This is a genomic window from Microbacterium sp. NPDC089190 (genome assembly GCF_040701795.1).
In the GTDB taxonomy this organism is placed as follows: domain Bacteria; phylum Actinomycetota; class Actinomycetes; order Actinomycetales; family Microbacteriaceae; genus Microbacterium; species Microbacterium galbum.
Genome location: NZ_JBFBHF010000005.1, coordinates 112583 through 167328 on the forward strand (window position 1 = coordinate 112583; position 54746 = coordinate 167328).

Annotated in this window: 57 protein-coding genes (1 of these 57 cut by a window edge); 28 read left to right on the forward strand and 29 right to left on the reverse strand. The window is 71.1% G+C overall.

All coding sequences use genetic code 11. The features are described from left to right. Positions 1–474: the final stretch of an MFS transporter gene (locus tag AB0230_RS16305; RefSeq protein WP_363577473.1), read on the forward strand. Its footprint begins 726 nt before the window's first position; only the last 474 of its 1200 coding nucleotides appear in the window; its start codon lies beyond the left edge, outside the window; the stop codon is at positions 472–474. 203 nt (positions 475–677) lie between these two features. Here the strand turns inward: AB0230_RS16305 and AB0230_RS16310 are convergent, their stop codons facing one another. Continuing rightward, the gene (locus AB0230_RS16310; RefSeq protein ID WP_363577475.1) at positions 678–1565 is read right to left on the reverse strand and encodes an AraC family transcriptional regulator; all 888 of its coding nucleotides are present in this window, start codon (positions 1563–1565) and stop codon (positions 678–680) included. A gap of 95 nt (positions 1566–1660) precedes the next feature. Here AB0230_RS16310 and AB0230_RS16315 point away from each other — a divergent pair, with 95 nt between their 5' ends. Then, positions 1661–2170 carry a hypothetical protein gene (locus AB0230_RS16315; protein WP_363577477.1) on the forward strand — a complete coding sequence of 170 codons (510 nt, stop codon included), beginning with the start codon at positions 1661–1663 and terminating at the stop codon, positions 2168–2170. Positions 2171–2174: 4 nt separating this feature from the next. On the opposite strand, the gene AB0230_RS16320 is transcribed toward AB0230_RS16315, so the two are convergent. Beyond that, entirely contained in the window at positions 2175–2540 is a 366-nt protein-coding gene (locus tag AB0230_RS16320; RefSeq protein ID WP_363577479.1) for a hypothetical protein, read from the reverse strand. A 181-nt stretch (positions 2541–2721) separates the two neighbouring features. Between AB0230_RS16320 and AB0230_RS16325 the strand changes: the two genes are divergently transcribed. Then, on the forward strand, positions 2722–3486 hold the full coding sequence (locus tag AB0230_RS16325; RefSeq protein WP_363388009.1) for a DUF429 domain-containing protein: 765 nt from the start codon (positions 2722–2724) through the stop codon (positions 3484–3486). Positions 3487–3524: 38 nt separating this feature from the next. On the opposite strand, the gene AB0230_RS16330 is transcribed toward AB0230_RS16325, so the two are convergent. Genes AB0230_RS16330 through AB0230_RS16340 form a run of 3 tightly spaced genes read right to left on the reverse strand, consistent with a single transcriptional unit; the run spans position 3525 to position 5774 of the window. After that, on the reverse strand, positions 3525–3926 hold the full coding sequence (locus AB0230_RS16330; RefSeq protein WP_366376877.1) for an arsenate reductase ArsC: 402 nt from the start codon (positions 3924–3926) through the stop codon (positions 3525–3527). Between the two features lie 56 nt (positions 3927–3982). After that, a complete protein-coding gene (locus tag AB0230_RS16335) occupies positions 3983–4495 on the reverse strand; it encodes an N-acetyltransferase family protein (RefSeq protein WP_366376879.1) in 513 nt (170 codons plus the stop codon). A 1-nt stretch (position 4496) separates the two neighbouring features. After that, entirely contained in the window at positions 4497–5774 is a 1278-nt protein-coding gene (locus tag AB0230_RS16340) for an NAD(P)-binding domain-containing protein (RefSeq protein ID WP_366376880.1), read from the reverse strand. 84 nt (positions 5775–5858) lie between these two features. On the opposite strand from AB0230_RS16340, the gene AB0230_RS16345 reads away from it, so the two are divergent. The 3 genes from AB0230_RS16345 (at position 5859) to AB0230_RS16355 (ending at position 7795) form a co-directional block, all read left to right on the forward strand. Further along, positions 5859–6224 (forward strand): metalloregulator ArsR/SmtB family transcription factor, encoded by a 366-nt coding sequence (locus AB0230_RS16345; RefSeq protein WP_366376882.1) that lies wholly within the window; start codon positions 5859–5861, stop codon positions 6222–6224. A gap of 117 nt (positions 6225–6341) precedes the next feature. Continuing rightward, positions 6342–6797 carry a metalloregulator ArsR/SmtB family transcription factor gene (locus AB0230_RS16350; RefSeq protein ID WP_315993984.1) on the forward strand — a complete coding sequence of 152 codons (456 nt, stop codon included), beginning with the start codon at positions 6342–6344 and terminating at the stop codon, positions 6795–6797. A 20-nt stretch (positions 6798–6817) separates the two neighbouring features. Continuing rightward, positions 6818–7795 (forward strand): SRPBCC family protein, encoded by a 978-nt coding sequence (locus AB0230_RS16355; protein WP_366376884.1) that lies wholly within the window; start codon positions 6818–6820, stop codon positions 7793–7795. A gap of 55 nt (positions 7796–7850) precedes the next feature. Here the strand turns inward: AB0230_RS16355 and fdhA are convergent, their stop codons facing one another. The 4 genes from fdhA to AB0230_RS16375 form a co-directional block, all read right to left on the reverse strand. Next, positions 7851–9068: a formaldehyde dehydrogenase, glutathione-independent gene (gene fdhA, locus AB0230_RS16360; protein WP_315993982.1), complete on the reverse strand. Its 1218-nt coding sequence runs from the start codon at positions 9066–9068 to the stop codon at positions 7851–7853. Positions 9069–9258: 190 nt separating this feature from the next. Beyond that, on the reverse strand, positions 9259–9696 hold the full coding sequence (locus AB0230_RS16365; RefSeq protein ID WP_315993981.1) for a hypothetical protein: 438 nt from the start codon (positions 9694–9696) through the stop codon (positions 9259–9261). A 249-nt stretch (positions 9697–9945) separates the two neighbouring features. Further along, entirely contained in the window at positions 9946–10401 is a 456-nt protein-coding gene (gene sufU, locus AB0230_RS16370; protein WP_315993980.1) for a Fe-S cluster assembly sulfur transfer protein SufU, read from the reverse strand. Continuing rightward, entirely contained in the window at positions 10398–11639 is a 1242-nt protein-coding gene (locus tag AB0230_RS16375) for a SufS family cysteine desulfurase (protein ID WP_366376887.1), read from the reverse strand. Before AB0230_RS16375 ends, sufU begins: the two co-directional genes overlap by 4 nt. Positions 11640–11735: 96 nt before the next feature. Here AB0230_RS16375 and AB0230_RS16380 point away from each other — a divergent pair, with 96 nt between their 5' ends. After that, complete coding sequence (locus AB0230_RS16380) at positions 11736–12086, forward strand: hypothetical protein (protein WP_315993978.1); 351 nt, start codon at positions 11736–11738, stop codon at positions 12084–12086. A 1-nt stretch (position 12087) separates the two neighbouring features. On the opposite strand, the gene AB0230_RS16385 is transcribed toward AB0230_RS16380, so the two are convergent. After that, complete coding sequence (locus AB0230_RS16385) at positions 12088–12624, reverse strand: Lrp/AsnC family transcriptional regulator (protein ID WP_315993977.1); 537 nt, start codon at positions 12622–12624, stop codon at positions 12088–12090. A 201-nt stretch (positions 12625–12825) separates the two neighbouring features. On the opposite strand from AB0230_RS16385, the gene AB0230_RS16390 reads away from it, so the two are divergent. From AB0230_RS16390 to AB0230_RS16415, 6 genes are all read left to right on the forward strand, one after another. Beyond that, the gene (locus tag AB0230_RS16390) at positions 12826–14415 is read left to right on the forward strand and encodes an ABC transporter substrate-binding protein (protein ID WP_315993976.1); all 1590 of its coding nucleotides are present in this window, start codon (positions 12826–12828) and stop codon (positions 14413–14415) included. 11 nt (positions 14416–14426) lie between these two features. Beyond that, a complete protein-coding gene (locus tag AB0230_RS16395; protein ID WP_366376890.1) occupies positions 14427–15485 on the forward strand; it encodes an ABC transporter permease in 1059 nt (352 codons plus the stop codon). After that, on the forward strand, positions 15482–16393 hold the full coding sequence (locus AB0230_RS16400; RefSeq protein WP_315993974.1) for an ABC transporter permease: 912 nt from the start codon (positions 15482–15484) through the stop codon (positions 16391–16393). Before AB0230_RS16395 ends, AB0230_RS16400 begins: the two co-directional genes overlap by 4 nt. Beyond that, positions 16390–17199, forward strand: a complete 810-nt coding sequence (locus AB0230_RS16405; protein ID WP_315993973.1) for an ABC transporter ATP-binding protein — start codon at positions 16390–16392, stop codon at positions 17197–17199. The genes AB0230_RS16400 and AB0230_RS16405 overlap by 4 nt, the downstream gene beginning before the upstream one ends. Further along, positions 17192–18031: an ATP-binding cassette domain-containing protein gene (locus AB0230_RS16410; protein WP_363387980.1), complete on the forward strand. Its 840-nt coding sequence runs from the start codon at positions 17192–17194 to the stop codon at positions 18029–18031. The genes AB0230_RS16405 and AB0230_RS16410 overlap by 8 nt, the downstream gene beginning before the upstream one ends. Before the next feature lie 96 nt (positions 18032–18127). After that, a complete protein-coding gene (locus AB0230_RS16415) occupies positions 18128–18604 on the forward strand; it encodes a hypothetical protein (protein ID WP_363387977.1) in 477 nt (158 codons plus the stop codon). Positions 18605–18769: 165 nt separating this feature from the next. Here AB0230_RS16415 and AB0230_RS16420 read toward each other — a convergent pair whose 3' ends face one another. The 7 genes from AB0230_RS16420 to AB0230_RS16450 form a co-directional block, all read right to left on the reverse strand. Next, the gene (locus AB0230_RS16420; protein WP_363387974.1) at positions 18770–19441 is read right to left on the reverse strand and encodes a response regulator; all 672 of its coding nucleotides are present in this window, start codon (positions 19439–19441) and stop codon (positions 18770–18772) included. Continuing rightward, the gene (locus AB0230_RS16425; protein ID WP_366376893.1) at positions 19438–22011 is read right to left on the reverse strand and encodes a DUF4118 domain-containing protein; all 2574 of its coding nucleotides are present in this window, start codon (positions 22009–22011) and stop codon (positions 19438–19440) included. The genes AB0230_RS16420 and AB0230_RS16425 overlap by 4 nt, the downstream gene beginning before the upstream one ends. A 182-nt stretch (positions 22012–22193) precedes the next feature. Next, entirely contained in the window at positions 22194–22784 is a 591-nt protein-coding gene (kdpC, locus tag AB0230_RS16430; protein WP_366376895.1) for a K(+)-transporting ATPase subunit C, read from the reverse strand. A gap of 12 nt (positions 22785–22796) precedes the next feature. Then, positions 22797–25034 (reverse strand): potassium-transporting ATPase subunit KdpB, encoded by a 2238-nt coding sequence (kdpB, locus tag AB0230_RS16435; RefSeq protein WP_366376897.1) that lies wholly within the window; start codon positions 25032–25034, stop codon positions 22797–22799. Further along, positions 25034–26719 (reverse strand): potassium-transporting ATPase subunit KdpA, encoded by a 1686-nt coding sequence (kdpA, locus tag AB0230_RS16440; RefSeq protein ID WP_366376899.1) that lies wholly within the window; start codon positions 26717–26719, stop codon positions 25034–25036. Before kdpA ends, kdpB begins: the two co-directional genes overlap by 1 nt. Positions 26720–26721: 2 nt before the next feature. Further along, positions 26722–26811 (reverse strand): K(+)-transporting ATPase subunit F, encoded by a 90-nt coding sequence (kdpF, locus tag AB0230_RS16445; RefSeq protein WP_363387959.1) that lies wholly within the window; start codon positions 26809–26811, stop codon positions 26722–26724. Next, complete coding sequence (locus AB0230_RS16450; RefSeq protein WP_363387956.1) at positions 26808–26948, reverse strand: hypothetical protein; 141 nt, start codon at positions 26946–26948, stop codon at positions 26808–26810. Before AB0230_RS16450 ends, kdpF begins: the two co-directional genes overlap by 4 nt. Positions 26949–27343: 395 nt before the next feature. On the opposite strand from AB0230_RS16450, the gene arfB reads away from it, so the two are divergent. After that, positions 27344–27772: an alternative ribosome rescue aminoacyl-tRNA hydrolase ArfB gene (gene arfB / locus AB0230_RS16455; protein ID WP_315993963.1), complete on the forward strand. Its 429-nt coding sequence runs from the start codon at positions 27344–27346 to the stop codon at positions 27770–27772. Positions 27773–27880: 108 nt separating this feature from the next. Here arfB and AB0230_RS16460 read toward each other — a convergent pair whose 3' ends face one another. The 4 genes from AB0230_RS16460 to AB0230_RS16475 form a co-directional block, all read right to left on the reverse strand. Further along, positions 27881–28240 carry a PLD nuclease N-terminal domain-containing protein gene (locus tag AB0230_RS16460; protein ID WP_315993962.1) on the reverse strand — a complete coding sequence of 120 codons (360 nt, stop codon included), beginning with the start codon at positions 28238–28240 and terminating at the stop codon, positions 27881–27883. A gap of 100 nt (positions 28241–28340) precedes the next feature. Then, the gene (locus tag AB0230_RS16465) at positions 28341–30434 is read right to left on the reverse strand and encodes an APC family permease (RefSeq protein WP_315993961.1); all 2094 of its coding nucleotides are present in this window, start codon (positions 30432–30434) and stop codon (positions 28341–28343) included. A gap of 146 nt (positions 30435–30580) precedes the next feature. After that, positions 30581–30997, reverse strand: coding sequence for an ester cyclase (locus AB0230_RS16470; RefSeq protein ID WP_315993960.1), 417 nt, complete (start codon positions 30995–30997; stop codon positions 30581–30583). A 203-nt stretch (positions 30998–31200) separates the two neighbouring features. After that, positions 31201–32049, reverse strand: coding sequence for a serine hydrolase (locus AB0230_RS16475; RefSeq protein ID WP_315993959.1), 849 nt, complete (start codon positions 32047–32049; stop codon positions 31201–31203). A 48-nt stretch (positions 32050–32097) separates the two neighbouring features. Here AB0230_RS16475 and AB0230_RS16480 point away from each other — a divergent pair, with 48 nt between their 5' ends. Next, positions 32098–33201 (forward strand): VanZ family protein, encoded by a 1104-nt coding sequence (locus AB0230_RS16480; RefSeq protein WP_366376903.1) that lies wholly within the window; start codon positions 32098–32100, stop codon positions 33199–33201. A gap of 62 nt (positions 33202–33263) precedes the next feature. Here AB0230_RS16480 and AB0230_RS16485 read toward each other — a convergent pair whose 3' ends face one another. Then, positions 33264–33845 carry a GNAT family protein gene (locus AB0230_RS16485; RefSeq protein WP_315993957.1) on the reverse strand — a complete coding sequence of 194 codons (582 nt, stop codon included), beginning with the start codon at positions 33843–33845 and terminating at the stop codon, positions 33264–33266. A gap of 47 nt (positions 33846–33892) precedes the next feature. Then, complete coding sequence (locus tag AB0230_RS16490) at positions 33893–34642, reverse strand: LysM domain-containing protein (RefSeq protein ID WP_315993956.1); 750 nt, start codon at positions 34640–34642, stop codon at positions 33893–33895. Positions 34643–34821: 179 nt separating this feature from the next. On the opposite strand from AB0230_RS16490, the gene AB0230_RS16495 reads away from it, so the two are divergent. From AB0230_RS16495 to AB0230_RS16510, 4 genes are all read left to right on the forward strand, one after another. Continuing rightward, entirely contained in the window at positions 34822–36075 is a 1254-nt protein-coding gene (locus AB0230_RS16495; RefSeq protein WP_363577515.1) for a wax ester/triacylglycerol synthase domain-containing protein, read from the forward strand. 149 nt (positions 36076–36224) lie between these two features. Next, entirely contained in the window at positions 36225–36815 is a 591-nt protein-coding gene (locus AB0230_RS16500) for a hypothetical protein (RefSeq protein WP_315993954.1), read from the forward strand. Between the two features lie 66 nt (positions 36816–36881). Continuing rightward, a complete protein-coding gene (locus tag AB0230_RS16505) occupies positions 36882–37628 on the forward strand; it encodes a YcnI family protein (protein WP_363577517.1) in 747 nt (248 codons plus the stop codon). A gap of 2 nt (positions 37629–37630) precedes the next feature. Next, positions 37631–38215: a copper resistance CopC family protein gene (locus AB0230_RS16510; RefSeq protein WP_363578170.1), complete on the forward strand. Its 585-nt coding sequence runs from the start codon at positions 37631–37633 to the stop codon at positions 38213–38215. A 136-nt stretch (positions 38216–38351) separates the two neighbouring features. On the opposite strand, the gene AB0230_RS16515 is transcribed toward AB0230_RS16510, so the two are convergent. Beyond that, positions 38352–39224, reverse strand: a complete 873-nt coding sequence (locus AB0230_RS16515) for a neutral zinc metallopeptidase (RefSeq protein ID WP_366376906.1) — start codon at positions 39222–39224, stop codon at positions 38352–38354. 268 nt (positions 39225–39492) lie between these two features. On the opposite strand from AB0230_RS16515, the gene AB0230_RS16520 reads away from it, so the two are divergent. From AB0230_RS16520 to AB0230_RS16535, 4 genes are all read left to right on the forward strand, one after another. Next, positions 39493–40800 (forward strand): extracellular solute-binding protein, encoded by a 1308-nt coding sequence (locus AB0230_RS16520; RefSeq protein WP_315993951.1) that lies wholly within the window; start codon positions 39493–39495, stop codon positions 40798–40800. A gap of 91 nt (positions 40801–40891) precedes the next feature. Continuing rightward, complete coding sequence (locus tag AB0230_RS16525) at positions 40892–41764, forward strand: sugar ABC transporter permease (protein WP_363577521.1); 873 nt, start codon at positions 40892–40894, stop codon at positions 41762–41764. Then, positions 41761–42660 (forward strand): carbohydrate ABC transporter permease, encoded by a 900-nt coding sequence (locus tag AB0230_RS16530; protein ID WP_315993949.1) that lies wholly within the window; start codon positions 41761–41763, stop codon positions 42658–42660. Before AB0230_RS16525 ends, AB0230_RS16530 begins: the two co-directional genes overlap by 4 nt. A gap of 2 nt (positions 42661–42662) precedes the next feature. Continuing rightward, positions 42663–43412 carry an alpha/beta fold hydrolase gene (locus tag AB0230_RS16535; RefSeq protein WP_366376909.1) on the forward strand — a complete coding sequence of 250 codons (750 nt, stop codon included), beginning with the start codon at positions 42663–42665 and terminating at the stop codon, positions 43410–43412. Between the two features lie 386 nt (positions 43413–43798). On the opposite strand, the gene AB0230_RS16540 is transcribed toward AB0230_RS16535, so the two are convergent. Genes AB0230_RS16540 through hisD (AB0230_RS16550) form a run of 3 tightly spaced genes read right to left on the reverse strand, consistent with a single transcriptional unit; the run spans position 43799 to position 46625 of the window. After that, positions 43799–44557 carry an aldolase/citrate lyase family protein gene (locus AB0230_RS16540; RefSeq protein ID WP_366376911.1) on the reverse strand — a complete coding sequence of 253 codons (759 nt, stop codon included), beginning with the start codon at positions 44555–44557 and terminating at the stop codon, positions 43799–43801. Beyond that, the gene (locus AB0230_RS16545) at positions 44554–45312 is read right to left on the reverse strand and encodes an SDR family oxidoreductase (RefSeq protein ID WP_315993946.1); all 759 of its coding nucleotides are present in this window, start codon (positions 45310–45312) and stop codon (positions 44554–44556) included. The genes AB0230_RS16540 and AB0230_RS16545 overlap by 4 nt, the downstream gene beginning before the upstream one ends. Continuing rightward, positions 45309–46625, reverse strand: coding sequence for a histidinol dehydrogenase (gene hisD, locus AB0230_RS16550; RefSeq protein WP_315993945.1), 1317 nt, complete (start codon positions 46623–46625; stop codon positions 45309–45311). The genes AB0230_RS16545 and hisD (AB0230_RS16550) overlap by 4 nt, the downstream gene beginning before the upstream one ends. A 110-nt stretch (positions 46626–46735) precedes the next feature. Between hisD (AB0230_RS16550) and AB0230_RS16555 the strand changes: the two genes are divergently transcribed. The 4 genes from AB0230_RS16555 (at position 46736) to AB0230_RS16570 (ending at position 50839) form a co-directional block, all read left to right on the forward strand. Further along, a complete protein-coding gene (locus AB0230_RS16555; protein ID WP_363387897.1) occupies positions 46736–47734 on the forward strand; it encodes a LacI family DNA-binding transcriptional regulator in 999 nt (332 codons plus the stop codon). Positions 47735–47860: 126 nt separating this feature from the next. Next, complete coding sequence (locus AB0230_RS16560; RefSeq protein WP_315993943.1) at positions 47861–48841, forward strand: ester cyclase; 981 nt, start codon at positions 47861–47863, stop codon at positions 48839–48841. 19 nt (positions 48842–48860) lie between these two features. Continuing rightward, complete coding sequence (locus AB0230_RS16565; protein ID WP_315993942.1) at positions 48861–50027, forward strand: cupin domain-containing protein; 1167 nt, start codon at positions 48861–48863, stop codon at positions 50025–50027. After that, complete coding sequence (locus AB0230_RS16570; protein WP_366377043.1) at positions 50027–50839, forward strand: nitrilase-related carbon-nitrogen hydrolase; 813 nt, start codon at positions 50027–50029, stop codon at positions 50837–50839. The genes AB0230_RS16565 and AB0230_RS16570 overlap by 1 nt, the downstream gene beginning before the upstream one ends. A gap of 56 nt (positions 50840–50895) precedes the next feature. Here AB0230_RS16570 and AB0230_RS16575 read toward each other — a convergent pair whose 3' ends face one another. Beyond that, positions 50896–51810, reverse strand: coding sequence for a LysR family transcriptional regulator (locus tag AB0230_RS16575; protein ID WP_366376915.1), 915 nt, complete (start codon positions 51808–51810; stop codon positions 50896–50898). Positions 51811–51888: 78 nt separating this feature from the next. On the opposite strand from AB0230_RS16575, the gene hisD (AB0230_RS16580) reads away from it, so the two are divergent. Further along, a complete protein-coding gene (gene hisD / locus AB0230_RS16580; RefSeq protein ID WP_366376917.1) occupies positions 51889–53208 on the forward strand; it encodes a histidinol dehydrogenase in 1320 nt (439 codons plus the stop codon). 117 nt (positions 53209–53325) lie between these two features. Here hisD (AB0230_RS16580) and AB0230_RS16585 read toward each other — a convergent pair whose 3' ends face one another. Beyond that, complete coding sequence (locus AB0230_RS16585; RefSeq protein ID WP_366376919.1) at positions 53326–54540, reverse strand: amidohydrolase; 1215 nt, start codon at positions 54538–54540, stop codon at positions 53326–53328. Positions 54541–54746: the final 206 nt, after the last annotated feature.

Consider the following 54746-nt stretch of genomic DNA (forward strand, 5'->3'; position numbering starts at 1 on the left):
CTCGAGCGCATCCCCGACGTCGACGCGGGCACGATCGTGCTGCTGCTCGCCCTCTTCGGCGTGGGCGGATTCGTCGGCAACATCCTCGTCGGCCTCGTCGTCGACCGCGCCTTCGCGCGTCTCGCCGTCGTCGGACCCCTCGCCATCGCCCTCGCGATCGCGGCCGTCATGCTGATGCCCGGGTCGCTCGCGGTCGTCGCGATCGCCGTCGCGGTCTGGGGCTTCTTCTTCTCGTCGTGGCTGATCATCGTCAACACGTGGGTCGGCCACCGCATGCCCGACCGTCTCGAGGCCGGCGGGAGCCTCGTCGTCACGGGGTTCCAGCTCGCGATCACCATCGCTGCAGGTGTGGGTGGCATCCTCGTCGACGCGACGAGCGTGCAGACGGTAGATGCCATCGGCATCGCGCTCCTCGCCATCGGCGCCGTGCTGTTCGGAGTGTCGGTGCGCGAGCGGCGGTCCGCTCGGCCCTGAGTCGCGGTGGAGCCGGGACCGCGAGGCGGGGTGCTCGGGGGTCGGGGCGCATTCCTGCGGGTACGGGGCGGGACGCTCGGGGTTCGGGGCGCATCCCTCCGTTCGGGGCGGCATTCTTTCGCCCCGAACGCCGGATCGCGGCCCGAACGCCGGGCATCGGGACCGCGTCCCGAACCGGGCCCGCGACCCGCAACCCCGCCGGGTCAGACCGCGAGCTCGCGCCGACCCGCCCGCCATGCCGACGGCGCGACGCCGACGTGGCGACGGAACGCCCGTCGGAAGCCTTCGTCGGAGGCGTAGCCCAGGGCCCGGGAGGTCTCGGAGACGCCGGTTCCGGCATCCAGCAGGTCTTTCGCCCGCCGCATGCGCACCTCGGTCACGTACGACGCGGGCGAGGTGCCGAACACCTGCCGGAACCGCGCCGCGAACACCGACCGCGACATGGCGCCCAGGGCCGCGAGCTGATCGATGCTCCACTCGCGACCGGGCTCGTCGATCACCGCCGAGACCACCCGCGCGAGGAAGGGGTCGTCGGTGCGGGGCGGCCAGGTCTGCTCGTGCGCGGTCGCCGCCCACGCGCGCAGCGCTGACAGCAGCACCGTCGTGACCATGAGCTTGCAGATCGTGCCGTCGCCGCCGCGCGGGCTCTTGACCTCGGGTGCCGGGATGCCGAGGTGCGCGGCCAGTCCGGCGGCGGCGGGCTCGGCACGCGCGAAGTCGCTGACGAACACGACCGGCGGCAGTGCGCGGGTGTCGCTCGTGGGGGTGAGGGCGAGCGGCACGACGGTGACCTCGGCGCCGGACTGCGACGTCAGGGTGAGGGCGTGGCATCCGAGCGAGACGACGGCGTCACCCGCGAGGAGCGTGCGGTCGCCGGCGATCGCCGCCGCGGCGCCGGACGGGGCGTCGACCGCGCACGCCGATCGCTGCGAGGCGCGGCCGGTGAGCTCTCCGGCGAGCAGGTAGACCAGCGCCGCGTCACCGCGTGCGAGGGTGAGCCGATCACCGGCCGCCAGACGTTGCCGCCGGGCGTGGCCGGGCGACACGTCGATGCGCGAGAAGGCGCGCTCGAGGGCGTGCGACGGTGTCATGTCACGGTCGAACCCGCCCCGAGGCCGGGGTATTCCACGGTGACGCCCACCTCACCCGACTGGCACCACGGAGCCGCCTGGCCGAGGATGGAGGCATGCGATCCCCCCGCCCGCTGCTTCTCGCCGCGCTCGTCGGAGCCGGCCTCGTCCTCTCCGCCTGCACCGGCCCGACGGCATCCGAGCCCGCTCCCGACGACGGCGCTCCGACCGCCTCGGCCGCCGCGAGCCCCGTCGCCACGGCGTCGGCATCGCCCGATACCGGGCCGGTCGAGGCCTTCCGGTTGTGGTGGAGCGCTGTGCGTGCGGCCGACACCGTCGCGGCGTGCGGCGCACTGACCGACCCCCTGCAGCAGCGCATGATCCAGGAGTACAACGACGCGCTCGGCGCCGGCATCACCGACTGCACCACGTTGGTCACCCAGACCTCGGCGATGTATGCCGCGACCGGAATGTCGGCCGACGTCGAGGTGCAGGTCGTCTCCCAGACGGCGACCGAGGCGGTCCTCGACGTGGCCTACGACAGCGGCGACTGCGGGACGGTGCACCTGGATCGCTCGAGCGGAGCGTGGATGCTGACCGAGCTCAGCCGGGAGTGCGCCGGCTGACGCGTCAGGTCAGCAGTTCGCTGAAGAACCCGATCGAGATCGAGAGCAGGCCCGCCGCGACCCCGGCGATGAAGCCGGCGGCGGCGAGTTCGCGCGCCATGCGCGCGTTGAGGCTCAGGATGCCGCACACGAACGACACCCCGGCGAGAACCCACATGCCGATCTGGATCCACGGCAGCTGGTCGATCTCGGCGACCGTGCGCGCTGTCGCGATGAACAGGTACCAGGCGATGACGATCACCCCCGTGACGATCGCGATGATCGAGACGGCCCTCAGGTCGCCCTTCGGGGTCGGGGGAGCGGGTGGCTCGTCGCGTGGCGGGACGCCGGTCGCCGGTTCGAGCGAATCGGGGAGATCGTCGTCTGCCATGCGTCGATCCTCCCAGGTCATCGCGCGGATCGGCGATGTCTTGTCAGGTGCGTGCGGCCGTGATCTCGCACATCGGCGGTGCTCTCACACCGGGCGGAGGTTCTGCGAGACCTCGGCGGGTCGGCGAGCTCGGGGCCTCGACGCCGTGCCGTCGCCCCCGGCGTGACCTAGGCTCCTCCCGATGAGAACCGTCGGAGTCGACCTCGCCGCGGGAGCGCCCGGCACCGCGCTCGCCGAGATCACCTGGACGCGGGATCGTGCCGTGCTCGAGCGCCTCGACATCGGGATGACGGATGCCGACATCGTGGCATCCGTCCGCTCCGGCGAGGCGTGGCTCGGCGTCGACTGCCCGCTCGGCTGGCCCGACGCGTTCGTCGACTTCATCGGTGCGCACCATGCCGCCACCGATCCGCTGCTCGGACCGGTCGAGGGCCACGCCGACTGGCGTCGGCCGCTCGTCTACCGCCACACCGACCACGTCGTGCGCGAGCGCATCGGGCGCTGGCCCCTGAGCGTCTCGACCGACCGGCTCGGCGTCACGGCCCTGCGCGGCGCGGGTCTGCTCCGCCGACTCGCCGCCGTGGGATTCCCCGTCGACCGCGCCGCCGAGGGGCGCCTCTTCGAGGTCTACCCCGGCGGCTCGCTGCGGCTGTGGGGCTTCGACACCGCGGGATACCGGGTGGATGCCGCCCGCCGGGCGATCCTCCTCGATGCGGTGCGCGAGCGAGCGCCGTGGTTCGATATCGGCGATTTCGCCGCGCTGGCGATCCGCAAGGCGGACGCCTTCGACGCCGTCATCGCCGCCCTCGCGACCCGCGCCGGGGCGCTCGGGCGGTTCTCGCCCCCGGCATCCGACATGCTCGCCGTGGCGCGGCGGGAGGGATGGGTCGTGCTGCCCGACGGGCCGCCGGAGGGTTTGATCGACGGTCTCTCAAGCAAAGGCTAGACATCTCGCCTTTGCTACGAGGGCGAAGTCCCCGGACGTCAGGCCCCGGACAGGCTCGTGATCAGCCCCTCGACCCGCGTCTTGATCTCGTCGCGGATGCGGCGCACGGCATCGAGGTCCTGACCGGCGGGGTCGTCGAGTTCCCAGTCCTCGTAGCGCTTGCCGGGGAAGATGGGGCACGCGTCGCCGCAGCCCATCGTGATCACGGCGTCGGAGGTCTTGACCGCGTCGACGGTGAGGATCTTCGGCTGATTGGCCGAGATGTCGATGCCCTCTTCGGCCATCGCGGCGATCGCCATCGGGTTGATCGAGTCCTTCGGCGCGGATCCGGCCGAGAGCACATCGACGCGGTCACCGGCGAGCTCCTGCAGATAGCCGGCGGCCATCTGCGAGCGGCCGGCGTTGTGGACGCAGACGAAGAGGACGGTGGGGCGGGTCATGATCTCGTCATCCTTCTCGGTCGAGGTGAACGGTTGGTGTCGTACGGGCGGAAGGGTCACTCGCGCCCGTTCATTGCACTGCGGCGTTCGATCAGCACGGTGTCGCGCCACTGCCCGGCCCACGGGCCCACTGACGATCGTGCGATGCGCTCGCGTCGTCCGATCTCGCGGAAACCGAGGCTCTCGTGCAGGCGGAGGGATGCCACGTTCTCGGGGAACACGCTCGACTGGATCGTCCACACCCCGTTCATCTCGGCCGTGGCGATGAACGCGCGCAGCAGAGCGGCGCCGAGTCCGCGACCGTGTGCGCGTCCGGCGACGTAGACGGAATGCTCGACGACACCCCGATAGGCGGCGCGCGTCGACACGGGCGACGCCGCCACCCATCCCACGACGGCGTGCGTGTCGTCGACGGCGACCAGTCGGCCGAACCGCGTCTTGGCCTGCTCGAACGCGTCCCACGTCGGCGTCTCGCTCTCGAAGGTCGCGTTGCCGCCCGCGATGCCCTCGCGGTAGATGTCCTCCACCGCCGCCCAGTCCGCGCGTTCCAGCGCCCGCACGAGTGTCATGTCAGCAGCACCCGCCGGCATCCGTCGAGCACACGCCCGTGGCCGGCAGCGTCAGCTCGACGCGGGAGGCCGAGGCGAGGTCGCCGGCGAGCCAGGCCGTGATCGAGCGCACCTGTTCGTATCCCGTGGCGAGGAGGAACGTGGGCGCCCGACCGTACGACTTCATTCCGACGAGGAAGAAGCCGTGCTCGGGGTGCGTCAGCTCGCGGAAGCCGTGCGGTTCGACCGTGCCGCACGAGTGCACGTTGGGGTCGATGAGCGGGGCGAGCAGCCGCGGCGCCTCGACGACGGCATCCAGGTCGGTACGGATCTCGCGCAGGGGCGCGAGGTCGGGGCGGAACCCCGTCGCGTTCACGACGATGTCGGCGGTGACCTCGGCGGGATCGCCGCTGCGCGATCCGAAGAGGCGGATGCCGTGCGGCAGCGCCTCGACGCGGCCGATCTCGAAGGAGTCGATCTTCTCGACGGCGCCGGTCTCGACGTACCGGTCGACGCGTGCGCCGAGCTGCGCGCGACCGATCAGCTCGTCGTCCACGGAGGAGGACACGCGCACGGCGCCCGCGTTGCGGATGAGCCAGGTGACACGGGTGCCGGGGGCGTCGCGCTGGAGGCGGACGAGCGAGATGAGCGTGTTCGCGGCGGAGTGACCGGCGCCGACGACGACGGTGTGCTGACCGGCGAAGCGTTCGCGCTCGCGGCCGAGCACGTCGGGCAGGGCGTGCGAGATGCGCGCGTCGTCGATGGCGGGCAGACCCGTCGACAGGAGCGAGTTGGGCGTGTCGTACGTGCCCGAGGCGTCGAGCACGGCCCGGCCGAGGATCTCCCCCTCGGTGGTGCGCACGAGGAACGGCGTGTTCTCGCGGTCGGCGGAACGGGTGCGATCCATCCCCTGGCGGGCGACACCGGTCACGCGGGCGCCGTAGCGCACGTGGGCTGCGATCCGGGGCAGCGCGGCGAGGGGCCGGAGGTAGTCGTCGATGAGCTCGCGGCCCGAGGGCGCGCGCCCCGCGGCCGGCATCGTCCAGCCCGTGGCCTCGAGCAGGTGGCGGGCGACCGGGTCGACGACCTCGCGCCAGGCCGAGAACAGGCGGGTGTGGCCCCACCGCTGCACCGCGGCGGCGGGACCGGATGCCGCCTCCAGCACGGTGAAGGCGATGCCGCGGTCGGCGAGGTGGGCGGCGGCGGCCAGGCCCACCGGACCCGCCCCGATGATGATGACAGGGAGGGTCGCGAGGCGGTCGGTCACGCGCGGTCGCGGCGTGAGGGTGAGCGTCGACATGGGGCTCCTCGTGCATCGATGGCTGTCGATGCCCCATCGTGCACCTACCTATCGATGGATGTCAATATCGACTACTGTCGATGCATGACCTCGCTGCCGCTCGTGGAGTCCGCCGCCTGCTGCGTGTCCTCGGGGGGCGCGCCGATGTCGGTCGACGACGCCGAGGGGCTCGCCAGGCGGTTGAAGGCCCTCAGCGACCCGACGCGGCTGCGCCTGCTGTCGATCGTCGCGGGCGCCACCGAGCAGGAGGCGTGCGTGTGCGACCTCACGGATCCGGTCGGCCTCTCGCAGCCCACGGTCTCGCACCATCTGAAGGTCCTGACGGAAGCGGGGTTCCTCTCGCGCTCGAAGCGCGGAACCTGGGCCTACTACCGGCTCGTCCCCGGCGCGCTCGACACCGTCGCGGGGGTGCTGTCGCGGCAGTTCGCGGCGGTGCCCCCGACGCGCTGACGCGCGGCCGCCGCCTCGGTGCGACGCGGTGCTGTGAATGATCCCACCGCGCCGCCCGACCCTTTTCCTCGAGACGGCTCTTGTCTATAAGGCAGGCACGCGCTAACGTACAACCAAATGGTTGAACAACAGACCGACGCCGACATCGACCGGGTGTTCCACGCCCTCGCCGATGCCACGCGGCGCGACATCGTGCGGCGCACGCTCGTCGCCGAGCAGTCGGTGACGCAGCTTGCCGCGGCGTACGCGATGTCGTTCGCGGCGGTGTCGAAGCACATCGCCGTGCTCGCCGAGGCGCGGCTCATCACCAAGCGCGCGGAGGGGAGGGTGCGACTCGTGCGTGCCGACCCCGCCATGATCGCCCGGGCCCAGCGGCTGCTCCGCTCGTACGAAGACCTGTGGCGCGGGCGCATCGACCGGCTCGACGCGTTGCTCGACGCGGACCCGGGTGCCACGGCATCCCCCGTCGACTCGTCCGCTGTCCGGGCGCCTCGAGCGGGCGACGCAGCCCCGCACCGCGGGACGTCCGCGCCCGCGGCGTCCAGCCCCCCGCCCGACACCCCCACGCCCTGAACCGACGAAGGAGTACGTCCATGCCCGTCACGTCCGTCGAGAGCGACACCGAAGCGCTCACCATGACCCTGGTCGCCGACTTCCCGGTCGGCCCCGAGCGGGTGTGGGCCGCGTTCACCGACCCGCGCCAGCTCGAGCGCTTCTGGGGTCCTCCGGGGTGGCCGGCGACGTTCACCTCGTTCGCGTTCGAGGCGGGTGGTCGCGCCCGGTACGAGATGCGCAGCGCCGGCGGAGAGGTGGCCCGCGGCAGCTGGCGGTTCGTCGACATCGAGGCTCCGCGCGGGTTCGAGGTCGTGGACTCCTTCGTCGACGAGGAGGGCGAGGCCATCCCCGGGATGCCGTCGATGCGCATGACCTTCGCGTTCGAGGCCACCGAGGCCGGCGCCCGCCTCACGAACGTCACGTACTTCGACTCGCTCGAGGCCCTCGAGCAGCTCATCGACATGGGCGCCGTCGAGGGCGCGACCCTCGCGATGAACCAGCTCGACGCGGTGTTGCAGGGGCTGCGCGAGTTCGCCCAGGGCAAGGGCACGCGACTCGAGATCCTCGACGACCAGCACGTGCGCATCACCCGGCTCATCGAGGGACCGCGCGAACTCGTGTGGCGCGCGCACCTCGATCCCGACCTCATGCGGCGCTGGATGCTCGGCCCCGACGGCTGGCGCATGTCGGTCAGCGAGGTCGACCGCGTCGAGGGCGGCCGCTACCGCATCGCGTGGGAGCCCGAGCCCGGCACCGAGGGCGAAGCGTTCGGCTTCGACGGCGAGATCCTGCTGCTCGACGAGCCGCGGCGCATGGTGCAGACAGAGCACATGACCGGCACCGACCTGCCGACCACGGTCAACGACCTGTCGCTCTATGAGGAGGACGGCGCCACCCTCGTCACTCTGCTGATCGAGTATCCGGATGCCGCCACTCGCGACGCCGTGCTCGCCACGGGCATGGTCGACGGCATGGAGGAGAGCTTCCGGCGGATGGAGCGCGTGGTCGTGGGGTGAGCGCACGGATGCCGCGGCGTCGGGGCCGCGGCATCCTGCACTCCGGCGCGCGCGATCAGCTCGTGATGTACCCGTTCGGGTTGAGCACGTACTTGCGCGGGGCGCCCTTGTCGAAGTCGGCGTAACCCTGCGGGGCGTCGTCGAGGCTGATGGGCGTGGCGTTGACGGCCTTCGCGATCTGCACCTTGTCGTGCAGGATCGCCATCATCAGTTGCCGGTTGTACTTCATCACCGGGCACTGACCCGTGGTGAACGACAGCGACTTCGCCCAACCGAGGCCCAGGCGCAGCGACAGCGAGCCGACTTTCGCCGCTTCGTCGACGCCGCCCGGGTCGCCGGTCACGTACAGACCCGGGATGCCGAGGGCCCCACCGGCCGCGGTGATGTCGAACAGCGAGTTGAGCACCGTCGCCGGGGCCTCGTGCGACGAATCGGAGCCGTGGCCGCGGGCTTCGAAGCCGACCGCGTCGACCGCGGCATCCACTTCGGGGGTGCCGAGGATCTGCTCGATCTGGTCGCGCGGATCGCCCTTCGACACATCGACGCTCTCGAAGCCGAGGGAGCGGACCTGTTCGAGGCGCTCGGCGTTGAGGTCGCCGACGAGCACGGCAGCCGCGCCCAGCAGCTGCGCGCCCACGGCCGCCGCGATGCCGACCGGACCCGCGCCGGCGATGTAGACCGTCGAACCCGGACGCACGCCCGCGGTGTACGCGCCGTGGAAGCCGGTGGGGAAGATGTCGGACAGCATCGTCAGGTCGAGGATCTTCTCGAGCGCCTGCTCGCGGTCGGGGAAGACGAGCAGGTTCCAGTCGGCGTACGGCACGAGCACGTACTCCGCCTGCCCGCCCACCCAGCCGCCCATGTCGACGTAGCCGTAGGCGCTGCCGGGGCGGTCGGGGTTCACGTTGAGGCAGATGCCGGTCTTGCCCTCCTTGCAGTTGCGACACCGCCCGCAGGCGATGTTGAACGGCACCGAGACGATGTCGCCGACCTTGACGAACTCGACGTCGGGACCGACCTCGATCACCTCGCCGGTGATCTCGTGCCCGAGCACCAGACCGGCCGGAGCGGTGGTGCGACCGCGCACCATGTGCTGGTCGGAGCCGCAGATGTTGGTGGAGACGGTGCGCAGGATCGCGCCGTGGGGGACCTTTCGGCCGACGTTCGCGGGGTTGACGCCCGGACCGTCCTTGAGCTCGAACTCCGGATACGGGGTGTCGATGACCTCCACCACGCCGGGTTCTTTGTACGCCACTGCCTTGTTGCCGGACATCATCGTCCTCTCCGGCCGGGCGCCCGCCCAGCCTGGTCGTGTCCTGCGGGGCGGGGCCCGCAGACCCGTCCGATCGCGACGGGCGATCTCGGATCACGTTCGTCGCGAGCGGATGCCTTCAGCCAAACTCGCAGGCCCTGGTGACGTCAATGCGTGTCACCTGTGAGCGTGCAGTTGAGAACTCTTCTCGTCAGGCCGGTGCCGGTGCTGCGCGGCGCACGAGCCGGCGGATCTCCTGCTCCACCTCGGTCGTCACCTCGACCACCGCGAACGACACCGGCCACATCGGGCCGTCGTCGAGCTGGGCGCTGTCGTCGAAGCTGACCGTGCCGTAGCGGGTCTTGAACTTCGACGCCGGCTGGTAGAACACCACGACCTTGCCGTCCTCGGCGTAGGCCGGGAAGCCGTAGTACGTCTTGGGGCTCAGGTGTGCGGCCTCCTCGAGCACGATGACGTGCAGGCGCTCGGCCACCGCGCGGTCGACGCCCTCGAGCTTCTCGATGGCCTCGAGGCAGGCTTCGTTCTCCTTCTGCAGCTTCGCCAGACCCTTGAGGCCCTTCATGGCCTGGAGTTCCTCGGCCCGCTGCTTCATCGCCGCGCGTTCTTCTGCACTGAATCCGGTGGCCATGGCATCCGCCCTCTCTCCGTCGTGGTCGCAGGATATCGCCGCCCCGGCGGCTCCACGATCCGCTGCCCGCCTCGTTGGAGACGCCGACGGGATCACCTCGTGAGTGTCCAAACCACCCGGACGGTGTTCTGCGGCGTCCGGGTGTTCTGGACACTCAATGGGCATGAGCGGCGGCGGGGCCGTGAGCGAGCAGCGGGGGCATGAGCGGCGGCGGGGGCGTGAGCGAGCGGACGTCCGGATGCCGCGGCGTCAGGCCTGCCGCAGCCCCTCTTCCAGCGCGACCCACGCGAGCATCGCGCACTTCACGCGCGCGGTGTACTTCGACACCCCCGACAGCGCGGCGGCATCCGCGAACGTCTCCTCGTCGAGGGGGATCTTGCCGCGCGAGCGCAGCGCCTCGCGGAACGACGCGATCAGGGTCTCGGCGTCGGTGCGCGGCATCCCCTCGTCTCCGCCGTCCTCCCGCAGCAGGGCGACGAGCATCGACGCCGAGGCCTGCGAGATCGAGCAGCCCGCCCCCTCCCAGGTGACGGATGCCACGCGGTCGCCCTCGACGTCGACGCGCAGCGTGATCTCGTCGCCGCAGACGGGGTTGCGCTGATGCACGGTCGCGCTGTGGGCGCCGGGTTCGGCGAGGCCGAACCCGCGGCGGTTCTTGGCGTGGTCGAGGATGAGCTCCTGGTACAGCGACTCGAGACCGCTCATGCGTCGACTCCGAAGAAGCCACGGACGCCCGCGACGGCGTCGAGGAAGGTGTCGACCTCGGCCTCGGTCGTGTGGATCGCCGCGCTCGCGCGCACCGAGGCGGTCATCCCGAACCGGCGGTGCAGGGGCTGCGCGCAGTGGTGCCCGACGCGCACGGCGACGCCGCGTGCATCGAGGAACTGGCCCACGTCGTGCGCGTGCACCCCCTCGACCTCGAAGGCCTGCAGGGCGACGCGCTCGGCGGCATCCGTGTCTCCGAGCAGTCGGATGCCGGCGATCGAGCGCAGCCCCTCGCGCATGCGCTTCTCGAGCTCCGCCTCGTGCGCGCGCGCGGCGTCGACGTCGTGCTCGCCGAGCCATCGCACCGCGGCGGCGAGGGCCACGGCCTGCGACACGGGCTGCGTGCCCGCCTCGAAGCGCTGCGGCGGCGGGAGGTATTCGGCCTCGTCGAGGGTGACGGTGGTGATCATCGAACCGCCCGTGGTGAAAGGGGGCAGGGACTCGAGCACCTCGTCGCGGCCCCACAGGGCGCCGATGCCGTACGGTCCGTGGATCTTGTGCCCAGAGAACACGGCGAGGTCGACCCCGGATGCCGGCAGGTCGAGCGCGAGGTGCGGTGCCGACTGGCAGGCGTCGAGCACCGTCAGTGCGCCGACACCACGCGCGAGCGTGACGAGCTTCGCGACCGGATTCACGATGCCGAGCACGTTGGACACGTGCGGGAACGCGACGACCTTCGTGCGCGCGCCGATCAGGTCGGCGGCGGCGCGCATGTCGAGCGTGCCGTCGTCGAGGACCGGGATGTGGCGCAGGCGCGCGCCCGTGCGGGCGGCGAGTTCCTGCCAGGGGATGAGGTTGGCGTGGTGCTCGGCCTCGGTGACGACGATCTCGTCGCCCTCGCGCAGGCGCCCGGTGTAGCCGAGGGAGCCGGCGACGAGGTTGAGACCCGCGGTCGCGCCGCTCGTCCAGACCAGCTGCTCGGGCTCGGCGCCGACGAATTCGGCGACCGTCACGCGGGCGTCTTCGAACAGCTCCGTCGCCTCGGCGGCCAGCGTGTGCGCTCCGCGGTGCACGGCGGAGTTCGCGCGCTCGAGGAAGTCGCGCTCGGCGTCGAGCACCGCGCGCGGCTTCTGGCTCGTCGCGGCGGAGTCGAGGTAGACGAGCGGGTGGCCGTCGACCTCGGTCTCGAGGATCGGGAAGTCGGCGCGAACGGCGTCGACGTCGAAGGGGAGGGTCACGCTTCCAGGCTACGCGGCGCGGGGTGAGTGGGAGCCGGGTGGGATGGAGCCCGCGGACGAGCGGACGACGTCGGCGGTGCCCCCCATAATCGACAGATGACTGCGACGCTCCCCTCTCTCGACGGCCGCCGATTCCGCATGGTGTCCTCCACTACTTCGGTCGTCGACCCCGATGCCCCCAGCGTCTTCGAGTACTTCGAACGGGACGGAGCGATCTGGGGCGGCTACGAGGGCGACACCGTGACCTTCGGCAAGTTCGTCGGAACCCGCACGGCTGACAAGATCTGGGTCTCGTTCGTGCACGTGCTCGTGGCCGACGGCACCGTGGTCACCGGAGACGGCGAGAGCGACCTCGAGCTCACCGAAGGCGGCGGCATCCGGCTCGTCGAGCACTACGAGATGCACGGCGCCCCGCAGCTGAGCGTCTGCGAGGAGATCCCGGCCTGACCTAGCGCGGCGGCAGGGTGTCTCGGCCCGGGGTCGCGGGGGTCCAGCGCGTCATCCCGAGCAGGGTGTTGGTCGCCGTGCGGTCGGGCAGATCGCCAGGCAGAAGGTACGGGCGGCGGATGACCTCGTCCAGCACCACGACGCTCACGACGGTGCGCACCTCGGGCAGTTGGGCGATGACGCCGGTCGAGAACTCGTGCACGCCGCTGACGTCGACGGCGCGGATCAACAGCATCGCGTCGTGCTCTCCCGTCGTGATCGCGCACCATTCGACGTCGGGCATCTCCACGACCCGGTCGCGGAACGAGGCCCAGGCCTGCGGCATGACCGTGACGAACACCAGGGCGCCGATCGACAGTCCCGCCCGGGCGTGGTCGACCTGGGCGCTGAAGCCCGTGATGACCCCGTCCTGAACCAGCGCCTCGACCCTCGTGTAGGCGTTGGCGCGCGAGATCCCGACCTTCTCGGCGAGAGCGGCTATCGAAATGCGACCGTTATCTCGGAGGACGGCGAGGATTTTGTACGCCGTATCGTCCAATGGCGTGCCACTTCGTCCAGAATCCCTCGAGGGTTCCGCATCATTGCTGGACATTCTGCTCCAAGATGGTCATTATCTGGACGGACCGACGCCTCTGTGTAACATCGCTGGACACATCGTCGCATAAGGTGCGAATCTAAACCCGGTCGTCCACTTGTCCGACGACTTTCCCGAATGTACTCCTCGGCTCCGGAGGCCCCCATGTCGTCACGTCGCACCACGTCGGTTCTCGCGATCGGAGCGGTCGCGCTGTTCGCGCTCGCCGGGTGCACCGGGGGCAACTCGGCGAACACCAACGGCGGCGGCGGCCAAGGCAACCAGTCGCTCGTCATCGACACCGCATTCTCGATCGAGACCGCCGACCCGGGCCACACGTACGACCCGACCGGCAACATGATCGCCAAGGCGATCTACGAGACCCTCGTCGACTTCGACGGGTCCGATGTCTCCACGCCCGTCCCGGGACTCGCCTCCTGGACGCAGAACGATGCCGCGACGGAGTTCACCTTCACGCTCGAGGGCGACCGCGTCTTCTCCGACGGCTCGCCGATCGAGGCGAAGGACGTCGTGTTCAGCCTGCAGCGCATCCAGGGCATGGCCGACGCCAAGCCGAACTTCCTGCTCGGCGGCATCACCATCGCCGAGGTCGACGACAAGACGATCACGTTCACGTCGCAGACGCCGCTGCTGCAGCTCCCCGCGATCCTCGCCAACCCCGCGCTCGGCATCGTCAATTCCGACGTCGTGAAGGAGAACGGCGGCAGCACCGACGGCTCCGACTCGGCGCAGAAGTACCTCGACGGTGCCTCGGCAGGCTCGGGCCCGTTCGTGCTCGACACCCTCGACCTCTCGTCGCAGGTCGTGCTGACGCGCAACGACGCCTACAACGGTGACGAGAAGTCGGACTTCTCCCGTGTCGTCGTGCGCAACGTGACCGAGAGCGCCACGCAGCTGGCGAACCTCAAGGGCGGCGACTCCATGGTCGCCATGGACCTCAACGGCGACCAGGTCTCGGGCCTCGGCGACTCGCTGACGGTCGACTCGGTGCCCTCGGGTCAGACGATCTTCCTGCTGCTCAACCAGTCGCCCGCGGTCGCCGGCGACCTCGCGAACGTCAAGATGGCCGAGGCCATCCGCTACGCCCTCGACTACGACGCACTGCTGGAGCTGGCCGGCGCGGGCGCCGCGCAGGCCACCGGAGTGATTCCGCTGGGCTTCGAGGGGGCGCTGGACTCCGGCGTCACCCAGGACCTCGCCAAGAGCAAGGCGGCGCTGGCCGAGGCAGGCTACGCGGGACAGACGCTGCGCCTGCAGTTCCCGAACGACTACCCGGTCGGCGGCGTCGAGTTCACCCCTCTCGCCGAGCGGGTGCAGTCGCAGCTGAAGGATGCCGGCATCGCGGTGGAGCTCGCTCCCGCTCCCTTCGCGACCGAGCTCGACGCCTACGTCGGCGGCACCGAGGGCTTCGGCCTGTGGTTCTGGGGTCCGGACTACGCCGACTCCGCGAACTTCCTCCCCTTCGGCCCCGGCCTGAAGGTGGGCCTGCGCTCCGGCTGGACCGCGGAGGCGAACCCGACCATCGCGAAGATCGCCGCAGACGCCGCCTCGGCCACCGATGCGTCCGCGCGCACCGCGGCCTTCACCGACTTCGCCGAGGCCATGCAGGCCGAGGGGCCGTTCGTGCCGCTCATCATCCCCGGCCGCAACATCGCGACCGCGAACACCGTCACGGGTGCCGTGTACAACTCGGTCTGGGAGATGGACATCGCCGAGATCACGCCGGCCGGCTGAGCGGGACCCTCATGACGACACAGCCGGCGCAGCGGCGGGCGCGTCGCCGATCGCCCCTGATCGGCTACCTGCTGCGCCGCGCGGGGACCTCCCTCATCCTGCTGGTGGGCGTGACCGTGGTGACGTTCGCGCTCACCAACCTGGTCCCCGGCGACCCGGTCTCGGCCGCCCTCGGCGAGGGCGCCTCGCAGAACCCGGCGACCCGCGAGGCCTTCATCCGCGCGCAGGGGCTCGATCAGCCCGCGGTCGTGCAGTACGTCATCTACGTGGGGAACCTGCTGCGCGGAGATCTCGGCACCTCGCTGGTGACCGGTCGCCCGGTCACCAGCGATCTCGCCACGGCGGTCCCCGCCACGATCGAGATCGCCATCGGCGCGATCGTCCTGAGCCTCGTCGTCAGCATCGTGCTCGGCACCCTCGCGGCCTACCGCCGCGGTCTCGTGTCCGATCAGGTGATCCGCGTCGTCACTCTCATCGGCCTCAGCGTGCCCACGTTCTGGCTGGCACTGGTCAGCTTTTACGTGTTCTTCCTCGAGCTGCGCATCGCGCCCGGCTCGGGCCGCATCTCGCCCGCCATCACCCCGCCCCCGCGGGTCACCGGGCTGTACACGGTCGACTACCTCCTCAACGGCGACGGTGTCGGCTTCTTCGATGCCCTCGCGCACCTCGCCCTGCCGGTCATGGTGCTCTCCCTCGTGACGATCGGTCTGCTCACCCGCTTCATCCGCACCTCGGTGCTGGAGGTGCTCGGCAGCGACTACGTCCGCGCCGCCCGCGCGAAGGGGCTCCCCGCGATGCGGATCATCCTCGACTACGTGCTGCGCGGGGCGTCGCTGCCCATCCTCACCGTCGTCGGCGTCGCGTTCGGCGCGCTGCTGTCGGGCACCGTCCTGGTCGAATCGGTCTTCGCCTGGCCGGGGCTAGGCACCTACGCCTACAACTCCGCCGCCAATCTCGATCTGCCCGGGATCATGGGCGTCGGTCTCGTCGTGGGCCTGATCTACCTGCTCATCAACTTCGTGGTCGACCTGCTCTACGGCGTGCTCGACCCGAGAGTGAGGATCGCATGAGCCACCTCGCCGCCGCGTCGAGGCGCGGACGACTCCGCTTCCGCTGGCCCCGCGCCTGGCGCACGCCTCTCGGGATCATCGGCTCGATCATCGCCGGCGCCTGGATCGTGGTGGCCTTCACCGCGCAGTGGTGGGTGCCGTTCGGTCCGAACGCGCAGGTGCTGCCGCGCCTGCAGGAGCCCGGCGTCGACACGCTGCTGGGCACCGACGGCAACGGACGCGACATCTTCTCGCGACTGATGACCGGCGCCACCGTCAGCCTCCCGCTGGCTCTCATGCTCGTGATCGCGGCGATGATCATCGGCACGGTCGTCGGCTCGGTCGCCGGCTACTTCGGCGGGTGGGTCGATGAGACCCTCATGCGCATCACCGACCTCTTCATGGCCTTCCCCACCGTCATCCTGGCCATGGTCGTCACCGCCTCGCTGGGGCCTTCGCTCTTCAACGCCGTGATCGCGGCGATCGTGGTGTCGTGGCCGCAGTACTCGCGCGTGACCCGCAGCATCGTGCTCGGACTCCGCGGACAGAACTACGTCATCGCGGGGCGCCTGCTCGGCCACTCGCCGCTGCGGACGCTCTTCGTCGACATCCTCCCGAACATCGCCGGCCCCGTGCTCGTGCTCGCGACCCTCGACATCGGCGCGGCGATCCTCCTGCTGTCGGGCCTGTCGTTCCTGGGCCTGGGCGCGCAGCCGCCGACGGCCGAATGGGGGTCGATGATCTCGGGTGCGATGCAGAACTTCGACGCCTGGTGGCTGGGAGTGTTCCCGGGCCTGGCCATCCTCACGGTCGTGCTGGCCTTCAACTTCCTCGGCGATGCGATGCGCGACGTGCTCGACCCGACGGCGGAGATCACGCACGAGCGCCAGGCCGACCACCAGGCCTCGGCGACGGGGGTGGCCGCGTGAGCGCCCTCTCCATCCGCGACCTGACGATCGACATCGGCCGCCCGCTGGTGCGCGGCGTCTCCCTCGAGCTCGAGGCGGGTCGCATCCACGGCCTCGCCGGAGAGTCGGGGTCGGGCAAGACGCTCACCTCCCTCGCCGTGCTCGGGCTGCTGCCGCGGCAGGCGCGTACCGGGGGCTCGATCCTGCTCGCCGGCGACGAGATCCTCGGGCTCGGTCGGCGCGCGCTCAACCGCATCCGCGGGAAACGCATCGCGATGGTCTTCCAGGACCCGTCGTCGTCGCTGCACCCGCAGCTGACGGTCGGTCGCCAGCTCACCGACCACCTGCGCGTGCACCTCGGGCTGAAGGGCAAGGCCGCTCGCGCGCGGGCCGAGGAGCTGCTGCAGACCGTGCAGGTGCCCCGCCCCGCGGAAGCCCTCGGACGCTACCCGCACCAGTTCTCCGGCGGTCAGCGCCAGCGCATCGCGATCGCGTGCGCCCTCGCGTGCGACCCGGAGGTGCTGCTGGCCGACGAGCCGACCACCGCCCTCGATGTGACCGTGCAGGCCGGCATCCTGCAGCTGCTGCGCGATCTGGCGACCGAGCGCCGCCTCGCGGTCCTGCTCGTCACGCACGACCTCGGCGTGATGAGCGCGATCGCCGACGAGGTGGCCGTGATGAAGGACGGGCTCATCGTCGAGCGCGCCGACCGTGAGACCCTCTTCCGCGACCCCCGGCATGCCTACACGCGTGCACTGCTGGCGGCGCTGCCGGGGTCGAAGATCGAGATTCCGGATGCCGCGACGAAGGGCGAGATCGATGACTGACACCGCCGTCCTCGACGCGCAGAGCGTCACGGTGCGCTACCCGGGGACTCCTCCCGTGGTCGCCGTCGACCAGGTGTCGCTGCGGGTCGCCCCGGGCGAGACCGTGGCGCTGGTGGGGGAGTCGGGCAGCGGCAAGTCGAGCTTCGCGCGTGCCGTGGTCGGCATCGAGAAGACCGCCGGTGGCACCGTGCTGTTCCAGGGTGAGCCCGTCGCCCCGCTCGGGCTGCGCCGACGCGCGAGGGCGCTCACCCGCATCCAGATGGTGTTCCAAGACCCGTCGACCTCGCTGAACCCGCGCCGACGGGTCGGCGATCAGATCGCCGACGGCATCGCGACCGCTCGCGCGCGCGGGGCGGCCGGATCGAGCGTCGAGGAATGGCTCGAGCGCGTGGGGCTGCCGGCCGCCGTCGCCACTCGTTTTCCGCATCAGTTCTCGGGCGGTCAGAAGCAGCGCCTCGCGATCGCACGCGCCCTCGCCGCGCGTCCGTCGCTGCTCGTCGCCGACGAGCCGATCTCGGCCCTCGACGCGTCGACGCAGACGAGCGTGGCCGCGCTCATGCGCGACCTGGTCGCCGAGGCGGGCGCCGGGATGCTGTTCATCTCGCACGACCTCGCGGTCGTCCGGCGCATCGCCGATCGCACGCACGTCATGTTCGGCGGGCGCGTCCTGGAATCGGGGCCGACCTCCGACCTGTGGGCGCAGCCGCGGCATCCCTACACGCGCGCCCTGCTGTCGGCGATCCCCGAGCCGGACGGTGAGGGGCGCATCCCGGCGGCTCCCTCGGTCGCGGATCGCGCGGTCTGGGCCGAGGTACCGTCCGTCTTGAACTGAGCCTGCCGTAGGCGAACAGTGAGAACCGCCGCGGCGGTCGTTCGGAAACCATGAGGGCGGCGGATCGGCGCCCGTTCGCGGCGTAGACCGGATGCCATGACCCTCACGGCCCTGCTCCCCACCCTCCGCGCCAGCATCCCGGCGCCCTTCGACGCGGCGGCCTGGCCCGCCGGCTCCGCCCCCACGCTCGACGACGTGACCGTGCGGGCGATGTCGGTCGCCCGGTACGCCGAGATCTGCGGCACGCCGTGCGTGTGCACGGGCCCCGCGGTGATCCCGGCGTCGGGCGGGGTGGCATCCGCCGTGCTGTCGACGACCGTCGTGGTCGCGACGGTAGTGGATGCCACGCCCGCGACGCTGCGCCTGGACGCATGCGTCGCGGGCCTCGAGGCGGTCTGGCGCGAGGCCCGGCTGCTCGGGCGGGTGTCGTACGCGTACGACGAGCCCTTCACCGTGCTCGATGCGCACGGGGAGGACTCGTGCGGCACCGTCGTCCTGCCCGGCGACGTGCGCGTGGGCGACCGTATCGCCTTCCCCTGCCCCGGATGCCACACGGTCGGCGAGGTGCGCTGATGCTGCTGCACTCGATCGTCTTCGCCTGCCGCTGCGCACGCGTGCAGGCGGAGTTCGACGCTGCGCAGGCCCCGGATGCGGTCGAGGTCGAGCCGCGCTCCTGAGGACCGGCCTCGCGGTGCGGACGCGACACCGGCGGTGGGGACGGGACGGCTTCCGCCGGTGTCACACCACCAGCCGGTACCCCATCCCCTGCTCCGTCAGCAGGTGAACCGGGTTCGAGGGGTCGGCTTCGAGCTTCTTGCGCAGCTGCGACATGTACAGCCGCAGATAGCCGCTGTCGGCGACCTGCTCGCTGGCCCAGATCTCCTTCAGCAGGGTCTGTCGCGTGACGAGGGAGCCGGGGTTGCGGGCCAGGAACTCCAGCATCCGCCACTCCGTCGGGGTGAGGTGCACGCGGGTTTGCGCCCGCAGCACCGCCTTCGCCGCGAGGTCGACCTCGACGTCGCCGAAGCGCACGATCGACTCCCCGGTCGAGGGCGCCGTGCGCCGCGCGTGCACGCGCAGTCGTGCGAGGAGCTCGTCGATCTGGAACGGCTTGGTCACGTAGTCGTCGGCGCCGGCGTCGAGCGCCTCGACCTTGTCGGCCGAGCCCGTGCGGCCCGACACGACGATGATCGGGGCCGTCGTCCACCCGCGCAGCGCCTGGATGACCTGCACGCCGTCGAGGTGCGGCATCCCGAGGTCGAGCAGCACGATGTCGGGATGCGCCTGCGCGGCGAGCGTGATGGCCGCGGCGCCGTCGGCCGCGGCGACGACGTCGTAGCCGTGCGCGGCGAGGGTGATGCGCAGGGCGCGGACGAGCTGGGGATCGTCGTCGGCGATCAGTACCTTCACGCTGCGTCCTCTCGGGATCCGGATGCCGCGGCCTGGGCGCCGAGACCCGCTGCGGCACGGCTCGTGTACGGGTCGTCGACCGGCCGGTCCGGGGCCACCGGCAGCGCCACGACCATCGTCAGGCCCCCGCCGGGGGTGTCCTCGGGGGTCAAGGTTCCGCCCATGCCCTCGGCGAAGCCGCGCGAGAGCGCGAGTCCGAGGCCGAGGCCCGCGGTGTTGTCGGTGTCGCCGAGGCGCTGGAACGGCGAGAACATGTCTTCGCGGCGGTCGGCGGCGATGCCGGGACCGTGGTCGATCACGCGGATCTCGGCCGTGCCGCCCAAGCGGCTCGTCGCGATACGCACGCGCCGGCCCGCGGGCGTGTAGCGGTCGGCGTTGGCGAGCACGTTCACGAGCACGCGCTGCAGCAGCACGGGGTCGGCCCGCAGCGGCGGCAGGTCGGCGTCGAGGGCCAGCTCGACGGCATCCGGGCCCAGATCGAGCTCGTCGAGGGCCGCGAGCACGACGCCGGCGGCATCCACCTCGGTGAGCGACACGGCGAGCACCCCGGCCTGCACGCGACTGACGTCGAGCAGGTCGGTGACCAGCACCGACAGCGTCGCGAGGCTCTCGTCGGCGGTCTCGAGCAGTTCGCGGCGATCGTCGTCGGAGAGGTTGTCGCCGGCCGCCCGCAGGCCCCCGAGGGAGGCGACGGCGGCGGCGAGCGGGCGACGCAGATCGTGGCTCACGGCCGACAGCAGGGCGCTGCGCACCTGGTCGGTCTCGGCCAGCGCCCCCGCCTCGGCCGCGGTCTCGGCCAGGTCGGTGCGTTCGAGGGCGGCGGCGAGCTGCGCGACGACGACGTCGAGCAGGCGCCGCTCTCCGGCATCCAGGTCGCGCCCGTGCAGCTCGAGGCGCGCGCGGTCGTCGCCCACGGGCACGGTGGTCGAGCGTCCGTCGCGAACGGGCTCGCCGTCGGTGGCCAGGGTCGATCCGTCGGATGCCACGAGTCGCACGCCGGCGAGTCCGAACGCCTCGCGGGCACGGCTGACCAGCGCGGGAACGGCGCTCTCGCCGCGCAGCACGCTGCCGGCGACGGTCGCCAGCAGCTCGGCCTCCGCCGCGGCGCGGCGGGCCGCGCGGGCGCGTCGGGCGGCCTGGTCGACGACGATGCTCACGAGCATCGCGATGATCACGTACAGCCCCAGCGCGATCGCGTGCACGGGGTCGGAGATCGTGACCGTGTACAGCGGCTGGATGAAGAGGAAGTCCAGCGTCACCCCCGACAGCACCGCCGCGAAGACCGCCGGCCAGATGCCGCCGATGAGCGCGACGATCACCACGAGCAGCTGGTAGGCCAGCACGTCGGTCGTGATGGAGTCGTCGGACCCCGTCGACAGCAGCAGCAGCGAGATGAGCGGTCCGCCCGCGAGGGCGGCCACGAAGCCCAGGATGCGACGCTTCGCGCTGAGCGCGGGGCCGGTCAGGCGGGGGAGGGCGAAGCGCCCGCCCGCGCGCGCGTGGTTGACGATGTGCACGTCGATGTCGCCCGAGAGGCGGATGACGGTCGCGCCGATGCCGGGACCGGTGAGGGCGGTGGCCAGGCGTCCGCGGCGGCTCACGCCGATGACGAGCTGCGAGGCGTTCACCGATCGCGCGAAGTCGACGAGCGCGGTGGCGGGGTCGTCGCCCACCACCTGGTGGTAGCTGCCGCCGAGGGTCTCGACGAGCGCGCGCTGCTCGGCGAGGGCACCGGGGGCGCTGGCGCGCAGGCCGTCCTGCGTCGACACGTGCACGGCGAGAAGCTCGCCGCCCGCCGATCGGGCGGCGATGCGCGCGCCGCGGCGCAGCAGGGTCTCGCCCTCGGGGCCGCCGGTGAGGGCCACGACCACGCGCTCGCGCGCCTGCCACGACCCCTCGATGCCGTGCTCGGAGCGGTAGCGCTGGAGCGCCGAGTCGACCTCGTCGGCGAGCCACAGCAGCGCGAGCTCCCGCAGCGCCGTCAGGTTGCCGAGGCGGAAGTAGTTCGACAGCGCCGCGTCGATGCGCTCGGCCGGATACACCGAGCCGGCCGCGAGGCGGTCGCGCAAGGACTGCGGCGCGAGGTCGACGACCTCGATCTGGTCGGCGGCGCGCACCACGGCATCCGGGACCGTCTCGCGCTGGGTCACGCCGGTGATCTTCTCGACGACGGCGTTGAGGGAGTCGATGTGCTGCACGTTCACGGTCGTGATGACGTCGATGCCCGCGTCGAGCAGCTTCTCGACGTCGTTCCAGCGTTTATCGTGACGCGAGCCGGGCGCGTTGGTGTGCGCGAGCTCGTCGACCAGCGCGATGTGCGGGTGCCGCTCGAGCACGGCATCCAGGTCCATCTCGTCGAGCGCGACGCCGCGATGCGCGACGCTGCGGCGCGGAACGACCTCGAGGCCCTCGGCCTGGGCGGCCGTCGCGAGACGACCGTGGGTCTCGACGATCGCGATGATGACGTCGCGCCCCTCGTCGCGCAGGCGGCGCCCCTCTTCGAGCATTTCGTACGTCTTGCCGACGCCCGGCGCCATACCGAGCAGCACGCGCAGCCGCCCGCGCTTCACGCGAGGCTCCCCGGTTTCGGCCGCGCCGGAAGCCCGTCGAGTGTCCAGGACACGCCGGTTCCGCGGCGGGCGCGCGGCGTGTCCTGGACACTCGGCAGGGGTGCTCCGAGCGCACGGCGCCGCCGCCGCGCGGGAGGCGCGACGGCGGCGGGCGACAGACGCATGTCCCTGATTCTCGTCTCTCAGAGCGCGTCGAGCGCGCGATTGAGCGCGACGACGTTCACGCGGGGATCGCCGAGGTACCCCAGGTCGCGCGGGATCGTGTGCGCGTCGACGAGGGATTCGACCTCGGATGCCGAGAGGCCACGGGCCTCGGCGACGCGGGCGACCTGTCGTTCGGCGTTGGCGACCGAGATGTCGGGGTCGAGCCCGGATGCCGAGGCGGTCAGGGCATCGGCGGGGATCCGACCCGATCCGTCGAGCTCGACCGCGGCGGCCGTGCGCTCCTCGATCGAGGAGATCAGGTCGTCATTCTCGGGGCCGAGGTTCGACCCGCTCGATGCCGCGGAGTCGTAGCCGTCGCCCGCGGCCGAGGGACGGGACTGGAAGTACTGCGGGAGGGCGTTGCCGTCGGCATCCGTGAAGGACTGCCCGATCAGCTGCGAACCCGCGACCTGCCCGTCGGCCGTTCTGATGAGCGAACCGTTCGCCGTGAACGGCAGGGCGATCTGGCCGACGGCGGTGATCAGCAGCATGTAGCCGACGCCGAGGAGCAGGGTGAAGACGAGCATCGCGCGGACGGCGACGCCGGCGGTACGCAGGGTGGTGCGCATCAGGGGGGCCTTTCAGAAGCCGGGGAGCAGGCTCACGACGAGGTCGATGAGCTTGATACCGATGAAGGGGACGAGGACGCCGCCGAGCCCGTACACGAGCAGGTTGCGGCTGAGGATGCTCGAGGCGCTCGCCGCGCGGTACTTCACACCGCGCAGGGCCAGCGGGATGAGCACGATGATGACGATCGCGTTGAAGATGATGGCGCTGAGCACCGCGGATGCCGGCGACGACAGCTGCATGATGTTGAGCACCGCGAGCCCGGGGAACACCCCCATGAACATCGCCGGGATGATCGCGAAGTACTTCGCGATGTCGTTGGCGAGCGAGAACGTGGTGAGCGCACCGCGCGTGATGAGCAGCTGCTTGCCGATCCGGACGATGTCGATGAGCTTGGTCGGGTCGGAGTCGAGGTCGACCATGTTGCCGGCCTCTTTCGCGGCCGAGGTGCCCGTGTTCATCGCGACACCCACGTCGGCCTGAGCGAGCGCGGGGGCGTCGTTCGTGCCGTCGCCGGTCATCGCGACGAGGTTGCCGCCCTCCTGCTCGCGCTGGATGAGGGCGAGCTTGTCTTCGGGGGTGGCCTCGGCGAGGAAGTCGTCGACGCCCGCCTCGGCGGCGATCGCCTTGGCCGTGAGGGGGTTGTCGCCCGTGATCATCACGGTGCGGATGCCCATCGCGCGCAGCTCGCCGAAGCGCTCGCGCAGGCCGTCCTTGACGACGTCCTTGAGGTGGATGACGCCGAGCACGCGGCCGACGCCGGTTCCGGTCCCTTCAACAGGCTCAGGGACCTCGGTCGCGTGCTCCGCGACCTCGGTTTCAGAGGTGGCTGAGCCCGTCGAAGCCACCGGGCCCCGCGCCGGCGTCCACGTCGCGACGACCAGCGGCGTGCCGCCCGACTGCGAAATGGCATCCGTCGCGTTCTGCAGCTGCGCGCGCAGCGCCTCGGGAACGGGGGAGCCGGATGCCGCCAGCCAGGCCACCACGGCCGAGGCGGCGCCCTTGCGCACCTGCGTGCCGTCGACGAGGTCGAGGCCGCTCATGCGGGTCTGGGCCGTGAAGGGAACGGGCTCCGCGCCGCGGGGCATCTCGGCGACGATCCCCTGGGCCGCTGCGAGCTCCACCACCGAGACGCCCTCGGGCGTGGGGTCGGCCTGCGACGACAGCGAGGCGAACTCGGCGAGCATCGGCCCGCCGACGCCGTCGAGAGGCACGAAGGCCGACGCGCGACGGTTCCCGTAGGTGATCGTGCCGGTCTTATCGAGCAGCAGGGTGGTGACGTCGCCCGCGGCCTCGACCGCGCGTCCCGACATGGCCAGGACGTTTCGCTGCACCAGGCGGTCCATGCCCGCGATGCCGATGGCGCTGAGCAGCGCCCCGATGGTCGTCGGGATCAGGCAGACGAGCAGGGCCACGAGCACGGGGATCGACACGGGGGATGCCGCGTACGAGGCGATCGGGTTCAGCACGAGCACGACGACGACGAACACGATCGACAGGCTCGCCAGCAGGATGTTGAGCGCGATCTCGTTGGGCGTGCGCTGGCGCGACGCGCCCTCGACGAGCGCGATCATGCGGTCGACGAACGTCTCACCGGGCTTCGACGTGATCGTCACGACGATGCGGTCGCTGAGCACGCGCGTACCGCCGGTGACGGCGCTGCGGTCGCCGCCCGACTCGCGCACCACCGGTGCCGATTCGCCCGTGATGGCCGATTCGTCGACGGTCGCGATGCCGTGCACGATGTCGCCGTCGCCGGGGATCAGCTCCCCGGTCTCCACCAGCACGATGTCGCCGACGCGCAGGTCGCCCGAGGGGACGTCTTCGGTGGCCGCGTTCACCGCCCCGGGGTCCGTGGGGGAGTACGCGACGACCCGCCGCGCCGAGGTCGTCGTGCGCGTCTTGCGCAGAGTCGCCGCCTGCGCCTTGCCGCGGCCCTCGGCGACCGACTCGGCGATGTTCGCGAAGAACACCGTGAGCCACAGCCAGATCGCGATGCCCCAGGTGAAGCCGAAGGGCAGGGAGCCGTCGGCACCCCCGAGGAACGGCTCGGCGACCGCGATGAGGGTGGTCAGCGCGGCGCCGACCCAGACGAGGAACATCACCGGGTTGCGCCACTGCGCGGCCGGGTTCAGTTTCTTCGCCGCGCCGGGGAGGGCGGCGACGATCTGCGCGGTGCTGAAGGCTCGGCGCGGGGCATCGGAGGTGGGGGCCGACGCTTCGGGCGCCGGGGCGTGGGTGAGGGTGGACATCAGCGGGTCAGTCCTTCAGCGAGGGGTCCGAGGGTGAGGACGGGGAAATAGGTGAGGGCGGTGACGATCACGGCGACACCGGCCAGCAGGCCCGCGAACTGCGGGCGGTGCGTGGGCAGGGTTCCGACCGTCGCCGGCACGGCATCCTGGGCCGCGAGGGCGCCGGCGAAGGCCAGCACGAACACGATCGGCAGGAACCGGCCGAGCAGCATCGCCACACCGAGCGCGGTGTTGAACCACGGGGTGTTGGCGGTGAGGCCCGCGAAAGCCGAGCCGTTGTTGTTCGCCGCCGACGTGAACGCGTAGAGCACCTCGCTGAGGCCGTGCACGCCCGGGTTCCAGATCGACGTGGTCTCGACGTCGGAGCGGATGGCCGGAACCCCGAAGCTCAGGGCGGTCCCGGCGAGCACGAGGGTGGGGGTGACGAGGATGTAGAGGCTCGCGAGCTTGATCTCGCGCGGCCCGATCTTCTTCCCGAGGTACTCGGGCGTGCGGCCGATCAGCAGGCCGCCGACGAACACCGCGATCACGGCGAGGATCAGCATGCCGTACAGGCCCGAGCCGACACCGCCGGGGGCGACCTCACCGAGCATCATGTTGATCATCGGCATCATGCCGCCCAGCGCCGTATAGCTGTCGTGCATCGAGTTCACCGCACCGGTCGAGGTGAGGGTGCTCGTCGAGCCGAACAGCGTCGAGCCGAAGATGCCGAACCGCACCTCCTTGCCCTCCATCGCGCCGCCGGCGAGGCCCGGGGCGGTACCCGCCCCCACCGTCTCGGCCCACGTGAGCAGAGCCGTGGATGCCACGAAGATCGCGGCCATCACCCCGAGGATCGTGTAGCCCTGGCGGTCATCGCCCACGATGCGGCCGAAGGCGCGGGGCAGCGAGAACGGGATGACCAGCATCAGGAAGATCTCGAAGAGGTTGGTCCACGGCGTCGGGTTCTCGAACGGATGGGCGGAGTTGACGTTGAAGAAGCCGCCGCCGTTGGTCCCGAGCAGCTTGATGGCCTCCTGGGATGCCACCGGCCCACCCGGGATCGCCTGCGCCGCCCCGGCCAGGGTCGTGGCATCCGTGAAGCCGTTGAGGTTCTGGATGACACCGCCGGCGAGCAGCACGAGCGCGGCCACGATCGAGAAGGGCAGCAGCAGCCGGTAGGTGCCGCGCACGAGGTCGACCCAGAAGTTTCCGATCACGCCGCTGCGGCGGTACGCGAAGCCGCGCACCAGGGCCATCGCGATCGCGATGCCCACGGCGGCCGAGACGAAGTTCTGCACGGTGAGGGCGGCGAACTGCACGGTGTACCCGAGCGTGGTCTCGCCGGAGTACGACTGCCAGTTCGTGTTGGTCACGAACGAGACCGCGGTGTTGAACGAGAGGGCCTCGCTCGGCGCCTCGAGACCCAGGGCGAACGGCAGCAGCGGCTGCAGGCGCATGAGGGCGTAGACGAAGACGACGCTCACGAACGAGAACAGCAGCACCGACCGCAGGTAGGCCTGCCACGTCTGTGCGCTGCGGGCGTCGACGCCGATCAGACGGTAGGTGCCGCGCTCGACGGCGAGGTCGCGCTCGCCGGTGTAGATGCGGGCGATGTGGTCGCCGAGCGGGCGGTAGGCCAAGCCCAGCGCGACGACGAGGGTGAGGCCGGTCAGGACGATCGACCAGATGCTTCCACCGTCCATGGTCAGAACTTCTCCGGTCGGACGAGGGCGACCACGAGGTAGACGACGGCGGCGACCGCGAGCACCGCGGCGAGGATCGAGAAGAAGGTCATGACCGGTCGCCTCCGCGTCCTACGGGGCGGGCGGACGAGGAACGAGCCTCGGGGCCCAACTTCTCGACCCCCTTGGCGACGAGCGCGACCAGCGCGAACAGCGCGGCGGTCACGGCGAGGAAGACGACATCGAGCACGACGACTCCAGGTTCGGGACGGAACCGCGGGCGAGCCGCGGGCGCCGCGGGGCGGCACGTCTGTCGATACAACTCCGCCGGGCCGCGGCATCCTCGGGCCCTAACGCTTTCCCTACGGGTCGCTCACGGACCCATACGGAGTGCTTACGGGGCGGCTGTGCGCACAGCTCCTGCGGAAAGGGGGCCGCCCGACTCTGAACCGCTTGATGAGGTCGGATGCGCAGGAGCTGTGCAGCGGGCCGGTCGAGCCGCCTCCGCGGAGCGCACCGCCGGCGAGCCCCCGGGTTCCGCGGCCGGCAGTGCACGACTCCTGCGCCGTGTCCCGCCGGGGGCATCGAGACCACCGCAGCCGCGGATCCTGCAGGAGATGTGCGCCGACCGCGCATGATGGAGACATGGCCGAGAACGACGTGCGCGTGAGCGCGGGGCTGGTGATCCCCGCGTCCGAGCTGTCGTGGCGGTTCTCGCGCTCGTCGGGCCCGGGCGGTCAGGGGGTGAACACCGCCGATTCGCGCGCGGAGCTGATGTGGGATGCCACGGCATCCGCCGTTCTCTCGACCGTGCAGCGCGAGCGCGTGCTCGAGCGGCTCGGCGACCGGCTGGTCGACGGGGTGCTGACGATCGCGGCTTCCGAGCATCGGGCGCAGCTGCGCAACCGCGACGCGGCCCGCGCCCGGCTCGCCGCCCTCGTGGCCGAGGCGGTGCGGCCCCCGGCTCCGCCGCGCCGGGCGACGAAGCCGACCCGCGGGTCGAAGGAGCGCCGCCTGCAGGCCAAGCAGCGTCGCACCGACGTCAAGCGGATGCGGCAGCGCCCGACGGACTGACGGGCGCGCGCCCGCGTCGGCCCAGCCATCCCCGCCGAGTGTCCAGGACACCCGGACGCTCCGGAGATCCGCCCGGGTGTTGTGGACACTCGACCCTGGTCGGGCGCGTCAGGCGCCGCCCTCGGCGCGGCGGCGACGCACCTGCTCCTCGAGGTCGGCGAGGTGCATCTCGCGCTCGAGGTCGGCGATCTGCTGCTCCGTCGTGCGTGCGTCGCGCGGGGCCGGGGCGGGCGACGGGTCGGGCTGCCTCTGCCACCGCCGCGGGTCACCGAAAGTCAGGGGAGCCGTGCGCTGCTCGTACTCGCGCCCGATCGTGAACCACAGGATCGACCCGATCAGCGGCAGCAGCACGATGAAGAACACCCACACGAACTTCGGCATGTGCTTGACCTGGTCGTCGCGGCGCGTGATGGCATCGATCAGCGCGATCACCATCACGACGAGGGTCAGCAGGGCGAGGATCGGCATGGCCCCCACCCTGGCGGAGCACTCCGCGCGGCGTCCACCTTCTGGCCGCGTTGCGAAACGCCGAACGCCCCCGCCGCGTGGCGAGGGCGTCCGGATCGGATCAGGATGCCGGATCCGACGGCGTCTTCTTCACGCGCTGCGCCGGGACCTCGGCGATCGGGCGGCCGCTGCGCGATTGGCCGGGCAGGGGGCGCGACCGGCGTCCGTAGATGAGCTCCGACGAGTCGAGCAGCCACGGCACGAGCGTGATCGAGACGCCGTGCACGAGCATGAGCTGCTGGGCCAGGCGGCGCGAGCGGCGGTTGTGGAGGATCGACTCCCACCAGTGCCCCACGATGAACTGCGGCAGGTACACGGTGACGACGGCGGAGCCGTTGTTCGCGCGGTACTTCTTGATGAACGTCGACACGGGCGAGCTGTAGGTGCGGTACGGCGAGTCGATGATGACGAGGGGCAGGGGCATGTTGTGCTCCGCCCACTCCCTCTGCAGCTTCGCCGCGTCTTCGTCGGTGATGGCGACGTGCACGGCGAGGGTCTTGTCGTGGTTAGCGGCGAGGGCGTAGTCGATCGCCTTCATCACGGGCTTCTGCAGGCGGTTGACGAGGACGATGGCGACGTCGCCCGACGAGCCGAAGTGCACGTCGTCGTCCATGCGGATCTCATGCTCGACGTCGCGGTAGTACCGGTTCACGCCGATCATGAGCACCGCCAGGATCGGGATGGCGATGAACACCAGCCACGCGCCGTGCGTGAACTTCGTGATGGTCACGATGAGCAGCACGAGCACGGTCATGGCCGCGCCGACGGAGTTGATCCACAGGCCTGCGATGGCCGAGCGGCGTTCGATCGCCGCCGACTGCTGCTTCGCCGCCTCGGGGGGCAGGTCCTTCAATCCGCGCAGCGTGCGGCGCCAGTGCTTGACCATGCCGATCTGGCCGAGCGAGAACGACACGAAGACGCCGATGATGTAGAGCTGGATCAGCGTGGTGAGGTTGGCCTGGTAGACGATCAGCACACCGATGGCGACGATGCCGAGGATGATCATGCCGTTCGAGTACACGAGCCGGTCGCCGCGGGTGTTGAGCGCCTTCGGGGCGTAGCCGTCGCGCGCGAGCACCGACCCGAGCAGCGGGAAGCCGTTGAACGCGGTGTTGGCCGCGAGCAGCAGCACGCACGCGGTCGCGGCCTGGATGATGAAGAACGGGATGCTGCCCATGCCGAAGGTCGCCGCGGCGACCTGGGCCATGAGGCTCGGCTGCGGGTTGTTCGCGCAGTCGAACCCGATGAGGTGGCAGGGGTTCTCGGCGTAGTGCACGCCCGAGATCAGCGCGAGCGCGGTGAGGCCCACGAACAGGATGATCGCGATGCCGCCCATCATCGTCAGCGTCGTCTGGGCGTTGCGGATCTTCGGCATCCGGAACGCGGGCACGCCGTTCGACACGGCCTCGACGCCCGTGAGAGCGGAACAGCCGCTCGAGAACGCGCGCAGGACGAGCAGGATCAGCGCCGCCTGCGTCAGCGACTCCGCCTGCACCGCGTACTGCGCGCTCGAGGCGACGGGGGCGAAACCGAAGAGGGTGCGACCCAGGCCGACGACGATCATCACGCCGACCGACCCGATGAACAGGTAGGTGGGGATCGCGAAGACGCTCGAGGCCTCGCGCACGCCGCGGAGGTTGACGATGACGATGAGGATGACGAACCCGACCGCGATCTCGACGCGGAACGGGTTGAGTTCCGGGAGCGCCGAGATGATGTTGTCGACACCGGATGCCACCGACACGGCCACCGTGAGCACGTAGTCCACGAGCAGGGCCGCTGCGACGACGACCCCCGGCACTTCGCCCAGGTTCTTGCTGGCGACTTCGTAGTCGCCGCCGCCCGAGGGGTAGGCCTTGATGAGCTGACGGTAGCTGAGCACCACCACGACCAGCAGCACCACGACGGCCACCGCGACCCACGGGCTGAGGGTCAGCAGAGCCGTTCCGCCGATGAGCAGGATCATCAGCAGCTCCTGCGGGGCATAGGCCACGGAGGAGAGGGCGTCGGAGGCGAAGATGGGCAGCGCCATCTTCTTAGGGAGGAGCTGCTCGTCGAGTTTCTCGGACGTGAGAGGCTCGCCGATCAGAATGCGTTTCGCGATCGGCGTCTCTTCGCCGTCAACGCGACTTTCGTCAGTCACGGCGCGCGACATTACGCGCACTCCAGGCTCTGCGCAATCTGACGCGCACGGCGTTCACCGGATGGTCGACCTCCACGGATCCTCCCGGACGACCTCCATCGGGTGAAGGACGTCGTCCGGGAGTGCCGAAGGGTGTTCTCGCGGGTGCGATCTGTCCGTCACGCGTCGGGCGCGAGGCCCAGCTGGGTGAGGATGCCCAGCTCGTCGCTGCTTCCCCAGCGCTCGGCGAGCTTGCCGTCGACGAAGGTGCTGATCTGTACGCCGCGGATCTTCACCGGCCGGCCTGTCGGAGCGTGGCCGCGGAACTCGCCGGTCTGCGTCCCGGTCAGCGTGTACGCGAACGCGACGCTGTCGTCATCCGCGACGAGCTTCTCCACCGCGAGTGCCATGTCGGGGAACGCCGTCCGCAGCTCGCCGAAGAACGCGGCGTACCCGCGCGGACCTTGCTCCTGACCGGGCGCCGGGTCGTGGTCGACCGAATCGGGAGCGACGAGGTCGTCGAACGCGGCGAAGTCGCCCGCGTTCACCGCCTCGCCGAATGCCTGCTGGGATGCGATGTTCTGCTCACGAGTCATGGGATCTCACCTTTTCTGCACGCCACCGGTGCCTGAATCGACCGTGCTGGTCGCGAGCGACGGTATGCCGCCACCTCGGTCGTCACCGGAGGGTTGACCGTCGGCGGTCGGCCTGCTGTGCCGGGTGTCGCGGCGCCACGACGCCGGGCACGATGCGGCCCCGTCGAAGGATGGGCCTCGACGCGGGAGCGGTCTCGACGGGGTCAGGCGGCGCAGCGCTCGGCGATGTATGCGGCGATCGCGTCGGCGCCGACGTGGTCGTGCGCGGTGATCGTGACGACGGTGTCGGCGACGAAGACGAGCAGTTGGCCGTGCGCGCCATGCAGCCGCCACGCGGCACCGGGGCCGTCCCATCCCGCGAGCGCGTAGCGGCGATAGCCCTCTCCCGCGCTCCCCGTTCCGATCCACGCCGTGTGCAGCGCATCCACCGTCTGCGCCGAGACGAGGCGGCGCCCGTCCCACATGCCGCGGTCACGGATGAGCTTTCCGAGACGGGCCATCTCCTCCGTGCGGAGGGAGAGTCCCTCGCCACCGAGCACCCGCCCGAGCGGGCAGCGTCGCCATGCGACGTCGTCGAGACCCAGCGGGGTGAACAACCGCGGTCGCAGGAACTCCTCGACGTCGCCCGTGCGCTGCGACAGCGCGTGCATCGCGGTGTACGTGCTCGCGTTGGAGTACTGGAAGACGCGCCCCCGCGTGGGGCGGGAGAGGAACTCGGCGGCGACGTCGGGCCAGTCGGTCATCATCGTCTCGGAGTAGGGGAAGTCGATGCCGCTCGACATCGACAGGAGGTGGCGGAGGGTCACGTCGGTGGCGGCGGGCAGCAGCTCGCCCACCGGGGCGTCCAGCGCCGCGAGACCCTCGTCGGCCGCGATCCCCGCAGCGAGCACCGCGACGGCCTTGGCGACCGAGTGGATCTCCTCGCGCTCGTCGGGCGCCCAGCGGTGTTCCGCGACGGCGTCGCCGACCCGCACGTGCAGTCCGTGGGCGCGGAAGCCCGTGTCGTCGATGCGGGCGACGAGCTCGTCGCGGAGGCGGGTGGCGCGGCACATGTGCACAAGGCTACGGAGGCCCGACCGACCTCCCCCTAAGCTCGCGGGGTGCACAACATCGTCGGATCGGGGCTGCTCGCCGTCTTCGCGGGTGCGGTGGTCGCGGTGCTGGCGTTCGTGCCGTTCGTCGCGGTCAGCTATCGCCGTCGCGGGGGATTGACGCTGTGGCGCACCCTGCTGTGGGCGGGCGCCGCCGTGTACTTCTGGGCGATCTGGACGTACACGCTCATCCCCCTGCCCGACGGCGACGCCTACCGCTGCGCGGGGGTGAACCTCCGCCCCTTCGAATTCGTCGACGAGATCCGCGCGGCGGTCGCCGTCTCGGGCCGCTACCTCACCGACCCCGTCGTGCTGCAGGTGGCGTTGAACGTGCTGCTTTTCCTCCCGCTCGGGTTCTTCCTCCGCGTCCTCGGCGGACGCGGCATCCTGATCGCCGGAGTCGCGGGCCTGGTCGTCTCGGGGGTCATCGAGACCACGCAGCTCACCGGCGTCTGGGGGATCTTCCCGTGCGCCTATCGCGTCTTCGACGTCGACGACCTGATCGCCAACACCTCGGGAGCGCTCCTCGGGTCGGTACTCGCGTTCGCGGTGCCCGCGCAGCACCGGGGAGTGCAGAAGAGCCCGGATGCCGAGCAGCCCCGCCCGGTCACACGTCGCCGTCGGTTGCTCGGCATCGTGTGCGACGTGGTGGGCGTGTGGCTCGTGGGCTTCGCCGTCTCGGTGGGCGTGCAGGCGGCGATCGCCCTCACCCTGGGGGATGCCGCGACCTTCTCGACCGACGAGGTGGCCTCGCTCGCGGGGACGCTGGCCTCGGCCGGCCTGTGGCTGGTCGTGATCCTGACGACGGGGAGGTCGATCGGCGACCTCGCCACGCGCGTGCGGTTCACGAACGGTGTGCTGCCGGCGTGGGTGGCGCGGCCGCTGCGCTTCCTCACCGGGGCTGGAGCGTACGCCGTGCTCGCGGGGCTGCCCGCGCCGTGGTCGTTGACGGCCTTCGTGCTCGCGCTCGCGACCGGGGCGCTCCTCGTCGTCTGGCGTGACGGGCGGGGTCTCACCGGGTGGATCGGGCGCCGCCGCCTGGTCGACGACCGGGCGGGAGTGGTGAGTCCGTCGGTCGACGCGTCGTCGTCGGCCCGCGGCACCCTCGAGTGACGGCGAAGATCGCCATCCGTCACAGCGCGTTCCAGCCCTGGATCTGACGGCCCGGGTGGACGTCACCGGTTCGCGGCGAACTCCTCGGCCAGCACGCCCATGAGCACCTCGTCGTGGAAGCGACCTCCGTGGAACGCCACGGCGCGGCGCACGCCCTCACGCACGAATCCGGCCTTCTCGTAGGCGCGAAGGGCTCGCGTGTTGAAGGCCCAGACCCGCAGTTCAACCTTGTGCAGGCCCAGCTCGTCGAAGCCGTAGCGGAGCATCGTGCGGGTGGCATCCGTGCCGTAGCCGCGGCCGACCGCGTCGGGGCCGATCATGATCGCGAACGTCGCGACACGCGCGGGCAGGTTTCCTCCCCACAGCGTCGCGTGGCCGATGAGGCGCCCCTCCTCGTCGTCGATGCTGTAACCCGCGCCGCCGGGGGAGTCGTTGCGGCTCCACGCCTGGAACATCTCCCGCACGGATGCGACGGGCCGATGCTGCACGCCGCCCTGCTGCAGGACCGCCGCGTCGTCGCGGCGCCACCAGTCCACGAGGGCGTCGAGATCGGCGTCGGTGGTCGCCCGCAGGCGGACGCATTCGCCACGGAGCAGGTCGGCACCGTAGGCGAGCGCGGAGGAGGTGTCGCGAAGGTCGTCCATCCATCGACCGTAACGGGGCGTCGCCAACAGACCCAGAGGAAAGGGCCTCAGGCGAACATCTGCCGCAGCGCGGCGAGATCTCCGGCGTCGAGAGCGCGGGCGATCACGTCCGCGTCGTCGGCCGAGGGGAACAGGCCCGCCAAATCGTCCCGGAAGATCGAGCGCATTTCGTCGAGATCATCGGCATGGGCGGCGACACGCATCGCCTCGATGGCGCGCTGATAGGGGATCTGCTGATAGCCCCCGGGGGCATCGGGGGGACTGAAGTACGGGATCCACGGAAGCGATCCATCGGGATGCAGGAGCAGCACGTCTCCGGGCTGGATCACGCGCGTGTGGTTGAGGTCGGCGATGCTCAGCGGGTTGGCGATGCAGAAACGATCGCCGATCGCGTAGAGCGAGTCGCCCGGTTCGACGGTGTAGGTCATGACGACACCGTCGTCGTCCACTCCCACCGGACCGGCGGCGAGCTCGCGCGGGCCTCGGTCGATCAGGTCGTCGTTCAGGCTCGCGCTCATCCTGCCGAAATGGATCCACCGCGGGATATCGCACCCTTCGGGGTCGTTCCGCCGGATCATGAGGCCGTTGCCGACGTCCACGTAGCCCTCGCCGAGCCCGGTCGCGTCCGTCTCTCCCGCGCCGGATGCCGCGGTCTCGGTCGGGGAGGGAGCGGGCACGGCCGCACCGATCGACGTCACGTGCGTGAAAGCGGCCGACACGGCGGGAGCGGCGAGCGCGAAGAGCCCGCCGACGACGACGATCGACACCCCGCTCGCGATCGCTGCTGCCTTCTTCATGCGCTCACCCTACGGGGGTGCCTTCGCGGATGCCGGCGATTCTGCGGACGCGGGCCGCACCCTCGCAGAGGCGGTGTCCCCTGCCTGGCGATGACCGGAGGGATGCGTGTCGCCACCCCCGAGGCGTCTCGGTCGGGAGAAGGACCGTGCTGCGCCACCCGCCGCGCTACCGTGACCCCATGAGAGAGCCGCTGTCGCCGGCGGACGCGCGCATCCTGGCGCTGGAGTCCGACGTGGTGCGCGGGCACGCCCTGAAGCTGCTCGTGCTCGAGCCGGGCCCGTCCCTCGACCTCGAGGCCGTGCGCGCGAGCGTCGCCGAACGCCTGGGTGCCTTCCCGCGCGGCCGTCAGGTCGTGGTCGACGACGGCGAAGGACCCGCGTGGGTCGACGCGGCCGAGGTCGAGGTCGCGCACCACGTCCGCCGCTTTGCCGCGGGCGACCCGGCGGACCTGCGCGCGGTCGTCGGGCGGCTCATGTCGGAACCCCTCGACCGGTCGCGGCCGTTGTGGACGATCGACCTCATCGGGCCGCTCGCCGACGGGCGCGAGGCCGTGGCCGTGCGCCTGCATCACGCGCTCGCCGACGGACTGACGGCCGTGCGCTTCCTCGAGGCGGTGGTCTTCGAGCCGCACGACGCCCCGGCTCACGAGGTCGGCATCCGCGATCCCGCGGCGCGCCCGACGCGCTGGAGCGAATGGGAGCGGATGCCGCTGACCGTGGCCCGCGAGCTCGGCCACCCGGGATCGCATTCGCCGTTCGACCGCCCTCTCACCGCACGCCGTGCCCTGGCGTTCGTCGACGTGCCCCTCGCCGAGGCGCGGGCGGTCGGTGCGTCTCGCGCCGCGCACGCGACCGTCAACGACGTGCTCCTCGCCGTGATCGCGGGGGCGCTGCGCCGACGGCTCCTCCACCACGGCCACACGCCGCGGGTGAACGCCCAGGTGCCCGTGAGCCTGCACGAGAAGGGGGAGGATGCCGCGGCATCCGGCAATCGCGACTCCTTCGTCGACGTGGGCCTGCACCTGCACGAGCCCGACGACCTGCGCCGACTCGACCTGCTGAGCGCGCAGATGCGCGCACGCAAGAACGGACGCGATGCCCGGGCGCTCGACGAACTGTTCCACGCGCTCGCGTCGGCGGGGCCCCTCGGAACGTACGTGCGCGGCCTCGCCGACGACCCGCGCGAATTCGCGCTCGCCATCTCGAACGTGCCCGGTCCCCGCGTCGCGGTGGCCGTCGCCGGGCGCCGCGTCGGACACGTCTACACGTCGTCGGAGCCGGGCCCCCGCCACGCGCTGCGCGTCGCGGCGATCTCCAACGACCGCTGGCTGGGCGTCGGCTTCTGCGTCGACCCCGCCGCGGTGCCCGACGTCGACGAGCTCGCGGACGCCGCGCACGACGCGTGGGAGGCGCTGCGCGCCGGGACCGAGTGAATCGGTCGCGGTCGCGACCCGCCCCGGCATCCGGCGTTCACGTGTCGCGTCCCGGCCCCGCTCGATGCCGGGACGGCACCCGTTTCGATGCCGTGACACCGCACGCACCGGCACCGGCCGCGCCGCCTAGGCTGGACGCGGAGGGTCGGATGTCGTCGAGAGCAGGGCGCGCGCAACGCGTGGGCCGCGGTGTCGCCGCGGCGGCCGTCGCGACCTTCATCGCGACCGTCTCGCACGCCTCCGTCGGGGCGGAGCTCCCTCCCACGCTCAACGCCGTCCTCGCGCTGTGCCTCGCCGCCCCCGTCTGCGTGCTGCTGGCGGGGCGCACGGCGTCGTGGTGGCGCCTCTCGCTCGCGGTCGTGCTGAGCCAGGCGCTGTTCCACGGCATCCTGGCGCTCGATCTGAGCGGGAGCGGCGCGGGGCCGATGTCGCACCACGGTGCCGCGCCGCTTCTGCTGGATGCTGCCGCCACGGGGCCGGCGCACGCCGCGCATTCGCCCTGGATGTGGGTCGCGCACGCGTTCGCGGCGGCGGTCACGATCCTGGCCCTCGGTCGCGGCGAGCGGGCGGTGCGGGCGATCGCGCGCTTCTTCGTCGCGGTGCTTCTGCGGCTGCGCCCGTTCCGCGGACCGGCGGCGCGCACGGATGCCGTCCGCACGGCACCCGAACCACTGCTGCTGACGACGGCGATGACGGTGCTGTCGCCGATGAGGCATCGGGGTCCGCCGCGCGCGGCGTGACCTCCGACACCCTCCTTCGCGGCGCGTCCGTCTGATCGGCGCGCCCATTCGCAGAAAGCAGCACCCATGTCTCGCAAGACCATCCTTCGTCGTACCCTCGCGGGCCTCGCCGCCGGCGCCGTCCTCGCCATCGGCGCGCCGCTCGCGGCGTCCGCGCACGTCACCGTCAACCCGAACACCGCGACGCCGGGCAGCTACGCCACGGTGAACTTCCGCGTCCCGACCGAGTCCGAGACGGCATCCACCGTCAAGGTCGAGGTCGCCCTGCCCACCGACACCCCGCTCAGTTCCGTGCTCGTCGAGCCGGTGACCGGGTGGACCGCCACGGTCGAGAAGGGCGCCCTCCCCGCCCCCGTCGAGGTCGACGGCAACACCATCTCGGATGCCGCACTGAAGATCGTCTGGCAGGCCGACCCGGGCATCGGCATCGGCCAGGACCAGTTCCAGATCTTCTCGGCCGTGCTCGGGCCGGTGCCCGACACCGGGCACCTGCTGCTGCCGGCGACGCAGACCTACTCCGACGGGGAGGTCGTGGAGTGGGCGGCGACGCCCGACCAGGTCGCAGCCGACGACACGCTCGAGCCCGCGCCGGTGCTCTACATCAACGACGCTCCGCCGGCCGGGGAGCACAGCCACGGGACGTCGACGACGGCGGCCTCCGCCACGGACGACCACTCCAGCGAGGCGAGCGCCACGACGAGCGACTCCTCGTCGGGCGTCGCGCTGGGGCTCAGCATCGCGGCCCTCGTGGTCGCCGCGGCCGGTGCCGTTCTCGGCGCCCTCGCCTTCGCGCGTCGTCCGAAGCGCGCGTGAGCATGCGCTCCCGCACCGCGCTTCGCCGCGCACTCGCCGGGGCGGCGGTGATCGCTGCGGCGATGACCGCCGCCTTCGGCGGGGCCACGGCCGCATCCGCGCACGACAGCCTCGTCTCGTCGTCTCCCGCGGAGGGCGACAGCGTCTCGAGCCTGTCGGAGGTCACCCTCGACTTCAGTGCCAACCTGCTCGGCGCCGACGGGGGGAACCTCGTCATCGTGGTGGGGCCCGACGGCCGGCACTACGAGAGCGAGTGCGCTGCTCTCGCCGGTCCCACACTGACGACCGCCGTCGCGCTCGGGGCACCCGGCGACTATCAGGTCGAGTGGCGCGCGGTGTCGTCCGACGGTCATCCGGTGTCGGGCGTCATCCCGTTCACCTGGACGGGCGAGAGCGCGTCCGACGGCTCGGAGCAGTCGCCCTGCGCCGCCGCCGTCGGCGCGGGGGAGGCCGCACCGGAGACGGATGCGGTGTCGCCGGCAGGGATGTCCGGCCTCACCATCGGACTGCTCGCGGGCGGCGGTGCCGTGGTGGTCGTCGGCATCCTCATCGTCATCATCCTCCGTACCCGCAGCCGCGAGGACTGAGTCCTCGGACCGCCCGCCGTCGGACGTCCACGTCCGCGGCGGGCGGCTCGTGCCGGGGTGAAGTCCTGCGGACGACGGCATCCGGATGCCGGGACGGCGGCTCCGGGGCGCCCGACGCCGGACGCCGGGGCCCGGACTACAGGCTCGAGCCCGCCACCGAGAAGGTGTCGCAGGCGTTCACACCGCCCTGGCGGCCCGCGTCGAACCACCGCGTCCGCTGCTCGCTGGAGCCGTGCGTGAAGCTCTCGGGGTTGGTGACCTGGCCCGCCTCGGCCTGGATGTGATCGTCGCCCACCGCGGCCGCCGCCGAGAGCGCATCGGTGATCTGCTGCTCGGTCGGGGGCTGCAGATACGGCGTGCCGTTCTCATCGACCTGCTCGCCGGCCGCGGCGACCCAGGCGCCGGCGTAGCAGTCGGCCTGCAGCTCGGTGCGCACGCCGTTGCTGTCGGGGCCCGTGCCGTTGTTCGGGTACTCCTGCATCACCCCGGTGAGGTTCTGCACGTGGTGGCCGTATTCGTGGGCGAGCACGTAGAGCTGGGCGAGGGGACCGGCGGTGGTGTCGTACTGCTCCCGCAGGATGGAGAAGAACGTCGGATCGACGTACACGGTCTCATCCGGCGGGCAGTAGAACGGTCCCGTCGCGTTCGACGCCGTCCCGCACGAGCTCGACGTCGCCCGGTCGACGATGATCAGCTGCGGCTCCCGGTACCCGTCGAGGCGCTCCTGCCAGAACTGATCGATGCTGAGGGTCGCCGCCGCGAGGCGGCACGTGTCGTCGTTGTTGGCATCCTGTCCCGTCGAACAGTTGGCGATCGCCTCACCGCCGCCCTGGGGCGCGGCGGGGGCGCCGCCGCCGAGGAGCCCCGACAGGTCGGTGCCGGTGAACGCCGAGATCAGCAACACCACGATCGCACCGAGTCCCACCGCGCCGCCGCCGACGGCGGCGACCGTTCCGCCGCGCCGCTTGGCCGAGTTCCCGCCGACGCGGGCATTGTCGTTGAACGTCACGGCGTTCACGGTACGCGCGCCGACAGCCGCGAACACGGGGCTGGACTTCTCACCGCCGAGTGGGAGCACACCTCCGTGAGCGACCCGGCGCCGGGCGCCGACCTGGCGTGCCCAACGTGTCGATGAGACCGGATGCCCCATCTTCTTGTCTTGCGCCCCGGGCCGCGCCGCCGCCCATGCTCATACGTATTCACGAAACACGATCGTTACCGTCCGATGTGAACGCTTAGGCTTCCCTAAGCGCTATGCATACGTATACGGTTTGGCCATGTCATCCACCAAGAAGCGCGCTATCGCCCTCGCCGCCGTCGCGGCCGTGGGTGCACTCGCCCTCTCCGGATGCGGCGCGGGTAGCCGCACGGGGAACGCGAATGCCACCGAGGTCACCTGCGACTACACCGCCCCCGAATCCGCGACCACGGTCAACGTGCTCGCCTACAACTCCTCCGCCATCGATCCGTTCACCGACACGATGGTCTCCAGCTGCACCAAAGATGATGTCACGGTCAAGCACGACCCGATCGACTTCGGCGGCCAGGTCACGAAGACCACGGCCACCCTGTCGGGGGACACCGGCAGCTACGACATCGTCGAGACCTACGGCTTCGTCATCCCGAGCCTCGCCGTCGACGACAAGCTCGTCCCCCTCGACGATCTGTTCGCCGAATTCGCCGACAAGTACGACCTGAACGCGATCAGCGAGTCGATGCGTCAGGGCATGTCGTACGACGGCAAGCTCTACGCCCTGCCCATGCAGGCGCAGATGTTCGTCATGGCCTACCGCACCGACGTCTTCGACGAGCTCGGCCTCGAGGTCCCCCAGACCTTCGATGACATGATCAGCGCTGCCGAGGCCATCAAGGCCTCGGGCAAGATGCAGTACCCGATCGCGCTGCCGTGGCTCGCCACCGCCGACGTGACGACGAGCTTCCAAGCCGTCATGAACTCGCTCGGCGGCGACTTCGTCGACGCGAACGGCACGGTCACCCTCGACACCCCGGAGGCCAAGGAGGCGCTCCAGGCCATGCAGAGCCTGCAGCCCTACATGGACCCGCAGGTGACCACCTTCGACCAGCCGAAGGTGCAGCAGCAGATGTACAACGACACCGCGGCGATGTCGATCATGTTCTCGGGGCGCATGAGCGATCTGACCAAGTCGGAGAACAGCAAGCTGTCCGAGAACTTCGGCTTCGCGGCACCGCCGAAGGTCTCGACGTCGGCGCCGTACCTGTACGACCGCCTCTCGATCGACGGATGGTCGATCCCGTTCAACACCAAGCTCGACCACAAGATGCTGTTCGAGATGATGGCTTCCGCCGTCAGCGAGGACGCGTCGAAGGCCTCGGTCCCGGCGGCCTACCCCGCTCGCGAGGGCATGGTCACCGCCGACAACTCGCCCTACGGGCAGGCTGCCAACGACTCCATCGCGGGTGCCATGCCGCCCGTGGTCTCGCCGGTGCTGGCCCCGATCAGCAACGAGATCACGCCGATCGTGGCGCAGTTCCTCGCCGGCGGCCTGTCGGTCGACGAGGCGACGGCGCAGATGCAGGCAGCGGGGGAGAAGATCGCGGGCTGACGCCCGCCATCGCCCGCATCCACCGGTGAACAGGAGGGCCCGGCCCGGTCGACGACGACCGGGCCGGCGCCCCACTGAGAGGAGTCGTCCCGTGAAAGCACGCGAGTTCTGGGTGTTGTTCGCCCCCAGCCTGGCCATCATGAGCGCTCTGCTCGTGTTCCCCCTTCTGCGTACCGTGCAGTGGAGCTTCGAGAACGTCCGGTACGGCGTCCCGGGGACCTTCGTCGGTCTCGCGAACTTCACCGACGCCCTGAGCGATCCGCGATTCCATCGGGCCGTCGTCTTCACCATCGCCGTGACGGTGGTCACCACCGCCATCCTGCTCGTCTTCGGGTATCTGATCGCCATCGCGGTCAACACCCTCCGCCTGTCGCGACCGCTGGTCCTCGGCATCATGCTCGTGTCGTACGTGCTGCCCAACCTCGTCGGCGCCGTCGCCTTCTCGTGGCTGTTCGACGACAACTTCGGAGGGGTGGTCAATCGATTGATCGGCTTCTTCGGCGGAACGCAGGTGCTCTGGTTCACCGATCAGGTGCCCAACGCCCTGCTCGTCATGCTGAACACCGTGTGGCAGATGCTGCCGTTCGCGATGCTCATCATCCTCGCCGGTCTGCAGGGAGTGCCGGTCGAGTTGCGGGAGGCCGCTCGTATCGACGGGGCGAACGCGTTCCAGACGCACCTGCAGGTCATCATCCCCACCATCCGCGGGGTGCTGGGCTTCGTCTGCCTCATCACGATCATGGATGTGCTGCGCATCTTCGACGCCCTGATCCCGTTGTCGCCGCAGGCGGAGACGATCGGCAACGAGTCGATCATGCTCTACGTCTATTCCGTGGCCTTCGCCAACGGCGCACAGGAGCTCGGTCTCGGCAGCGCCATCAACGTCCTGACCATCCTGCTGATCCTGGTCATGCTCATCCCCTTCATCCGGGGCATCTTCAAGGAAGCGAAGGCGGCCCGATGACCCTCCGCACCGAAGCGCTCTCCACGCGCGCGATCACCACCGGCGACATCGAGGGCAAGAACCGACGGCCGCGGCCGCGGCGCCGCATCCGAGGTGTCACGGGGTTGCTGCTCGGCATCCTGTGCTTCCTCATGCTCAGCCCGTTCATCTGGATGACGCTGTCGGTGACGAAGCCGACCGACGTCGCCTTCGCCAACCCGCCCGTCCTGTCGGGCTACGAGCCGACGCTGAAGGCGTTCGTCGACCTCTGGGAGACCACCTACTTCGCCGACTACCTCGTCAACACCCTCTCGGTGGCGGTGATCTCCACGTTGATCGCCCTCGTCATCGGCATCCCCGCCGCATATGCGCTCTCGCGGTTCCCCAGCTACATCTCGGCCCTCCTGCTCGTGCTGGCCCTGATCTTCCGGGCCCTGCCGCGCTTCGCCGTGGTGCTGCCGATGTACGACATCAGCCGCGCGCTCGGGATCTACGACACCACCTTCGCGCTGGCCATCGCCCTCGTCGCGATCAATCAACCGTTCACGATCTGGCTGCTGCGCAACTTCTTCGCCGAGATCCCCCGTGAGCTGGACGAGGCGGCCATGATCGACGGCTGCACCCGCATCGGCATGCTGCGCCGGGTCATGATCCCGCTGATGGGACCCGGCATCCTGACCGCCGGCATCTTCGTCTTCCTCTTCGCGTTCCAGGAGTATCTGACGGCGCTGGTGCTCACCGACACCTCGTCGAAGACGGTCCCCGTCTTCATCGCCACGCAGCTCGGTCAGACGCTGCCGATGCTCCAGCAGGCGGGCGCGGCGTCGATGCTGCTGACGATCCCCGTCGTCGTCATCGCCTTCATCGCGCAGAAGTACCTCGTGGCGGGTCTGAGCGACGGCGCCGTCAAGGGCTGAGGGTGTCGGCTGCGCCCCTCGTCCTGCTGGCGGGGATGAACTGCACGACCGACCTGTGGACGGGGTGCGGTCTCGACGACGCCCTCACCCCGGCGGTGGATGCCGACGACCTCGACGCCCAGGTCGACCGGCTTCTGCGGACGCTGCCCGGACGGTTCGTGATCGGCGGCCTCTCGCTCGGCGCGATCGTCGCGATGGCGCTGGCGGTGCGCGCGCCCGAGCGCGTCGTCGGCCTGTGCGTCACGGCGGCCAACGCGAAGGCGCCCACCCCGCGGCAGCGCGAGGGATGGGCGGTGTGGCTCGACCGGCTGTCCGCGGGGGAGTCGCCCGCCGCACTGCAAGCCGGCATCCTGCCCGTCCTGCTGTCGGCGAGTGCGCGCGAGACCCGCCCCGACCTCGTCGAGCGGACGATACGCATGGCGGAGGAGACTCCGTCCCGGGTGCTCGAAGCGCAGCTGCGCCTGCAGGGGAGCCGCATCGACCTCCTGCCGCACCTGCGTTCCACCGCCGTGCCGACGCTCGTCGTCGCGGGGGCGGACGACGCGCTGTGCCCACCGGATTTCCTCGACGAGATCGCCGCGGCGCTGACGGGTGCGCGTCAGGAGCGGCTCGAGGCGGGGCACCTCGTGCCGCTCGAGCGACCGTCCGAATTCGGCGCCCTCGTGCGCGCGTGGCGGGCCGGGACGGATGCCGTGCCGCGCGGTGCATCGGCACGCTCGGGTCGCACCGGAGCGAGCCACGGTCCGCTCTGACGCCGGCAGCCGGCTGCGCGCGGCCGGGCGCTCAGGTACCGTCTCGGATGGCGCTCGGGTCCTCGCCATCATCGATCCGACCCGGGCGCGTCTCGTCGATGAGCCCCGCCCTGGGGGAGGGTTCCTTTGCCGCGGATGGTCTCTCCCCGGCGCGCGGGGCGACCACGCGGGGCAACTGACGCCGGGCGCGGGAGGCGCGTTCGCCGCAGATGGTCTCTCCCGGCCGTGCGGGGCGACAACCCGGGGCGACTGGCCGCGATGGGCGCGTTCGCCGCAGATGGTCTCTCCCGGCGTGCGGGGCGACAACCCGGGGCAACTGGCCGCGGGAGGCGCGTTCGCCGCAGATGGTCAGGGGTGAGAGGGGCGGGCCGGGGGCTCAGGCGAACTCAATCGACAGCCGCCCGAAGGCCGCGGAGGTGCGTCATGAGCGATGACGCGAGGTTGTAGACCACGAGCCTCGCTCCGTCGTCGAAGGCCGCCGCCGCGGCGGCGGGGGTGCCGACGATGTCCATGCGCATCTTGCCCGCCGCCGCCACCGCGCGGTTCACGACTGCGGTCGCCTCGGGGAGGGGGAGGTCGTCCGGGCCCGTGGATGCCGCGAGGTCGGCCGGCCCGATCATGATCCCGTCGAGGCCGGGCGCGGCGGCGATGGCGGCGGCCGCGGAGACCCCTGCGGGCGACTCGATCATCCCGAGCACGAGGGTGTTGCGCAGGTACCAGTCGCGGTGGTCTTCGGGCGCCGTTTCGCCGAAGCGTCCGGCCCGGCTGTAGGTCGCGAAGCCGCGCGTGCCGACGGGCGGGTAGTGAGCGGCCGCGACCACGGCTGCCGCCGCGGCCGCGTCGTCGATGTGCGGCACCAGCACGCCCTGTGCGCCCTGGTCGAGCACGCGCAGGATCGAGCCGGGGTCGTCCTCGCCGACGCGGACGATCACGGGCACGCCGTGCATCGTCGCGACCGCGATGTGCTGACGCAGCGCGATGACGTCGGCGGGGCCGTGCTCCGCGTCGATCAGAACGAAGTCGAACCCGGCGACGGCGAGCATCTCGGTCAACTCTTCGGCGGGCATGCGCAGCAGTGCACCGATGAGCCGTTCCCCGGACTCGGCACGCGCGCGGAGCGAGACCGGTCGGCCCGGCGGGTTCACGCGATCATCCCCGCGGAGAGATCGACGTCGGCGCCGCACATGCCCGGCATCGCCAGCATGGCCACGACCGCCGCTCCGACCTCGGCCTCCGTCACCATGCGCCCGAGTGCTGCGCGCGAGACGAACGCGGCCTCGGCTTCGGCGGCGGTGCCGCCCGAGCGCTCGGCTTCGCGTCGGAAGTTGCGGGCCATGCGCTCCCCCTCGACCGGCCCCGGCGACAGCGTGTTGACGCTGACCCCCGCGGGGCCGACCTCGAAGGCCAGCGTGGCCGTGAGGCCGAGGACCGCCATCTTCGACGCGGTGTAGGGCGTGCGGTGCGCGAGGGGCCTCTTGCCCGAGACGGAGGCGAGATTGACGACGTCGCCGGCTCCTCGCGCGACCATCGCGGGCAGGAACGCGCGGCACATGAGAAAGGTCCCGCGCACGTTGACCGCGAAGACCTCGTCCCATTCGTCGACGCCGATGTCGGTGAGGGCGGCCACGGGGCCCGCGATGCCGGCGTTGTTGACGAGGATCGAGACCTCGGTGCCGGCGAGCGCCTCGCTCAGAAGAGCCACGGAGTGCTCGTCGGCGACGTCGCAGACGAACGCGCGCGCCGATCCCGGCAGCCGATCCACGACGGCGTCGAGCGCGTCGCGCCGGCGCCCGACGACGACGAGGTCGGCCCCGGCGGTCGACAGGGCGTGGGCGATCGCCGCTCCGAGACCGCTGCCTCCTCCCGTGACCAGCGCGGTGCGTCCGGTCAGATCGGTCATCGCGCTCCCGCCGTGCTCTGCTCGATCCAGGGGAAGGTCGCGTCGCCGTGGCGCCATGCGCGCGCGTCGCCGGAGCGGGCGTGGCCCTCGAAGAGCTCGACGCGCGCAGCGCGGCCGCAGACCTCGCCGAGCATCGCGGAGGACGCGGGGTCGGTGATCTCCTGGTACGTGATCGTGCGCAGGTACTTGCCCACCCAGAGGCCGCCGGTGTAGCGGGCGGCGCCGAGCGTCGGAAGCACGTGATTGGTGCCGATGACCTTGTCGCCGTACGAGACGCAGGTGTTCTCGCCGAGGAACAGCGCCCCGTAGTCGTGCATCTTCTCGAGCGCGGCGCGGGGCTCGCGCGTGAAGATCTGCACGTGCTCGAAGGCGAACGAGTCGGCGAGGGCGTATGCCTCCTCGAGATCGTCGACCACGATCACCTGGCCCCAGTCGCGCCACGCGGGCTCGGCGTAGTCGCGCGTGGACATGCCGGGCAGGATCTCCTCCACCAGCTCCATCACGCGTTCGCCGAGGGCCCGCGAGGTCGTGATGAGCACGGCCGGCGATTCGGGCCCGTGCTCCGCTTGCGAGAGCAGGTCGACGGCGGTCAGGAACGGATCGGCGTCGTCGTCGGCGACGATGAGGATCTCGGTCGGGCCCGCGAAGAGGTCGATGCCCACCTCGCCGAACAGCTGCCGCTTCGCCTCGGCGACGTAGGCGTTGCCGGGTCCGGCGATCAGGTTGACGGGGGCGATCGTCTCGGTGCCCACCGCCATGGCCGTGACGGCCTGGACCCCGCCGAGGATGTAGATCTCGTCGGCGCCGGCGAGCTTCATCGCCGCGACCGTCGCCGCGGGGATCTCGCCGCGGATCGGCGGGGTGCACGCGACGACGCGCGGGACGCCGGCCACCTTGGCCGTGATGATCGTCATGTGCGCGGATGCGGTGAGGGGGTATTTGCCGCCCGGGATGTAGGCGCCGGCGGCCCGCACGGGAACGTGCTTCTGTCCGAGGTGCACGCCGGGCAGGGTCTCGACCTCGATGTCGACGAGCGAGTCGCGCTGTGCCTGCGCGAACGTGCGCACCTGCTCCTGGACGAAGCGGATGTCCTCGATCACCTGGGGGTCGAGGGTGGCCATGATCTCCGCGACGCGCGCGTCGTCGAGGCGGAAGGGCTGCTCCCACCGATCGAACTGCGCCGCGTACCGGCGCACCGCGTCGTCTCCCTGCGTGCGGATGTCGTCGATGATCGTTCCCACCCGGGCGGCGACGTCGCTCTGCGCGGTGTCGGTGAACGACTTCGTGGGCGCCTTCTTCAGGTAAAGGGGCATCTTCGAATCCTCTCGTTGCATACGTATGCTCACATCATGACTGCGTATGCACGCGGGGTCAACCTTTCGCTAGACTTCGACCCTCAGCACTGAGCCGCCAGGGGGGATCCATGGCCATCACGAGCAGAGACGTCGCTCGACTGGCCGGCGTCTCGCAGCCCACCGTCTCCCGCGCTCTGCGCGACGACCCCCGCGTGTCGGAAGACACCAAGAAGCGCGTCCGCGACGCCGCCGCGCTCCTGGGATACGTGCCCAGCGAGGCGGGGCGCGCGCTGTCGTCGGGGCGGACGCGCCGCATCGGCCTGCTCGTGACCGACCTCGACAACCAGTTCTATTCGCACATCATCGCCCCCCTCCACCGCGAGCTCGAGACCCACGGCTATCAACTGGTGCTGCACACCGAGACCACCGACGAGTCGGTGGCGGAGCGTCTCATCGCCAATGGCCTGGACGGCGTCATCCTCGCCACGACCACGGTGGAATCGGTCGTGCCGCTGCGCCTGCGCGACAGGGGTCTGCCCTTCGTGTACTTCAACCGCACGGCGGCGCTCGTCGACGCGGATGCCACGGTCGTCGCCCCCTCCGTCGGATTGCAGGATGCCGTCGATCGCGGCCTCGCCCTCGGGCATCGGCGCATCGGGGCGGTGCTGGGGCCGCAGAACACCAGCACGGGCCGTTCCCGCGAGCGCGCCTTGCGCGCAGCCCTCGCCGACCGCGGAGTCTCACTGGACGCCGATCTCGTGCGCCACGGACCGTTCGACACCGACGCGGGCGACGCCGCGACCGCGGAGCTGCTGGCGCTCGAGGGTGCTCCCACCCTCATCTTCTGCGGCAACGACGTCATGGCCTACGGGGCGCTCAACGCCGCCCGGCGGGCGGGTGTGCCGGTGCCCGACGGCGTCTCGATCATCGGTTTCGACGACCTGCCCCCGGCATCCTGGCCCATCATCGAGCTCTCAACCATCGCCTACGACTACGTGCAGATGGCGCGCGAGGCGGGACGCCTCATGGTGCGCCGCATCGAGGAGCGCCCGCAGGAGTACGCCCACGTGGAGTTCGCGACGACCTTCATCGAGCGCCGCACGCTCGCCGCCGCCGTCACGCGCTGACCCTTCGGCGCGGACTCGAGCGGGAGATGTCCGGCGTGCGCAGGACTCTTGCGTGGCGGTTGTGCATACGCATACACTGCCGACATCGCCCGCGCCGACCCGGCGCCACACACGAAGGAGCCCCGAGTGCCTCTCGACCCGGTCGCCTACCAGCCGTACGCGGATCCCGATGACTTCATCCGCGAGGTCACCGATCTGATCTGGGTGGACCGTTCCATCAGCTTCATCCGAGACAACTACGAACCCGACTCGATCGTCCACGGGGCGTACGGCACCTCGACCACCCGCGACGAGGTCATCGAGGGCACCCTCATGCGCATCTCGGCGACCCCCGACCGCACCGGACAGGCGGAGGACGTCATCTGGGAGGCGCGCGGAGACGATGCGTTCCTCAGCTCGCACCTGGTGTTGTCGGGGCACCTGCAGTCGTCCGACTACAGCCGCACGATCGCCAACTGCCTGTACCGCCGCGGCCGCATGGTCGAGGAGTGGGTCGTTCGCGACACCCTCGCCGGCGCCCTCGTGCTGCAGAGCGATCTCGACGAGCTCGCCCGTGCGCAGGCGTTCCGCGGCTACACCGGCACCTGGACCGAGCCGGCTCCGGCCGACCCCATCGCGGTGGGCGACTCGGGCCCCCGTCCCGACGACTACCGCCCCGAGGTCGAGCGCGTCGTCGAGATGATCCAGACGGTGTGGAACGACCGCGACCTGCAGAAGGTCGAGAAGTTCTTCCATCGTGACCTGGTGCTGCTGACCGTCGGCAACCGCCTCGTCATCCGTCCCGAGGGGTACCGCCGTGCGCTGCTGCGGTTCCTCGAGTCGTTCCCGGCCGGGCGGTTCGAGATCCGCGACATCCAGACCAACTACGACGTGCGATACGCGGGTCTGCGCGTCGCGGTCACGTGGAAGTTCGTCGGCGACTACAACGGCGTCGCGAACTACGGCCCCCTCACCGGTCGCCCCGTCGACGTACTGGGGATCTCGCAGTTCACCTTCCACCAGGGGGCGCTGGTGAAGGAAGTGCGGCTGTGGGACGACATCGCGCTGCGCGCGCAGATCGCCGGAATGCGAGGCGACGAGCCCGTCGTCCTCGGCAACATCTACTGATCCAACGAAGGAACACATCATGAGCACCGACCACGCGAGCCCCTCCACCGACGTCGACGGGGCCGAGATCCAGCGGCGAACGATCCGCAAGAGCGACTGGGCCCCGCACAACGCGGCCTTCATCGACTGTCGCACCCCCGGGTCCGACCGCAAGTCGAACTACGCCTTCATCGGCGGCGGCGTCTCGCAGAACGCGGGGCAGGTCATCAACCTCACCGAGGAGCACGGCTTCAACACCGGAGCCGCGGGGATGCCGAACGGCATCTCGAACAATCTGCACCTTCACTTCACGGCGGAGGTGTTCGTCAACCTCGGCGGCGAATTCCGCCTGCGCTGGGGGATCGACGGCAAGCAGGGCGAGTACGTCAGCACCGACGGTGACATCATCTCGATCCCGACCTGGATCTTCCGCGGTTTCACGAACGAGGGGCCGGACGACGGCATCCTGTGGACCGTCCTCGGGCGCGACGTGACGGGGGGCATCATCTGGGGGCCGTCCGTGCTGAAGGAGGCGGAGTCGTACGGTCTCTATCTCACCGCCGACAACCAGCTCATCGACACCGTCGCCGGTGACGAACTGCCCCAGGACGTGGCGCTCATCAAGCCCATTCAGCAGCGGTACATCGACGAGCTGACCCCGTTCTCGGTCGAGCAGATGCGTGAGCGGGTCGTCCAGCCCGGCGACCGCGTCTACAGCGCCAACGCCCTCCTGTGCGCGAGCCTGCCGGGCGGTGCCGCAGAACTGAGCCTCGCCATCGGCTACGGCATGACCGAGGACCGTCGTCAGGTCCCCCGCATCCACGAACCCCACTCCTTCAACATGGCCTGGGTCCGTGCCGCCGAGGACGAAGGCATCCTGCGCCACCGTCACGACAAGAACCAGGCGCTGCTGGTCAAGAGCGGACGCTGGGCGGTCACGCTGAACGGCGACCCCTCCACGACGGTCGAGCTGGACCCCTCGGACTCGTTCTCGGTGCCCGCGGGCGCCTGGCGCGCCTTCCGGTGCATCGAAGCCGGCGACAGCGGCGCCGGAGAGCTGCTCGTGGTCAACTCGGGAGACGACCGGGTGTACCTCGAATGGGCCCCCGAGGTCGTGGACGCAGCCCGCGACGCCGACTGGATGCTCGACCCCAACGGCTACCTCGCGCCCGTCGGCGTGATGGTGACCGCGACGGAGGACGACTGATCTCCCCGCGCGAGCTCGTCGTCGCCGCGGCCTCCCCCCGCATCGCCGTGGGAGAGGTCGCGGCGAACCTCGACGCGGTGCGCGCCGCGGTCGGCGAGGCAGCTCATGCCGGTGCGCGACTGATCGTCGTGCCCGAGCTCGCCCTCAGCGGGTACGTCTTCGCCGACGTCGCGGAGGCCCGGTCCGCGGCCGTCGCCCGCGACGATCCCCGCTGGGAGGCGATCGCGCGGGAGCTGCCCGAGGGGGCGGTCGCGGTCATCGGCTACGCCGAGGATGCCGGACCCCGGCTGTTCAACACCGCGGCGCTGCTCTCGCGCGACGCCCGGCTGGGCGACTATCGCAAATCGCACCTCTGGGGCGAGGAGTCGATGTTCTTCGCGCCGGGGGACACCGCCGGCGCCGTCGTGGAGACGCCCGTCGGTCGGATCGGGGTGGCCATCTGCTACGACAACGAGTTCCCCGAGGTTCCGCGGCGCCTCGCCCTCGCCGGGGCGGAGGTGCTCGCGCTCCCGGTGAACTGGCCCCTGGTCGACCGGCCCGCGGGAGAACGCGCCCCCGAGACGATCCAGGCGATGGCCGCTGCCCGCTCCTCGCGCCTGGCGACCGTGATCGCCGACCGCCACGGGTCCGAGCGCGGCGTCGCGTGGACCGGGGGCACGGCGATCATCGACGACGACGGGTGGATCGCGGCGGCGCCGACGGGCGGCGACGGCATGGTCGTCGCAACGCTGCGTGTGCGGCATCCGTCCGACAAGGCGCTCCCGCCGTTCAACGACCTGTTCGCCGACCGGCGCCCCGAGCTGTACGGCTGAGGCCGCGCGCGGAGCGGGACGCGTCGGCGCGCGCCAGCCCCGGACCCGCGGGTGCGTCAGGCGACCGCGCCGCGTCCCGCACGCGCGCGCAGCATGTCCTGCGCCATGTCGGCCAGACGGCGCGCCGCCGGTGACGGTTCCGCCCCCTCGCGCCGCGCGAGCGCGATCGTGTCGTAGAGGGGTTCGGTGAAGGGGACGACCCGGATGCCGGCGGGGAACGTCGGCGACTCGGCGATCGAGCGCGAGACGATCGTGTCGGCGGTGCCGGAGGCCACCAGGCCCAGCGCCGTCTCGACGTTCTCGACCTCGATCGCGGGCTCGAGGAGGAGCCCCTGGGCGCTCGCGCGCTCACGCAACTGGCGCCGGGTGGGATCGTCCCAGCCCGCGTAGGCGTCGTACAGCACGAGTTTCGCGGCGGCGACCTCGGCCAGGGTCACGGGGTGCGCCGGTGCGTCGGCGCGAGCCGAGGCGTAGACGACCTCGTCGCGCATGAGCGGGGTGATCGTCAGGCCCGCGTCGTCGACGGGGAGCACGAGGAGTCCCGCCTCGATCTCGCCCGCGGCGATGGAGCGCGCGACGAGGGCGGAGTTGATGCCCACGAGCCGCACCCGCACCCCGGGATACTGCTCGTGGAAGCGCTGCAGCAGATCCGACAGCTCGTAGTAAGCCGCGTTGCGCAGCACGCCGAAGGTGCACGTCCCGGACTCGAGCGCGGTGAGCGCGCGCATCGCCTCGACCCCGTGGTGGATCGCGCCCACCGCGCGCTCCGCATGCGCCCGCAACGCGAGGGCCGACTCGGTGGGGACGAGGCGCCGCCCTCCGCGTTGGAACAGTCGCACGCCGAGCTCGCGTTCGAGGCGGGCCACGAGCTCCGAGACGGAGGCCTGGGTCGAATCGAGTTCGACCGCGGCGGCGGTGAACGACCCCCGTTCCAGAGCGGTCAGGAAGGCGCGCAGCTGGGCGATGGTCACGAGCCAATGGTAAACCCGATGGATACCATCGCATCCATCGTTCTTGTGGGGGACGTCACCGCGATCTAGCGTTCACTCATGCGATTCACTCCCGCGCTCCTCGAGCGCCTCGACGGCTCCTTCCACCACCTCAAGACGCCGCTCATCGACGCCCCCGCTGCTCAGCGCGACCCGGCCGTCATCGAGACCGTCTCGGCCATGCTCAGCGACATCGGTCGTCGGGGGATGGATGCCGTGCTCGATTACGCGCGTCGACTCGACCGCTACGAGGGCGGCGACATCGAGCTCACCACCGCGCAGATCGCCTCGAGCGGCGACCGCCTCGCGCCCGATCTCCGCGCGGCGATCGAGCTGGGGTCCGAGCGGACGAAGGCGTTCGCCGCCGAGCAGCGCGGTCGTCTGACCGACTTCGAGACCGAGCTGGTCCCGGGACTCGCCACGGGCGTGCGCTACGTCCCCGTGTCGCGCGTCGGCGCCTACCTGCCCGCGGGGCGCTTCCCTCTCACCGCGAGCGCGTTCATGACGGTCGGGGTCGCGAAGGCGGCCGGTGTGCCGACGGTGATCGCCTGCACGCCCCCGCAGCCCGATGGCGGCGCGAACGACGCCGTCGTCTACGCCGCCCACCTCTCGGGGGTCGACCGCGTGTTCGTGCTCGGCGGTGTGCAGGCGCTCGCCGCGATGGCCTACGGCCTGCTCGGCGACCTCCCCGTCGACATGTTGGTGGGCGCCGGCAACGCCTATGTCGCCGAGGCGAAGCGTCAGTTGTTCGGCACCGTCGCCATCGACCTCCTCGCGGGACCCTCCGAAGTCGCCGTGCTCTCCGACGACAGTGCCGACCCCGAGATCGTCGCGGCCGACCTTCTCGGGCAGGCCGAGCACGGCCCCAACTCTCCCGCGGCGCTGGTGACCACGTCGCACGAGCACGGGCAGGCCGTGATCGCCGCCGTCGAACGTCAGCTCGAGACGCTCGCCACGGAGCCGATCGCGGGTCCCGCGTGGCGCGACTACGGCACCGTGACGGTCGCGGCCGACCGCGAGACGGCGGTCGCCCTCATGGACGACCTGGCGCCCGAGCACCTCGAGGTGATCACGACCGACGACGACTGGTACCACGACCACCTCCGCAACTACGGGTCGATCTTCCTCGGGCCCTGGAGCACGGTCGCCTACTCCGACAAGGGCATGGCGGGGACCAACCACGTCCTTCCCACCGCGGGCGGCGCCAAGCACAGCGCCGGCCTGTCGGTGTCGCGGTTCGTCAAACCGCTCACCTACCAGCGGATCAGCCGGGCCGCCACGCCCGCCCTCGCCGAAGCGGTGCAGACGATCTCCGACTCCGAGGGCATGGCTGCGCACAGCGCGACGGCGACCATGCGCCTGGCGACGTACGCGGAGTGAGGACGGGGCGGACGGCCGCTCCCCGACCCGTCGCGTATCCGCACGCCGGGTCGGGACGCGGCCGTCCGGGGCTGAGCCGCTCGCGGGGTCGGTCCCTCCCTCGCACGGCGCCCCGCGTCAGTCCAGGAACTCCCGCGCCGCGACGACGAGGTTCTCGACACCGCGATCGATCGTCGGCTGCATGACCGGAGCGAAGAAAGGCGAGTGGTTCGTCGGGATGTCGCGCTCGATCGTGCCGCCGGCCACGGCATCCGCGAATCTCTGCGGGTCCACCCCGCCCCAGAACCAGAACACCAGCGGCGCGCCCGAGTCGCGGGCGAACCATGACACGTCCTCGCTCCCGGTGAACATACCCGGGTCGACGACGCCGGCCTCGCCGAACGCCCGACGGAACGCGGCCGTCAGGCGGGAGGTGGCATCCGGGTCGTTGATGGTGGGCGGCAGGGAGTGGTCGGTGGTGATGGTGGGTTCCTTCTCGGCTCCGGATGCCGCCGCCTCGGCGCGGACGATCCGCTCGACCTTGCCCATCACGCGCTCGCGCGCCGCGTCGTCGGGGTAGCGCAGGCTCAGCTCGAGCTTCGCCTCCGCCGGGATGATGTTGTTCTTCAGGCCCGCGTGGATCGAACCGACCGTCACGACGGCGACGTCGCGCGGGTCGACTTCGCGCGAGACCACGGTCTGCAGGCGCATCACGGTGGCGGCGGCCATGACGACCGGGTCGATCGTGGAGTGCGGGCGCGAGCCGTGACCACCGCGGCCGTGGAGCACCACGGTGAGACCGTCGGATGCCGCCATCTGGGTGCCCGGGCGCACGCCGATGACGCCCGCGGGCAGCGGCGTGACGTGTTGGCCGAGCACGATGTCGGGCTTCGGGTAGCGCTCGAGCACGCCGTCGGCGATCATCGCCTGCGAGCCCGCGCCGTACTCCTCGGCGGGCTGGAACACCGCCACGACGGTGCCCGACCACTCGTCGGTCGTCGCGACGAGCCGCTCGAGCGCCCCGATGAGGGCGGTCACGTGCATGTCGTGACCGCACGCGTGCATGACCGGAACGGCGTTGCCCGCCGGATCGGTGCCGCGGGCGGTGCTGGCGTAGGCGAGACCGGTCTGCTCCTCGACGGGGAGACCGTCCATGTCGGCGCGCAGCCAGACGACGGGGCCCGGGCCGTTGTCGATCCGGGTGACCACACCGGTGCGCCCAACGCCTTCTTCGACCTCGAGGCCGAGGTCGGCGAGGTGGCGGGCGATGACGCCCGCCGTCCGCGTCTCCTGGAACGACAGCTCCGGGTGGGCGTGCAGATCGGTGTAGAGGCTTTCGAGGTCGACGCTCATGGATCGAGCCTAGTTCGCGACCCCTCGCCCGCGCCCGCCCGGCCGCCCTTTCTGTCGAGTGTCCGGGACACGCCGCGAGGCGCGTCCGAGACGCGGCGCGTCCTGGACACTCGACCTGCTTCCTGCCGGACCGGAACGGGCGCTACCGGATGCCGCGCGCGCCCGCAAGCCGTCCGGTGCGGTCAGGTCGGGCGGGGACGCTGAGC

Excerpts from the sequence above, each read along its gene's own strand:
- AB0230_RS16585 (WP_366376919.1), bottom strand. The coding sequence starts at position 54,540 with ATGAGCGTCGACCTCGAAAGCCTCTACACCGATCTGCACGCCCACCCG.
- AB0230_RS16485 (WP_315993957.1), bottom strand. The coding sequence starts at position 33,845 with ATGGACGACCTTCGCGACACCTCCTCCGCGCTCGCCTACGGTGCCGAC.
- AB0230_RS16545 (WP_315993946.1), bottom strand. The coding sequence starts at position 45,312 with ATGACCGATCTGACCGGACGCACCGCGCTGGTCACGGGAGGAGGCAGC.
- AB0230_RS16355 (WP_366376884.1), top strand. The coding sequence starts at position 6,818 with ATGCCCGTCACGTCCGTCGAGAGCGACACCGAAGCGCTCACCATGACC.
- kdpA (WP_366376899.1), bottom strand. The coding sequence starts at position 26,719 with ATGGACGGTGGAAGCATCTGGTCGATCGTCCTGACCGGCCTCACCCTC.
- AB0230_RS16400 (WP_315993974.1), top strand. The coding sequence starts at position 15,482 with ATGAGCCACCTCGCCGCCGCGTCGAGGCGCGGACGACTCCGCTTCCGC.
- AB0230_RS16325 (WP_363388009.1), top strand. The coding sequence starts at position 2,722 with ATGAGAACCGTCGGAGTCGACCTCGCCGCGGGAGCGCCCGGCACCGCG.
- AB0230_RS16495 (WP_363577515.1), top strand. The coding sequence starts at position 34,822 with ATGAGAGAGCCGCTGTCGCCGGCGGACGCGCGCATCCTGGCGCTGGAG.
- AB0230_RS16315 (WP_363577477.1), top strand. The coding sequence starts at position 1,661 with ATGCGATCCCCCCGCCCGCTGCTTCTCGCCGCGCTCGTCGGAGCCGGC.
- fdhA (WP_315993982.1), bottom strand. The coding sequence starts at position 9,068 with ATGTCCGGCAACAAGGCAGTGGCGTACAAAGAACCCGGCGTGGTGGAG.
- kdpB (WP_366376897.1), bottom strand. The coding sequence starts at position 25,034 with ATGTCCACCCTCACCCACGCCCCGGCGCCCGAAGCGTCGGCCCCCACC.
- AB0230_RS16530 (WP_315993949.1), top strand. The coding sequence starts at position 41,761 with ATGACCCTCCGCACCGAAGCGCTCTCCACGCGCGCGATCACCACCGGC.
- sufU (WP_315993980.1), bottom strand. The coding sequence starts at position 10,401 with ATGAGCGGTCTCGAGTCGCTGTACCAGGAGCTCATCCTCGACCACGCC.
- AB0230_RS16555 (WP_363387897.1), top strand. The coding sequence starts at position 46,736 with ATGGCCATCACGAGCAGAGACGTCGCTCGACTGGCCGGCGTCTCGCAG.
- AB0230_RS16490 (WP_315993956.1), bottom strand. The coding sequence starts at position 34,642 with ATGAAGAAGGCAGCAGCGATCGCGAGCGGGGTGTCGATCGTCGTCGTC.
- AB0230_RS16310 (WP_363577475.1), bottom strand. The coding sequence starts at position 1,565 with ATGACACCGTCGCACGCCCTCGAGCGCGCCTTCTCGCGCATCGACGTG.
- AB0230_RS16520 (WP_315993951.1), top strand. The coding sequence starts at position 39,493 with ATGTCATCCACCAAGAAGCGCGCTATCGCCCTCGCCGCCGTCGCGGCC.
- AB0230_RS16475 (WP_315993959.1), bottom strand. The coding sequence starts at position 32,049 with ATGTGCCGCGCCACCCGCCTCCGCGACGAGCTCGTCGCCCGCATCGAC.
- AB0230_RS16470 (WP_315993960.1), bottom strand. The coding sequence starts at position 30,997 with ATGACTCGTGAGCAGAACATCGCATCCCAGCAGGCATTCGGCGAGGCG.
- AB0230_RS16505 (WP_363577517.1), top strand. The coding sequence starts at position 36,882 with ATGTCTCGCAAGACCATCCTTCGTCGTACCCTCGCGGGCCTCGCCGCC.
- AB0230_RS16390 (WP_315993976.1), top strand. The coding sequence starts at position 12,826 with ATGTCGTCACGTCGCACCACGTCGGTTCTCGCGATCGGAGCGGTCGCG.
- kdpF (WP_363387959.1), bottom strand. The coding sequence starts at position 26,811 with ATGACCTTCTTCTCGATCCTCGCCGCGGTGCTCGCGGTCGCCGCCGTC.
- AB0230_RS16330 (WP_366376877.1), bottom strand. The coding sequence starts at position 3,926 with ATGACCCGCCCCACCGTCCTCTTCGTCTGCGTCCACAACGCCGGCCGC.
- AB0230_RS16345 (WP_366376882.1), top strand. The coding sequence starts at position 5,859 with ATGACCTCGCTGCCGCTCGTGGAGTCCGCCGCCTGCTGCGTGTCCTCG.
- AB0230_RS16460 (WP_315993962.1), bottom strand. The coding sequence starts at position 28,240 with ATGCCGATCCTCGCCCTGCTGACCCTCGTCGTGATGGTGATCGCGCTG.
- hisD (WP_366376917.1), top strand. The coding sequence starts at position 51,889 with ATGCGATTCACTCCCGCGCTCCTCGAGCGCCTCGACGGCTCCTTCCAC.
- AB0230_RS16510 (WP_363578170.1), top strand. The coding sequence starts at position 37,631 with ATGCGCTCCCGCACCGCGCTTCGCCGCGCACTCGCCGGGGCGGCGGTG.
- AB0230_RS16350 (WP_315993984.1), top strand. The coding sequence starts at position 6,342 with ATGGTTGAACAACAGACCGACGCCGACATCGACCGGGTGTTCCACGCC.
- kdpC (WP_366376895.1), bottom strand. The coding sequence starts at position 22,784 with ATGCGCACCACCCTGCGTACCGCCGGCGTCGCCGTCCGCGCGATGCTC.
- AB0230_RS16340 (WP_366376880.1), bottom strand. The coding sequence starts at position 5,774 with ATGTCGACGCTCACCCTCACGCCGCGACCGCGCGTGACCGACCGCCTC.
- AB0230_RS16410 (WP_363387980.1), top strand. The coding sequence starts at position 17,192 with ATGACTGACACCGCCGTCCTCGACGCGCAGAGCGTCACGGTGCGCTAC.
- AB0230_RS16500 (WP_315993954.1), top strand. The coding sequence starts at position 36,225 with ATGTCGTCGAGAGCAGGGCGCGCGCAACGCGTGGGCCGCGGTGTCGCC.
- arfB (WP_315993963.1), top strand. The coding sequence starts at position 27,344 with ATGGCCGAGAACGACGTGCGCGTGAGCGCGGGGCTGGTGATCCCCGCG.
- AB0230_RS16365 (WP_315993981.1), bottom strand. The coding sequence starts at position 9,696 with ATGGCCACCGGATTCAGTGCAGAAGAACGCGCGGCGATGAAGCAGCGG.
- hisD (WP_315993945.1), bottom strand. The coding sequence starts at position 46,625 with ATGCCCCTTTACCTGAAGAAGGCGCCCACGAAGTCGTTCACCGACACC.
- AB0230_RS16335 (WP_366376879.1), bottom strand. The coding sequence starts at position 4,495 with ATGACACTCGTGCGGGCGCTGGAACGCGCGGACTGGGCGGCGGTGGAG.
- AB0230_RS16465 (WP_315993961.1), bottom strand. The coding sequence starts at position 30,434 with ATGTCGCGCGCCGTGACTGACGAAAGTCGCGTTGACGGCGAAGAGACG.
- AB0230_RS16380 (WP_315993978.1), top strand. The coding sequence starts at position 11,736 with ATGACTGCGACGCTCCCCTCTCTCGACGGCCGCCGATTCCGCATGGTG.
- AB0230_RS16415 (WP_363387977.1), top strand. The coding sequence starts at position 18,128 with ATGACCCTCACGGCCCTGCTCCCCACCCTCCGCGCCAGCATCCCGGCG.
- AB0230_RS16395 (WP_366376890.1), top strand. The coding sequence starts at position 14,427 with ATGACGACACAGCCGGCGCAGCGGCGGGCGCGTCGCCGATCGCCCCTG.
- AB0230_RS16565 (WP_315993942.1), top strand. The coding sequence starts at position 48,861 with ATGAGCACCGACCACGCGAGCCCCTCCACCGACGTCGACGGGGCCGAG.
- AB0230_RS16320 (WP_363577479.1), bottom strand. The coding sequence starts at position 2,540 with ATGGCAGACGACGATCTCCCCGATTCGCTCGAACCGGCGACCGGCGTC.